Consider the following 56,674-nt stretch of genomic DNA (forward strand, 5'->3'; position numbering starts at 1 on the left):
TCTGGGGAAAGACGGCGGCGGCGTAAAACACCGCGCCATGGTGCTTTCGGCAGTCCAGGCAATGGCATATGCCGACGCGGTCCGGGGCGCCGGTTGCCGCGAAGCGGATATCGCCGCAGAGGCAGCCGCCCGTTACATTCGTCATCTGTCTGTCTCCCTGATTTGGGCGCAGTCTAGATGAGCCCGCCAATCCCGCAAGGCCGCTTGCGGCGACAGTGGATTTGAGCCATTGCAGGGCGGTCATACTCCCCTGATTGCGAAAGCTTCCCCGATGGAGAACCTGCGTGGCGCCGCCCTGATGGCGGTCGCGATGCTCGGCTTTGCGGCCGAGGATATGTTGATCAAGCTCTCGTCCGAGCATCTGCCGACCTGGGAGATCATGCTGATCATCGGTGCCGGCGCGGGCACCATCTTTGCGGTTCTGACCCTGGGGTCCGGCCGGCCGCTGTGGACGCGCGCCTATCTGAGCCGCCCGGTGGTGCTGCGCAATATCGGCGAGCTTTGCGGGTCCTTCTCGATGATCACGGCGCTTGCGCTGGCGCCGCTGGCGGTGGCCTCGGCGATCCTGCAGGCCAATCCGCTGCTGGTGACCTTGGCGGCGGCGGTGTTCCTGAAGGAACCGGTCGGCTGGCGGCGGTGGAGCGCCATTCTGGTGGGCTTCGTCGGCGTTCTGCTGGTGATCCAGCCCGGCAGCTCGGATTTCCAGGCCACGGCGCTCTTCGCGGTGGTCACCGCCGTGGCGCTTGCGCTCAGGGATCTGGTGACCCGGGTGATCCCGCGTGACGTCAGCTCGTTTCAGGTCAGCTTCGTGGCCTTTGCCCTGCAGGTGCCGGCCGCGCTGATCCTGTCCTTCGTGACGAACGACCCCTTCGTGGTGCCGGGGCCGCTCGACTGGCTCAGGCTCTTGGGGATCGTCGCGCTTGGCGCCGGGGCCTATCACGCGCTGGTTTCCGCCACCCGGGTGGGCGACGTGTCCTTCGTCACCCCGTTCCGCTATACCCGCATCCTCTTTGCGCTCGGCTTCGCCTTCGTGGTGTTTTCCGAACGTCCCAACGGGCTGATGCTGCTGGGCACGGCGGTGATTGTCGCTTCGGGCATCTATACCCTCCTGCGTGAGCGCAAACATCGGCTCAAGACCTGAGAGTCCCCTTTTCCTGCCGCTTTCAGGCGGTTATGAGGCGGGTAATCAATTCATCGGGGTGTACACATGAGCACGATTATCGACATTCACGCGCGCGAAATTCTCGACAGCCGGGGCAATCCGACCGTCGAGGTCGACGTGATCCTGGAAGACGGCACCATGGGCCGTGCCGCCGTGCCCTCGGGGGCCTCGACCGGCGCCTATGAGGCGGTGGAAAAGCGTGACGGCGACAAGTCGCGCTATATGGGCAAGGGCGTGCTGGATGCCGTCGCCGCCGTCAACGGCGAGATCGCCGAAGAGTTGGTGGGCTTCGACGCGCTGGAGCAGGTTGGCATCGACCAGGTGATGATCGAACTGGACGGCACCGACAACAAGAGCCGTCTGGGCGCCAACGCCATTCTCGGCGTGTCGCTGGCGGTGGCCAAGGCGGCGGCGGATTTCACCTCGCAACCGCTCTATCGCTATGTCGGCGGCACCTCGGCCCGCGTGCTGCCGGTGCCGATGATGAACATCATCAACGGCGGCGAACATGCCGACAACCCGATCGACATCCAGGAATTCATGATCATGCCGGTGGCAGCGGAGAACATCCGTGACGCCGTGCGCATGGGGTCGGAAGTCTTCCACACCCTGAAAAAGGAACTGTCGGCGGCCGGCATGTCCACCGGTCTGGGCGACGAGGGTGGCTTTGCGCCGCAACTCGCCTCGACCCGCGACGCGCTGGATTTCGTGCTGAAGTCGATCGAAAAGGCCGGCTACAAGCCGGGCGAGGATATCTATCTGGCGCTCGACTGCGCCTCGACCGAATATTTCGAGGGCGGCAAATACAACATGAAGGGCGAGGGCAAGATCCTCACCTCCGAGGAAAACGTCGCCTATCTCGCCGATCTGGTCGCCAACTATCCGATCATCTCGATCGAAGACGGCTGCGCCGAGGATGATTGGGACGGCTGGAAGATCCTGACCGACACCCTGGGCGGCAAGGTGCAGCTGGTCGGCGACGATCTCTTCGTCACCAACCCTGCGCGTCTGGCCGAGGGCATCAAGAAGGGCGTCGCCAACTCCATGCTGGTCAAGGTGAACCAGATCGGCTCGCTGACCGAGACGCTGCAGGCGGTCGAAATGGCCCACCGCGCGCGCTATACCAACGTGATGTCGCACCGTTCCGGCGAGACCGAGGATGCCACCATCGCCGACCTGGCGGTCGCCACCAACTGCGGCCAGATCAAGACCGGCTCGCTCGCCCGTTCCGACCGGTTGGCGAAATACAACCAGCTGATCCGCATCGAGGAAATGCTAGGCGATGTGGCCGAATATGCCGGCCGCTCGATCCTGAAGGCCTGATCCGACGGATTTTGGATGTCCCGATCAAGGGATATGCCCCCGCTGCCGAAAGGTGGCGGGGGTTTTTCTTTGGGGGGCCGAACAGCGGCTATCGGGAGGGAGAGGCGCCGAGCAGATTTCGCGGCCTCGACCCGTGCCTGGATTCCTCGTCGGGGTTCCGTCTTCAGGTTGACGCCTGCTTACAGATTTCTGCTTTCCGGGCGTTGGAGTGTTCCGGCTTTGTCGCGACGGCGAGCTGGTGGCGCCGCCTAGCCGACGCCTCGAGATCACCAAGCCGGCCCTGCCGTTGAAGGGAGCGCCGAATTGATGATGGGCTAGGCTCCGGGTGCGTTCGCGTATCACCGCCAGAACATGAGGGCGGCTGGAATGGCGACGGATAGAAGACCTCCGAGCATCGATCTTAACCAGGGTTTCCCGGCAGCCATTTGAGATTGGGCAGGTGGTTCCCGCTCATTCCCCGGGGGGAGGCACCCGGTTCTGCCAAATCAATGGGCCGCGATCGCTAAAGCTTGCGGGTCATCACCCGGGTGCCTTCCTCTTCGCGAAAGCGGGCGCGGGCAAAGAGATCGCGGGTGCGGTCCGTGCTCGGGCCCAGATGCAGGTGGATCGCCTTGACGCCGGCCTGCGCCAGGGCGCGGGGCAGGCTGCCCAATACCTCGGTCGCAATGCCACGGCCGCGCACGGGGGGGCGAATATACAGCTCTTCCACCCGTGCCTCCATGCCGGCGAGCGGCAGCGACCAGCCGAAGCTGAGCACGATATAGCCCAAGGGGGCCCGCGCCGGTCCGATCAGATAGATCGCCCCCTGCGGCATGCCGTCGAGCAGCGGTTGCAGCCCGGCGCAGCGGTCGTCGTCACTACGCTCGAGACCAAGCTCGTAATGGCAGGCGGTGGAGAGGATCAGCAGCCGCTCCAGATCTTCGGGGCGTGCCAGATGCAGGGCGGTGGTCACAGGCGGGCCAGCCTTTCCGTGAGAAGGGTGAAAAAGCCGTCGGCATCGACATCGCCGATGAACAGCGCGTTGGGGTCGCGTCCGCTGACCCGCCACCAGTCGGCCACGGTCATCCCGAGGGTAAGCGAGGATTGCGTCTCGATCTCGACATTGATGAAGCGGCCGGTGAACAGATCGGGGCGGATCAGATAGGCGATCACGCAAGGGTCATGCAGCGGCGCGCCGAGGCTGCCGTATTTCTCCTTGTCGAAGCGTTCGAAGAAATCGGTCATCTCGGCCACCGCCTGGCCCACCGGGGTTGCAAGCGCGCGGAAGGCATCGTTGCGCGGCCTGGTGACCAGCGCCTTATGGGTGACGTCGAGCGGCATCACCACGATGGGCACGCCGGATTTGAACACGGTTTCAGCGGCTTCCGGGTCGACGTAGATGTTGAATTCGGCGGCCGGGGTAATATTGCCCACCTCGAAATAGGCGCCGCCCATCAACACCACCTCGCGCACCCGGGGGATGATGTCGGGGGCATCGCGGAAGGCGGTGGCGATATTGGTCAAGGGGCCCAGCGGACAGAGGGTAACGCTGCCTTCAGGTTCGCGGCGCAGGGTTTCGATGATGAAATCGACGCCGTGTTCGGGCCGCAGATCCATGACCGGATCGGGGAGGTCGGGACCGTCAAGCCCGGTCTTGCCGTGCACGTGTTCGGCAGTGATCAGCGGGCGCGACAGCGGTTCGTCGCAGCCGGCATAGACCGCCACATCGGGTCGCCCGGCCAATTCGCAGATGATGCGGGCGTTCTTGGCGGTCAGGGGCAGCGGCACGTTGCCGGCGACGGCGGTGATGCCCAGAACCTCGACCTCCTCGGGGCTGGCCAGCGCCAGCAGGATGGCGACAGCATCGTCCTGGCCGGGATCGGTGTCGATGATGATCTTGCGCACGGTCATGTCGCCCTCTTCGTTTCGTCAGAGAGTCGCAGGGCGCGGGGGTAATGTCCAGCGGCGCGCAAGGGCTCGGCGGTGGATCGCAGCCCCCATGGGGCGCCATCCCCGAAAAGGCCCTGGTCGCGGAGGGACAGGCGGCAGAGGCCAGCCGGTAGGGAGGCGAGGCCTGCCCCCGGGTGGCCGGGGGCGGGACAGCTCAGCCGCGATCTTTCTCCAGCGCCTTCACCTCGTCCCAGAGCGTGTCCATCTCTTCGAGATCGCTGTCCTCCGGGCGTTTTCCCAGCGCTGCAAGTCTTTCCTCCACCCCTTTGAAACGGCGGGTGAATTTCGCATTGGCGCGGCGCAGGGCGGCTTCGGGTTCGACGCCCAGATGGCGACCAAGGTTGACCATGACGAACAGCAGATCGCCGAACTCCTCCTCGATCTCATCGGCGCCAAGGCTGTCGCGCGCCTCGGTCAGCTCGTTGGCCTCTTCGGCGATCTTGGCCAGAACGTCCTCGGCATCGGGCCAGTCGAAACCGACGCGGGCGGCGCGTTTCTGCAGCTTGTAGGCGCGCAACAGCGCTGGCAGGTTGGCGGTCAGTCCATCGAGCGCGCCTTTCTGTTCTTTGCCGGCCCGCTCGGCGGCCTTGATCGCCTCCCAATCGGCGGTTTGCTGCTCGGCGCTTTTCTCGCGGCTTTCGTCGCCGAAGACATGCGGGTGGCGCGCGATCATCTTGTCCGAGATCGCCTTGACCACGCTGTCGAAGCTGAACAGACCGGCCTCCTCGGCCATCTGGGTGTGATAGACGGTCTGGAACATCAGATCGCCCAATTCGCCCTCCAATTCGCCCCAGGCCTGGCGTTCGATGGCATCGGCGACCTCATAGCCTTCTTCAATCGTATAGGGCGCGATCGAGGTGAAATCCTGCTCCAGATCCCAGGGGCAGCCGGTTTCGGGGTCGCGCAGGCGACGCATGATCGCGCGCAGCCGGTCGATGCCTTCGGGGATATCGAAGATCGGGTCCTGTTCGGGCATTGCTCTGTCTCCTTATCCGGTGTCAGATGCATCCATTCCGGATGCAGCCAGAGGAGTCCAGCCCGCCATGCCCGTCGTCAACCGTATTGCCGACTATGCCAAGGAGATGACCGAATGGCGCCGGCATCTGCATCGGATCCCCGAACTGGGATTCGATTGCCCGGAGACCGCGGCCTTCATCGCCGCCCGGCTGCGGGAATTCGGGGTGGACGAGATACACGAGGGCATCGCCAGGACCGGCATCGTCGCGATCATCAACGGCAAGGGGGATGGGCCGACCATCGGGCTGAGGGCCGATTTCGACGCGCTGCCGATCCCCGAGGCGACCGGGGCGGACTATGCCTCGACCCACCCGGGCAAGATGCACGCCTGCGGCCATGACGGCCATACCACCATGCTGCTCGGCGCCGCGAGATACCTGGCCGAGACGCGCAATTTCTCGGGCCGCGTCGCGCTGATCTTCCAGCCGGCGGAAGAGGATGGCGGCGGCGCCGGGGTGATGGTCGAGGAAGGCATGCTCGACCGGTTCGACATCGCCCAGGTCTATGCGCTGCATAACGCGCCGGGCTTCGTGCCGGGCGGGTTCTATACCACCCCGGGCGCCCTGATGGCGGCGGTCGACCAGTTCCATGTGCATATCAAGGGCGTCGGCGGTCATGGCGCCATGCCGCAGGATACCCGCGATCCCGTCATTGCGGCGATCTCGATCGCGCAGGCGTTTCAGACCATCGTCAGCCGCAACAATTGCGCGCTGGACGATCTGGTGATCTCGGTCACCCAGATCCATGCCGGCACCACCGACAATGTGATCCCCGAGACCGCCTATCTGAACGGCACCGTGCGCACCTTCGACCCAAGGGTGCAGCAGATGGTGATGCAGCGGATGAAGACCATCGTCGAGGGCCAGGCGCTGAGTTTCGAGGTGGGCGCGGAGCTGGATTACGAGATCGGCTATCCCGCCACCATCAACGATGTCGACAAGACCCGGTTCGCCGTCGAGGTGGCCGAGGAGATTGCCGGCAAGGACCGGGTTCTGGGCGAGGTCGGCCGTGAGATGGGGGCGGAGGATTTCGCCTATATGCTGGAAAAGCGCCCCGGCGCCTATCTGTTCATCGGGCAGGGCGAGACGGCCGGGCTGCACCAGCCTGATTACGATTTCAACGATGATATCGCGCCGGTGGGCGCTTCCTTCTTCGCCCGATTGGTGGAACGGGCCCAACCGGTGGCGAAGTAGGATCAAGACAGGGGAGATGCCACGATGGCGATGAGCGATGTGGAAAATCAGATCGACGCGGGTTTTACTCGCGAGGATCTGCGCGGCACCAATCTCGAGGCGGCCTATGGCGGGGCGGTGTCCTTTCTGAAGCGGCGCTATACCAAGGATCTGACCGGGGCGCAGATCGCCGTCACCGGGGTGCCCTTCGATCTGGCGGTGTCGAACCGGCCCGGCACCCGCCTGGGTCCGCGCGGCATCCGCGAGGCGTCGAGCTTTCAGCCCTATGACGAACCCTATGGTTGGCCGTTCCGGGCGCTGAGCGAGCTGGCGATCGTCGATTACGGTGATCTGGCCTATGATTACGCCAATATCCCGGCCTTTCCGCCGGCGCTGACCGCCCATATCGCCAAGATCCTCGCCGCCGGCGTGGCGCCGGTGACGCTGGGGGGCGATCACTATATCACCTATCCGATCCTCAAGGCCTTTGCCGAGAAATACGGGCCGATGTCGCTGGTGCAGTTCGATGCCCATACCGATACCTGGGCCGATGATGATCCGGCCCGGATCGACCACGGCACCATGTTCTACAAGGCGGTGAAGGAAGGGATCGTCGATCCCAGCCGGTCCGTTCAGGTCGGCATCCGCACCCATAACGACGACACCCTGGGCGTGCATATCATCGATGCGGCCGAGGTGCACGAGATCGGTCCAAAGGCGGTGGTGGAGAAGGTGCGCGGCATCATCGGCGCCCATCCCACCTATCTGACCTTCGATATCGACTGCCTTGATCCGGCCTTCGCGCCGGGAACCGGCACGCCGGTCTGGGGCGGCCTGAGTTCGGCGCAGGCCGCCGCCATCCTGCGGGGCCTGGGCGGCATCAACATCAAGGGCGGCGATGTGGTGGAGGTGTCGCCGCCCTTCGATCCCAGCGGCATCACCTCGGTCGCCGGCGCCCATGTGGCGACCGCGATCATTTGTCTGCTGGGCTGGACCATGCTCATGTGAGCACATGTGAGGGAGGAGGGGCCGGCGCGACTGCCGGCCCCATGACATAGTGGCCGCCGGAGAGGAGGGGGTATGGGGCGCATAGCGATGCTCATCTGGATATTGCTGCTGCTGGCAGTGATCGCATTGGGATATATCCGCCTGGCGCCCAGCGATCCCGCCGTCTGGCATCAGGTGCCCGAGGGGATTGGAAATCTTGATCTGGCGGGCGGGGTGGAACGGCGGGTCGAGGTCGGCGCCGACGGTTTGGCCCGGCTCGACCGGATCATCCGCGCCACGCCTCGCACCCGGGTGCTGGCCGGCACCGTGCCCGAGGGGATGGTGACCTATATCACCCGCTCCTTGGTTTTCGGCTTTCCGGATTACACCACCGTGCATCAGGCCGGCGACGCGCTGGAGATCTATGCCCGGCTGCGGTTCGGCAGGTCAGATCTGGGCGTCAACCGGGCTCGTGTCGATCAGTGGCTCGAGACGCTCAATCAGGCCGGATGACAGGCAGGCGGGGCTGACCTCGCGCCACATCGGCACATTCAGCGACATCTGGCATTGTGCCATGAACATCCGCCCGTCGACCCGCAGGCAGATTGTTTCCCCAAGTTCGACCCGCCCGCCAGAGGTATCGGTGCAATAGCAGTCGCGCAGCTTGCCGTCCGGTCCAAGGACATCGGCTGGCGCGAGACCGGGGATGAGGGCACAAAGCGCGCAGAGCAGGGCAGAGCGTAGGGCCATCGGCGTTTCCTCCCGAACCGAGGATAGCACGTCACGGCTCTTGACCAAAGCGCCGGGATGAAGGACACCGCGCCAATGGTTCCCGAAGAACGACTAGAGCAGATCCGCCAGAGGTTTCAGTACCTCGAGGCCGCGATGGCAGAGGCCAGCGGTGGCGAAATCGCCATGCTTGCCCGCGAATATTCCGAGCTGAAGCCGGTGGTCGACCAGATCGAGGCCTGGCGCGGCCTGCGCGCCGATCTGGCCGAGGCCGAGGCGATGTTGGCTGACCCCGACATGCGCGAACTGGCGGCCGAGGAAATCCCGGCGCTGAAGGCCCGCCTGCCAGAGGCCGAACATGCGCTGGAACTGGCGCTGTTGCCGAAGGACGAGGCCGACAGCCGCCCTGCCATCCTGGAAATCCGCCCCGGCACCGGCGGTGACGAGGCCGCGCTCTTCGCCGGCGATCTGCTGCGCATGTACCAGCGCTATTCCGAAGCGCGTGGTTGGCGCTGGGAGGTGATCGAGCTGCAGGAGACCGAGCTGGGCGGGGTGAAGGAAGCGGTCGTGCGCATCGGCGGCGACAACGTCTTCGCCCGGCTGAAATACGAATCCGGCGTGCACCGTGTCCAGCGGGTGCCCAGCACGGAAAGCGGCGGGCGCATCCACACCTCGGCCGCCACCGTCGCCGTGCTCCCCGAGGCGCAGGATGTCGATGTGAAGATTGACCCCAACGATATCCGCATCGACACCATGCGCAGCTCCGGCGCCGGGGGGCAGCACGTCAACACCACCGATTCCGCCGTGCGCATCACCCATATGCCCTCGGGCATCGTGGTGACCTCCTCCGAGAAGTCGCAGCATCGCAACCGCGAGATCGCCATGCAGGTGCTGCGCACCCGGCTGTTCGATCTTGAGCGGCAGAAGGCGCATGACGCCCGCTCCGAGGCGCGCAAGAGCCAGGTCGGTTCGGGCGATCGCAGCGAACGCATTCGCACCTATAACTTCCCGCAGGGGCGGATGACCGATCACCGCATCAACCTGACGCTCTACAAGCTCGATCAGGTGATGCAGGGTGACCTGGACGAGGTGATCGACGCGCTGACCGCCGACGATCAGGCCCGCATGCTTGCCGAGATGGGGCAATGACCGGGGCGCTGACCGCCGCCCAGGCGATGGCCGCCGCCGCCGCCCGGCTGCGCGCCGCAGGCGTCGACAATCCGGCGCGTGATGCCCGGGTGCTCTTGGCCCATGCCGCCCGGATCGAGGCGGCGCGGGTCACGCTGATCGCACCGGAAGAGCTGGAGCATGATGTCGCCGACCGTTATGAACAGCTGATTTCGCTGCGCGCCATCCGGGTGCCGGTGTCGCATCTGCTGGGCGAACGCGAATTCTATGGTCGCCGCTTCAAGGTGTCGGGCGATGTGCTGGACCCGCGGCCCGAGACCGAGACGCTGATCGAGGCCGCTCTGGCAGAACCTTTTGAGCGGGTGTTGGATCTGGGGGTGGGATCGGGCTGCATCCTGGTGACGCTATTGGCCGAACGGCCTGGAGCCACCGGGCTTGGCGTCGACCTCTCCGAGGCGGCCTGCCTGCAGGCCAGCGCCAATGCGGTGCTGCACCGGGTCGAGGTGCGGAGCGATATTCAGAAATCCGACTGGTTCGATGCGGTCGAGGGCCAATTCGATCTGATCGTCTCCAACCCGCCCTATATCGCGCTGGACGAGATGGCGGGGCTGTCGGAAGAGGTGCGCGGCCATGAACCGCATCTGGCGCTGACCGATGGCGGCGACGGGCTGGGGGCCTATCGGCGGATAGCGGCCGGGGTGATCGACCATCTGGCGCCGAACGGCCGGCTGATCGTCGAGATCGGCCCGACCCAGGCGCAGGCGGTCTGCGACATTTTCGCACGGGCAGGTCTGGCCGATCTGGCGGTGGTGCATGATCTCGATGGTCGTGATCGGGTGATCCGCGCCCGGTTGCGCTAACAACCGGGGAGATGAGGCAACAGATCGCGGAACGGCTGAAAAAATGTCATTTTTTTCCGTCCGCCCCCTTGTCTGAACCGTCAGGACATGTTTACTCAAGATCGTTGCTCTGGCAGAGGCACTCGCTGCTTCCCGGCAACGCCAAGCCCGAAAAGTCGCAGATCTGGCCCAAGTGGACACAAGAGTGACACAAGCGCATGAGGCGCAGCCAGGATCACACGGCACGAATACAAGGCTGACGTTAGGTATATGAGATCGTCTAAATCCCGATCGCGGTCGAAGTCGAACCGCAGCCGTCCCACTGGCGGAAATGTTGTCAATCGCGTTTTTGACAGCTCCGGCCCCGAGGGGAAGGTGCGCGGTACGCCGCAGCAGATCATTGACAAGTACAATCAGCTCGCCCGCGATGCGCAGTTGGCAAATGACCGCGTGGCGGCCGAGAATTTCCAGCAGCACGCCGAGCATTACCTGCGCCTGCTGGGCGAGGCGCAGCGCGAGCAAGACCAGCGCCGCGAGGAGCTTGAACGTCAGAATCGCGACCGTCAGGTCGATCGTGACCGCGATCGGACCGATCGTCAGGAACGCGAAAGCAATGGCGCTCCGGTCGAGCCGGCGGTGGAATTCATCGCCGAGCCGATGAGCCCGCGGCAGCCCGATCTGCTTGCGCTGGAACCGATCGACATCGGTGAGGGCGACGAGACCGGACTGGTCGAGACCCCGGAAAACCAGCCGAAAAAGGCACCCTCCAGCCCGCGCAAGCCGCGCAGCAGCAGCTCGTCGAGCCGATCGAGGAGCAGCAAGCCCAAGGAAGAGGTTGGCGCCGAAGAGGCCGCTGACAAGCCGGCACCGAAGACGTCCTCGCGCAGTTCCAGCCGCAAGCCGGCCAGCAAGAAGACCGTCTCGACCGAGGCCGCCGAAGGGGTGTCGGCCGTCAGCGGGGATAATTCCCCCAAGGCCGCGGAATAAACCCCGCTTCTCTCCGGAACATGAAAAAGGCCGAAGCATCCGCTTCGGCCTTTTGCGTTTCAGCTTTGTTCGAGAGTGCGGGCTAGGGCGCAGAATTGTTCCAGGCCAATCTGTTCGGCGCGCTCGGTGGGGGCGATGCCGACCGCGCGCAAGCGGTCCTCGATATCCGGAGCCACCCCCTTGAGCGCGGCACGCAGCATCTTGCGGCGCTGGTTGAAGGCGGCGGCGACCACGCGCGACAGTATCGCGGCATCGGCTGGATAGCGCGGCTCCGGCCGGGCCTGTAGCAGCACCACGGCGCTCGAGACCTTGGGGGGCGGGGTGAAGGCTTCGGGCGGCAGCGACATCACGATGCGGGCATCGGCGCGCCATTGCGCCAGGATCGCCAACCGGCCATAGGCCTTGGAACCGGGCTGCGCGACGATCCGCTCGGCGACCTCGCGCTGGAACATCAAGGTCAGGCTCTGCCAGAACGGTGGCCAGTCCTTCGGCGTCAGCCAGCGCACCAACAGCTCGGTGCCGATGTTATAGGGCAGGTTGGCCGCCACCCGGATCGGCGGGGTCAGATGCACCAGCGGATCGACCTCGAGCGCGTCGCCGTTGATCACCTGCAGGCGTCCGGGATAGGCGGCGGCGATCTCCTCCAGCGCCGGCAGGCAGCGCTCGTCCTTCTCGATCGCCAGCACCCGGCGGGCGCCTTCCGCCAGCAGCCCGCGGGTCAGCCCGCCGGGGCCGGGGCCAATCTCCAGCACGTCGCATTGGCTCAGATCGCCGGCCTGGCGCGCGATCTTGGCGGTGAGGTTCAGGTCGAGCAGAAAGTTCTGCCCCAGCGCCTTTTTCGCTGAAAGCCCGTGATCGGCGATCACCTGGCGCAGCGGGGGGAGCGTGTCGATGGCGCTCATGTCTTTTTCTAGCTCCAAATATCCCCGCCGGAGGCGGAAAGTCCGATCCCGGCGCCGACAGATGCCATGCCTTCGGCGGAGATCTGTCCGGCTGGAAAAAGGCCGCAGGTCACGCCTGCGCGCCCATCTTCTGCGCCAGTTTCAGGGCGGCGATCAGGCTGGCGGGATTGGCGAGGCCTTGCCCGGCGATGTCGAAGGCGGTGCCGTGATCGGGAGAGGTGCGCACGAAGGGCAGGCCGAGGGTGACATTCACCCCCTGGTCGAAATCCAGCGTCTTGATCGGGATCAGCGCCTGATCGTGATACATGCAGATCGCCACGTCATATTTCACGCGGGCGGCGGCATGGAACATCGTGTCGGCGGGATGCGGGCCGCTGAGGCTGAATTCCTGCGGTGCCATCTGCGCCAGCAGGGGTGCGATCCAGTCGATCTCCTCCCGCCCCATGGCGCCGCCTTCGCCGGCGTGCGGGTTGAGCCCGGCCACCGCCAGCCGCGGATGGGCGATGCCGAAGCGGTCGCGCAGGTCGCGGGCGGTGATCTCGATGGTCTCGCGCAGCAGGCTGGGGGTCAGTCGATGCGGGACGTCGGACAGCGCCATGTGGATGGTGGTGGGCACCACCCGCAGCCGGTCGGAGGCCAGCATCATCACCACCCGCTCGACCCCCGCCAGAGCGGCAAGGAATTCGGTATGGCCGGGATAGGCAAAGCCGGCGCCGTCGATCAGCGCCTTCTTGTGAATAGGGGCGGTGCAGATGGCGCTGGCCTGTCCGGCCTGCACCAGCCTCACCGCCGTCTCGATGGCGGCGATGGTGCCGCGGGCATTGGCCGGATCGGCCTGGCCCGGAACCATGGGCGCGGCGAAATCCAGCCGCAAGACCGGCAGGGCGCGGCGGCAGGCGGCCAGCGCCTCGGCCGGATCGCTGATCTCGGCGACGGGCGTGCCGGCAGGCAGGTGGCGCGGATCGCCGATCCAGACAAAGGGGCACTCTGCCCTGAGCGTCTCCCAGGCCTTGACGGCGATCTCGGGGCCGATGCCGGCGGGTTCGCCGCAGCTCAGCGCGACGGGGCGGGCGCTCATTGCTCTTCGATCAGCGCATCGGCCTTGAGCTGCGCCAGCAGGCTCTGCGCATAGCTTTGCAGCCGCTGCTCCAGCAGAGACTGGCCGACCTGATCCTTGGTGACATCGGCGGCCATGTCGGAGGTGCGCGAGCAGAGCATCAGCAGCACCAGGGTCTGGCCGTTGTTGCGGGTCAGCGCGGTGGAGAATTCGCCGGGGTCGAGCTTGGAGAGTTCCAGCGCGACATCCCGCGGGAGCTTGCCCGGCGCCAGGGATTCCCGATCGAGCACTTCCGGCGGCTGGTCCTTGGCGATGCCATAGAGGTCGTCGCAGGTATCGGCGGTCTGTTCGATCCGCGCCGCCGTCGCCAGCGCCTCGGGGCTGCGGCCGCCGGCGATATAATAGGCGGCATAGTCGATCTTGGAATAGTGCGGTTCGGCCACGCCGGTTTCCCGCAGGCCGCGCATCTGGAACAGGGCGACCGCATTGGGCAGCATCACCGGAGCACTGACATCACCCGCCTTCAGACCCATGAGCATCGGTTGCAGCGACGGCGGCAGGCGGTTCAGCGGCAGCCAGTCGAGTCGGCCGCCTTCGGCGCGGCTGTCGCTGGCCGAATATTGCGCAGCGGCGGCGGAAAACGCGTCCGATGTGGTGATCTGCGAGATCTCCTGAGCCAGGGCGTCGACCTGATCCAGGGTTTGCGGCGTCACCGGAATGATGATTTCCGACAGCAGCACCTGCAGCCCGCCGCCTTGGCCCGCCTGGCTGATCGCCCGGTCGATCTCGGCCGGGGTGGGGCGGGCGCGGGCGCCATAGCGGGTGCCGATATAATTGCGCCAGAGCAGCGACGACTTGATGAAATCGCGCACAGTCTCCTGCGCTACGCCACCCTGCTTCAGCGCCTCGAGGAATTCGTCGACCGACATATTGGCGCGCTTGGCCATGTCGTCGAAGCCCTTCTGCACGTCCTCGGGGGCGATGGTGATGTCCATCGTCTTGGCGGCTTGCGCCTTCAGCCGATCCTCGATCAGCGCCTCGTGGGCCATAGTGGCGGGATCGCCGGGGGCGTTCAGCAGATGCATCATCCGCGCCCGCTGGTCGAGTTCATAGCGGGTGATGACATCGCCGTTCACGGTGATGGCGGGGGAAAACAGCCCCTGTGCCGCCAGCGGTTGCGGAGCCAGTGCCGCCGCCGGGGTCAGCCCGATCAGCGCCGCCAAGCCAAGGCCACGGCTGCGTCGGGTCAGAGAAAGCTGCAGAGAGGTCAGGATTTTCCGCATGATCGCCTGTATTTTTCTGTTCCGCTCTCGACGGCGAAGCCGCTCAGAGCGATGGTAAAGCCGAAATTGGTCGAAGGCTCAACACTTGTCGACGATGTATAGCGCCGGTTGAGCGAAAGATCGACCGTGACACATTCGTTCCGATAGATCAGACCAACCCCGGCATAGGTCGCGTTATCCGCCGCGATATCGTAGCGCAGGTTCGCGCCGGCGGTCCAGTTCGGGTTCAACCGATAGCTGCCATCGAACCAGAGTTCCGACACTTCGGCGATGCGGTCCTCCATCGGGTCGATCCCGAGCCAGAGGTAGGAGCCGCTGAGCCTGAGGCGCTGATAGGCCCAGTCGCTGCGCAGTTCGAATTTCGAGAAACTGAAGGAATCGTCCAGCAATCCACGGGCGGTAAAGGCGATGCCGCTGGCATTCTTGATCTGGCCGGCCAGCAGCAGATCGGAATCCTTGCCCGCAAGGCCGGAGCTGACCGAGAAATTCGGATCGGCGATCGACCGAAAGACCTGGCCGGCAGAGGCGGAAATCTGCCAACCCGAGGGGGCGAAACGGGCCCAGTTCACCCCGAGCGCCAGAACGGTGCCGTCCTCGCGCGCGTCCTCCGAGGGGAAGCGCGACAACGCCAGCAGGTTGCCCTGATCGAATTCGACGAAGCGGCTCTCGTCGATCGGCGGCGTGCCGCCGTGCACGTCGCTCCAGCCGAGCTGTACGATCGGCTCGAGGAAATGGGTGACGCCCTTGCCGGTGGTCATGGTCATCGGATAGCGCAGGCTGATCGCGCTGCGCGGGGTGGAGCGGGTGATATGGCTGGGATAGGTGCTGTCGTCGGCGATCTTGAAGACATCGGCCGCGAAGCCCAATTGCCAATCCGCCCTGAGGCCCGAGGCGAAGATCCAGCTGCGCAGATATTCCGCATCCGCGGTGGTGCGGGTGACATCCCGGCCCAGGATATTGGCCGAGGAGGTGCGCTGATAGGCGCGGCTGTCGAGGGTCAGCCGCAACTCGCCGCCGAGGGCGGTGGGGAACAGTCGGCGCTGATAGCTGAAATCGGCGATCCGGGTCGGGATCTCGGCCTCGACCTCGCCGTCGCGCAGCGAGTCGTAATGGATCAGGGCGCTGCGGAAGGCGCTGTCGCGGGTGGTCCGGTTCAGTTCGAGTTCGCTGCGCAGCCGGTCATAGTCGGGCAGGCCGTAGTCGACCAGATAGGCATTGTCCGAGACGGTCTTCAGATCGAAGCTCAGTTTGTAACGGTTGCCGAGATCGAAGCCGCCAGTGGCGAAGAGATAGCCGCGGGTGTCATCGCTTGTCAGATCGTCGCGGGTATAGGCGCCCTCGATTTCGATCCCGCCATGGCGGAAGGCCTGACGATAGCGCAGCCCCATGGTCTTGGTATGCGGCGAAACATAGGGGGTCACCGTCAGGTCGCGGCTGTCGCCGATGCGGAAGAAATAGGGCACCTTGATCCCGGTGCCGAGCTGCGAGGTGGTGCGGAGCGACGGGATCAGAAAACCCGAGGCGCGGTCGAGCGAGGGGTCGGGAAGCCGCAGCGCCGGGAAATAGAACACCGGCACGTCGAGCACGCGGAGCTGGGCGCCCTCGAAATAGAGCTGCCGCTCGGCCTGATCATGGGTGACGCTGCGGGCCCGGATTTGCCACAGGGGCGGCTTGCCATTTTCGCAGACATGGCAAGAGGTTACCGTCGTCTTGTAAAGCTGCGTGTAACGGCCGCCGACACGCACCATCTGCAGCGAGGCCAATTGCACCTGCTGATCGAAGACCAATCTCGCGCCGGTCAGCAGGCCGTTTTGCAACCCTTGGTCCAGTTCCGCCGCATCCGCGAGAATGGTGATATTGCCGGCCTGGTCGATGCGGATCGGCCCTTCGATCTCCAGTTTGCCGCTGTTGCGATCGAAGGTGATCTTCCGCGCCGACAGCCGGGTGTCGCCCTGAAAGGCCTCGACATGCCCCTCGGCCACGAGCTGGCGCTCGGGGGTGATAAAGACCTGATCGGCCACCAGCATGGCCGGAGGCTGCGCTTGCGGCGTCTCGGTCGGCGCGCCCGGGGTTTGGGCGTGCAGCGTCGCCGGCAGCGCCGGGCCGAGCGTCAAGGTGGCAAGGGTCATAAGCAGGGCGGAACGCAGGTTCATCCGTCCTCCGCGTGCAGGAGAAGCCCGAGCGACAGGAACAGGGCCGCGAACGGCGGCGCCCAGGCCGAAAGTGTGATGGGAAGCTGGCCGTTCTCGCCCAGGATTTGGGCGAAGTTGCGGACGAAATAAAGCGCGAAGCCCAGCAGGATCGCCGTCAGCACCGCAACGCCGGTGCCGCCGAAGCGGGTGTGGCGCATGGTGAAGGCGGCGCCGACCAGGACCATGGCGACCAGGAACAGCGGCCGCGCCAGCGCCACCTGATACCAGACCCGCTGCCGGCGGGTGGAAAACCCGGCTTCGTCAAGCTGGCGGATGGTCGAGGGCAGGTTATAGATCGAAACGCGCTCAACTTGACCCAGCGTCTCGAGGATCCGGGTCCGGGTCAGCGTGGTGGCGATGCGCATGCTGGCATGGGTGCTCGACTCCGCCTCGGGGTTGATCCCGGCGCCGAGCGGCCAGACCTTGGCGTCGCTCAGCACCCAGCTGTCGTCCTCGAGCTTGGCGCTGTCCGCGATGATGCGGCGGACCGGCACGCTGTCGGGCGAATAGCTCAGGATGGTCACCCCGTAGAGGGTGGAGGCATCCGGGCCGTGACCGTCGGCATGGATCACCGATTGGCCGCGCGGGCTGCCCTGACGCAGCCAGAGGCCCTCGCCGCTGACCGAGAGCACGGAAGAGGCGCCAGAGCCGCGAAACTGGTCGGAAAGCTGTGCATAACGGTTCGACGTGGCCGCGACGATCGGGTTCAGCAGCGCCACGGCGAGCAGGCCGATCACCAGTGCCACCGTCACCGGCGCGGCGAGCGATCGGATCCCCGATCGACCGATGGCGCGGCTGACCACCAGTTCGCTGCTGCGGGCCAGCCCGACGAAAAGCACCACCGCCGAAAGGATCATGATCAGCGGCAGGATCTGGCTCATCGCGCTGGGGGCATTGAGCAACGACAGATGCAGAAGCTTGCCGAAGCCGAGATTGAGCCCTTCGAAGCGGCGCAATTGTTCGATCAGGTCGATCAGCATGATCAGGGCAAAGAAGATGCCCGCGATCACCCCGAACGCCTGCAGAAAGCGCCGCGCAAAGTAGCGGTCAAGGATCATCCGGCACACCTCGAGAGGGCCGGGCCAGGGACCGGTCCGAGAGGCGGCAGAATCGGCTGTTGCGGGCCGAAAGCATTAGTAGGCACTGCAATCCCCCCGGAGCCGGCCTTCGTCGTTGGGCCGGACCTTAATGCAATTGCCTGGCGGGGAAAACTGCTATCTGGTCAAGCGCGGAGTGCCGCGTTACCCATGGGGGAGACGGGCAAATCCGTGATATTGCAGGAGAACGACATGAGCACCCTCCCGACCATCCGCTTTTCCGAACTGGACCTGAATGCGCTCTCGGGCGTCGAGGGGCGTCTGGCGGTGCTGGTCTCTCCCCAGGGCGAAATGGATGCGGTCGCGCGCCGCGCCAACCGGTTGTCCCGCGGGGCGCTGACCCGGCTGGTGGGCAGTGCGCGTTTTGCCAAGGCCAAGGGCGGCGAGGTGCTGAGCCTGGCATTTCCCGCCGGTCTCGCGGCCGAGGCGCTGGACGTTGTGGTGCTGGAGAAGAAGGCCAGCGCGCTCGACGCGCGGCGGGCCGGTGCGGCGCTGGCCAAGGCCGCAGAGGGCGCGGCGATCACCCTGGCCGCCGGCAGCCACAGGCGCGCCGCCGAACTGGCCCTGGGGCTGGCGCTGCGCAGCTATGATTTCCTGCCGCACAAGACCGGCGAGGCGGCCGAGAAAACCCTTGGCGCCATCACGCTCCTGCTGCGCGATCCGGCGGCGGTCGAGGTCGAGGCGGCACCGCTGCTGGCAGCGGCCGAAGGCGCGCATCTGACCCGCGATCTGATCAACGAACCCGCCAACGTTCTGACCACAACCGCCTTTGCCGACCGCCTGCTGGAGCTCTCCGCGCTGGGGGTCGAGGTCGAGGTGCTGGAAGAAGCCGATCTGGAAAAGCTGGGCATGCGGATGTTGCTGAGCGTCGGCCAGGGCTCCGCCACGCCCACGAAAGTGGTGGTGATGCAGTGGAAGGGGGGCGAGACCGGCGCGGCGCCGCTGGCGCTGGTCGGCAAGGGCGTGGTCTTCGACACCGGCGGCATCAGCCTGAAGCCCGGCGCCGGGATGGAGGACATGACCATGGACATGGGCGGCGCCGGCACCGTCGCCGGCACCATGAAGGCGCTGGCGCTGCGCAAGGCGCCGGCCAATGTCGTGGGCCTGGTGGGATTGGTCGAGAACATGCCCTCGGGCGAGGCGACCCGGCCGGGCGATGTCGTCACCTCGATGAAGGGCGACACCGTCGAGATCATCAATACCGACGCCGAGGGGCGGCTGGTGCTGGGCGATGTGCTTTGGTACGCGCAGGAGCGTTTCGCGCCGGCGGGGGTGATCGATCTGGCCACGCTGACCGGGGCGATCATCATCGGGCTGGGCCATGAGAACGCCGGCGTCTTTTCCAACGACGACACGCTCTGCGGCAATTTCCTCAAGGCGGCGGCGGCCGAGGGCGAGGGCGCCTGGCGGATGCCGATGGGCCCGGCCTATGACCGGCAGCTGAAATCCCGCATCGCCGACATGAAGAACGTCGGCGGCCGTCCGGCCGGCTCGATCACCGCGGCGCAATTCCTGCAACGCTTCGTCAAAGAGGGCACCCCCTGGATTCACCTCGACATCGCGGGCGTCGCCCATGTGAAGGAGGATACCGCCTATGCGCCCGCCGGGGCCACCGGCTGGGGCGTGCTGGCGCTGAACCGTCTGGTGCGGGACGCCTTCGAGGCGGGGTGAGGGCGATGGGCGCCGCCTTCTTCTATCACCTGACCCGGCAGCCGCTGGATCACACGCTGGCGGTGCTGCTCGACAAGGCGCGCGGCGCCGGCTGGCGTATCGCGGTGCGCGGCACCGATGCAGGGCGGATGGAATGGCTGGACGAAAAGCTCTGGCAGGGTCCGGACGATGGATTCCTCGCCCACGGTCTGGCGGGCGGGCCGCATGACGCGCTGCAGCCGATCCTGCTGACGGCGGATCGCGGCCCGGCCCCCAATGATCCCGCTTGCCTGATGACGCTCGACGGCGCCGAGGTGGCGCCGGAGGAGGTCACCGCGCTGGAACGGGTCTGCATCCTCTTCGATGGCCATGACCCCGAGGCGGTGCAGCGCGCCCGCGTCCAGTGGAAGGCGCTGACCGCGGCGGGCTGTTCGGCGCAATACTGGTCGGAGGAATCGGGGCGCTGGGAGAAGAAGGCGGAACGCTAAACGCTAGGCCCGTTTCGGAAACGATCCGTTTTCCCGAGGCGCCGAACAGCGCCGCGTGTAGCGCAGGGCGTAGGGCCCGGTGCAGTGATTGGGAGCGGGCGGGAAGGGGCGCGCGGCTAGCGTTGCAGCACTAGATCGCCGCCGCCGATCTCGATCTTGCCCCAACGCTCCAGATAGGACATGCCAAGCAGGGATTTGTCCATCTCGCCCTCGTTGACCCAGCCGCGGATGTCGCGATCCTCCACCGGACCGAGCGAGATGCGCGCGATCTTCACCGGCGCGGTGCGCACCTGGCCGTTGGCGGTGCTGGCACGGCCGGAATAGGCCAGGTTCTGCAGGTCGATGCCGGCGCGCCGCGCGTCCTTGGCGCTCAGCACCACGCCCGAGGCGCCGGTATCCACCATGAAGTTGACCGGCGCGTCATTGACCATCATGGTCAGGTAATAATGGCCATCGGGCGCGCGCGGCACTTCGATCCGGCCGGCGCTGACCGCAGCGGCGCGACCTGGCAACACCTCGCGCCGGATGTCGTCCCACAGGCCAACCGCGGCGATCACCCCGATGAAGATCAGCACCCAGCCGGCCAGATGCTGCAGCTTCTTGCCAAGCGCTTCGCGGTTCTGCACGAACAGCCAGAACACCAGCACCGCGCCGAGCAGCCCCAGATAGGCCAGATTGCCGATATCCCATGTGTCCATCGCCCGGCACCTCTCCTTGCTTCACCGCGATATGTAAGCGCTGCGAGACCGGGTTACCAGTTCGCCAGCCCATAGGCGCGCAGCCCGTCGAGCACGAATTGCACCGAAAGCGCCGCCAGCAGCATGCCGAGCAGGCGGGTGACCACCACGATGCCGGTCTTGCCCAGTAACCGCTCCAGCAGCCCCGCCATCAGGAAGAGCGTGAAAACCACCCCCAGCACCGCCAGCATCACCCCCACCACGGTGGCGAGCCCGGCGAGGCCCGGACGCTCGCCGGTCAGCAGGATCATCGAGGCGATGGCGCCGGGTCCGGCGATCAGCGGAATGGCGAGCGGAAAGACCGAAGGGTCGGGGTGATCGGTCGCCTCGGTCTGGTCGCCGGCCTGATCCTCGCGCCGCTTGCTGCGGCGCTCGAACAGCATGTCGAGCGCGGTCAGGAACAGCAGAATGCCGCCGGCGATGCGGAAGGCCGGCATGGTGATGCCGACAAAGCCCAGCACCGCCTCGCCGAAGGCGGCAAAGACGGTCAGCAGCACGGCGGCGACGATGCAGGCCCTGAGCCCGATGGCGCGGCGCTGCCGCTGGGTCATTCCTTGCGTCATCGCCAGAAACAGCGGCATCAGCCCGATCGGGTCGACGATCACGAAGAGTGTGGCGAAGGCGGTGATCAGAAAGGCGCTGTCCATGTCGCTCCTTTATCGGATGTCTTCCGGCCAGCTTGGCGCGGCCCGCAGCAAAAGGAAAGTCTCGGCGCGGAGCGCGACCGCCGGATGCCCCTGCGGGGCAGGCCTCCGGCGGCCGTATTTGGGACGAAGAGAAAGGGCGCGCCCTGCTGCTGCTTCTTCTCGTTGCAAATACGGCCGGGGGAAAGCGCGGCAGCGCCGCGCTTGGGGGCGGGAGCCCCCGGGCTACGACCGACGCGATATCAGCCCTCGGCCGCCTCCAGCCGCTCCTGCGCCTTGAGCCAGAGCGCTTCGGCCTTGTCCATCGCCTCGCTCAGCTCGGCGTATTTGCGGTTCCAGACCTCAAGCTCGCCGACCCGTTCCGCCTCGTAGAGCGCGGGATCGGCCAGCTTCGCCGCCAGCTTGTCCTGCATGTCGTTCAGCTTGCCGACCCGCTCCTCGCATTTGCGCACCTCGGAGCGCAGCGCCTGCAGGGCCTCGCGGGTGGCGCGCTTGGGTTTCTCCGCCTCTGCCAGCTTGGCGGGCTTGGTCGGCGTGTCGCGCTGCAACAGCTCGGCGCGATAGGTTTCCAGATCGCCCTCATAGGGGGCGACGCGGCCGCCCTTGACCAGCCACAGCCGGTCGGCGACCAGGCTCAGCAGGTGCATGTCGTGGCTGACCAGGATCACCGCGCCGGAATAGGCGGTCAGCGCCTCGACCAGCGCCTCGCGGCTCTCGATGTCGAGGTGGTTGGTCGGCTCGTCGAGGATCAGCATATGGGGGGCGTCGATGGTGGCCAGCAGCAGCGACAGCCGCGCCTTCTGGCCGCCGGAGAGCTGGCCCACCACGGTTTCCGCCTGATCGGCGCCCAGACCGAAGCCCGCCAGCCGCGCCCTGAGCTTCGACTGATGCTCGCCGGGGCGGACGCGCTGCAGGTGCTGCAGCGGGGTCTCGTCGACATAAAGCTCGTCGACCTGATGCTGGGCGAAGAAGCCGATCCGCAGCTTGGCCGAGCGGACCATCTTGCCGTCGATCAAGGGAAGCCGGTCCGACAGCATCTTCGACAGCGTCGACTTGCCCTCGCCATTGCGGCCCAGGAGCGCGATGCGGTCATCCTGGTCGATCCTGAGCGTCATGCCGCGCAGGATGACGGTGTCGCCATAGCCGGTCGAGGCGCCTTCGAGCGAGATGATCGGCGGCGACAGCTCCTCGGGTTCGGGGAAGGTGAAGACGGTGCGCGCCGCATCCTCGGGCGCGGTGATCTTTTCCATCTTCTCCAGCATCTTGACCCGCGACTGCGCCTGTTTGGCCTTGCTGGCCTTGGCCTTGAAGCGGTCGACGAAGCTTTGCAGATGGGCCCGGCGGGCGTCCTGTTTCTTGGCCGCCGCCGCCTGCAGCGCGCGCTGTTCGGCGCGCTGGCGGGCGAATTGGTCGTAGGTGCCGCTATAGAGGGTGAGCTTCTTGTCCTCGAGATGCAGGATCGCGCCCACGGCACGGTTCAGCAGGCCGCGGTCGTGGCTGATCACGATCACCGTATGGGGGTATTTGCCCAGATAGTTTTCCAGCCAGAGCGCGCCTTCGAGGTCGAGATAGTTGGTCGGCTCGTCAAGCAGCAGCAGGTCGGGCTGGGCGAAGAGCACCGCCGCCAGCGCCACCCGCATCCGCCAGCCGCCGGAGTAATCCGAACAGGGCCGTTGCTGGGCCTCGTCGTCGAACCCCAGCCCCTTGAGGATCGCGCTCGCGCGCGCCTCGGCCGACCAGGCGTCGATATCGGCGAGTCGCATCTGCACCTCGGCGATCCGATGGGGATCGGTGGCGGTCTCGGCCTCGGCCAGCAGGGCGGCGCGTTCGGTATCGGCCTCCAGCACGGTGTCGATCAGCGAGGTGGAGGAGGAGGGCACCTCCTGCGCGACGCCGCCGATCCGGGCGCGGGCGGGCAGGGTGATCGCCCCCGATTCCAGCGCCAGTTCGCCACGCAGCAGGCGGAACAGCGTGGTCTTGCCGGCGCCGTTGCGTCCGATCAGGCCCACCTTGTGGCCATCGGGAATCGTGGCGCTGGCGCCTTCGATCAGGGTGCGGCCCGCGACCGCATAGGAAATGTTCTCTATTCTCAGCATGGGGCGCTCATAGCAGAGGCTTGAGCCCGCCGCCAGCGGCTGCGGGATGGTCATCCGAGGGCGGGCGTGATAGCCGCGAAACGCTGTTTCATCCCTTATGTCCTGAGGCTCCCATGCGCCCCGCCAACACGCCGCCGCATTTGCTGACCCTGATCCTGGCCAACGCGCTGTCGGTCTTGGCGCTGAACATGTTCCTGCCCTCGCTCGCCGAGATTTCCGAGGCGCTCAAAGCCGACTACGGGTTGGTGAACCTGTCGATCGCCGGCTATCTGGCGATTTCGGCGGTGCTGCAACTGGCGATGGGGCCGCTATCGGATCGCTATGGCCGGCGGCCGGTGATGCTGGTGTCCACCGCCATTTTCGTCATCGCCTCGGTCGGCTGCGCGCTGGCGCAGAACGTCTGGGTGTTTTTGGGGTTTCGCCTATTGCAGGCGGGCATCGTGTCGGGCCAGGTGCTGTCGCGGGCGGTGATCCGCGATCTGCATGCCCCCAAGGATGCGGCGAAGATGCTGGGCCATGTCGCCATGGCGATGGCGCTGGCGCCGATGCTGGGGCCGATGCTGGGGGGCGGGCTCGACATGCTGTTCGGCTGGCGGTCGTCCTTCGTGCTCTATTCGCTGCTGGGGGCGGCGCTGCTGGTGATCCTCTGGGTTGATCTGGGCGAGACCAATGCCGCCGCCGCCGGGGCGAGCTTTGCGCGGCAGATGCGCGACTATCCCGAACTGTTCCGCTCGCGCCGGTTCTGGGGCTATAGCCTGTGCTATGCCTTCGCGGTGGCCGGGTTCTTCGCCTTCATCACCGGGGCGCCGCTGGTGGCGGCCGCCTGGTACGATCTGAGCCCGGCGGCGTTGGGGCTGGGGATCGGCATCATCACGGTGGGCTTCATGGTGGGCAACTTCGTCTCCGGCCTGCTGAGCGCGCGGACCGAGCTGGTGACCATGGTGTTGGCGGGCCGGGTCTTTGCCACGCTGGGGCCGATCGGTGGGCTGGCGCTGTTCTTTGCGGGGGCCGGCACGCTCTGGGTGTTCTTCGGCTCGGCCATCGTGGTGGGCTTCGGCAACGGGCTGACCAATGCCAATGCCAATGCCGGGGTGATGTCGGTCAGGCCGCAGCTGGCGGGCAGCGCCTCGGGGCTGTCGGGGGCGATGACGGTGGCGCTGGGGGCGGTGATGACCAGCCTGACCGGTGCTCTGGTCACGACAGAGCGCGCGCCCTACATCGTTTTGGGCATCATGTTGTCGACCAGCATCCTCGGCCTGCTCGCGGCGCTTTACGTGCGTTGGGTCGATAAGCGCGATCCGCTGCCGCCGGGGCTTTGATCCGATCGCGTGCGGCGCCGGCCTGAAGCCTTTTCAATCACGCCCGCGCATGTTAGGCGGCGCGCAATATCAGTCCCGCCCGCAGCCCCTGCAGGGCGGCCAGTCTTAGGAGCAAGCCCCATGGCACTGGAACGCACGTTCTCGATCATCAAACCCGACGCCACCCGCCGCAATCTGACCGGCAAGATCAACGCCAAATTCGAGGAAGCCGGCCTGCGCATCGTGGCGCAGAAGCGGATCCTGATGACCAAGGCGCAGGCCGGCGAATTCTACGGCGTGCACAAGGAACGCCCCTTCTATGACGAGCTGTGCGAATTCATGTCGTCCGGCTCGGTCGTGGTGCAGGTTCTGGAAGGCGAAAACGCCATTGCCAAGAACCGCGAAGTGATGGGCGCCACCAACCCGGCGGATGCCGCCGCCGGCACCATCCGCGCCGAATTTGCCGAATCCGTGGGCGAGAACTCGGTCCACGGCTCGGACGCGCCGGAAACCGCGGCGGTCGAGATCGCCTATTTCTTCGCCGGCACCGAAATCGTCGGCTGAGACGGGATCACATCCGTTTCGAAAGGGGGTCTTCGGGCCCCCTTTTGTTTTTTGGAAGGGGGGTACCTCCGGGTGAATGTCGGCAGGGCCCTATCGCCGCCGTTCGATCACCCCGATCTCGTTCAGCACCGCCTCGAGCGCGCCAAGCGCCGGGTCGCCCTTGCCGCGGACCTCGGCGCAGATGGCATCGAAGCGGGCGCGCAGCGCCTTCTTCTCGTCGCCCTGGCAATCGTTCCAGGGCCGCCCCTGCAACCCCATGACCATGGCGTAATAGCCGATGAAATGCGGCCGGCTGCCGGCCTGCAACAGCCGGCGATAGGCCGCATCCGGGCCAAGGGCGCGCAGCTCCTCGGCCGAATGGATGCCGGCGCGGGCATAGGGGGCGACCGAGGCGGGGCCGAGATTGCGGATGGCGGAAACGGGCTCTGACATGGGGGGACCTTAGCGCCGCGCGGGCGCGCTGCCAATCAGGCGCTTGGGCTGCGCAACTGGCGGCGCGGATCGGCCTCGCCGGCCAGCCCCATCACCTTCAGCGCCTCGTCCCGGCACTGGAAGATCAGCTCGCGCATCACGGTTTCCGCCGCCAGGTCGTCACGCGCGGTCACATGGGTCAGCACCTGGCGCCAGGTCGCGGCATTCTCCTGCCGCCGCTCGGGGGTGCGGAAATCGACGTGGAACTCGCGCCACAGCAGCGCCCAGACGATGTCGTTGGCATTGCTGCGGATGGTGCGTAGCAGCATCGGGCTCTCCGAGCAGAGCGCCAGCGCGGTGCCGATCCGCCCCGAGGTCAGCGCAAAGCGCATCGGCTTGCAGTTCTCCTCCCGCGTCAGCGCTTCCAGCGCCTCGACCCGGCGGCGCAGTTCCGCCAGATCGGGGCCGGTCCACATCAGCGCCGCATAGCGGGCGCTGAGCCCCAGGAGCGAGGCATAGACGTTCATCGCGTCGGCCAGGGTGTTGCGATCGAACCGGCCCACCACCGCGCCGCGGCGGGGGAAGAGATCGGCCAGGCCGCGGTTGGTGAGAATGCGCAGCGCGTCGCGGATCGGTCCGCGGCTGACCTGATAGTAGGCGGCGAGATCAGTTTCGATCAGCCGGTCGCCTTCTTGCAATTCGCCGGCCATGATCCTTCGGGTCAGATCGTCGGAAATCCGCTCGGGCAGGTCGCGGTGACCGCGCCAGGTCAGGGGATCGTCGGACGACTCACTCATGGCGGAACGTCGAAATGGGACGGCGGAGGGCATCGGACTACCTCGTGATACTGCGTAATTAAAGTACTAACATGCTGAGATAAATCATAAAACAATTAAATTGAAGACAATTGACGAAATGCGGTCTTTGGCCTTACTCTTCCCTCGCGGCCCGCGTCCGGGGAGGAACGGGCAGGCCGCAGTCATCGGGAGGAGAAGCCTCATGTCATCAGTCCGCCACAGCGCGGGCGCGGTCGAAATCGGCCGCGCTCTGGAGCTGCTTTGGGCCCTGCGCCTGCCGCGCCGTCGGTGCGGGCCGGTGCGGGATGCTGTCCGCTTCCCCCATCAGCCCCAAGAAAGGACCGCAGAATGACCCCGCCCATCGATTCCGCCCTGGCCGAAGCCGCGCCGCTGACCGAAGCCGATTATCTGGCGCGCGTGCGCGCCGCCCAGGCCGCGATCTGGCCCAAGGAGGTGCCGACCGAGCCGTTCTATCCGCATGGCGAGGTCGGCATCACCGATTACCTGCGCGCATGGGCTGCGGTGCAGCCTGAAAAGGTGCTCTACAACTTCTATGGCGGCACCCTGACCTATGGCGAGATGGATCGGCTGTCGGATCGCTTTGCTGCGCGTCTGGCCGCCGATGGGGTGAAGCCGGGCGACCGGGTGGCGGTGCTGATGGGCAATTGCCCGCAATTCGCCATCGCCTTCTTCGGCATCCTCAAGGCCGGCGCCGTGCATGTGCCGGTGAACCCGATGTTCCGCGAGGCCGAGCTGATCTATGAGCTGAACGATGCGGACGCCGAGATCATCCTGGCCGCCGACGTTCTGGTGCCGCTGGTCATGGCGGTGCGCGATCAGGTCACCCTGCGCAAGATCTACTCGACCGGCATGGCCGATTGGATCCCCGAGACGCCGGCCTTCCATTGCCCCGCCTCGATCATCTCGGCCGCGACGACGCCGGTAGGCACCGAGGATTTCATCGAGGCGCTGGAGGCCTGTGACGCTCCGGTGCCGCAGATTGCCACCGATCTCGATGCGGTGGCGGCGCTGAACTATACCGGCGGCACCACCGGCATGCCGAAGGGCTGCGTCCATACCCAGCGGCACATGATCTATACCTCGGCCACCACCTGCACCATGGGCACCGAGCTGGGGCAGGAGAATGTGGCGGTCTGCTTCCATCCGCTGTTCTGGATCGCGGGCGAGGATATGGGGCTGCTGTTCCCGGTCTTCTCGGGCTGCACCTGCATCCTGCTGGGGCGCTGGGACGCGGTCAGCTTCATGTCCGCGGTCGACCGGTTGAAACCCGATCAGGCAAGCCTGCTGGTCGACAATGCGGTCGAGGTGCTCGAGCATCCCGAGGTCAGCCGCTATGACCTGAGTTCGATCAAGACCACGCGGGTCTCTTCCTTCGTCAAGAAGCTGAACCACGATTACCGCACCCGCTGGTTCGAGCGCACCGGGTCCGTCATGGCCGAGGCCGCCTGGGGCATGACCGAAACCCACACCTGCGACACCTTCACCACCGGGTTCCAGCACGATGATTGGGATCTGGACCAGCAGCCGGTCTTCGTGGGCATGCCCTGCCCGGGGACCGAGTTCAAGATTTGCGATTTCGACACCGGCGCGCTGAAACCGCTGGGGGAGGAAGGCGAGATCTGCGTGCGTTCGCCCTCGCTGCTGAGCTCCTATTGGAACAAGCCCGAGGCGACGGCGGATTTGATGCGGGGCGGCTGGCTGCATACCGGCGACATCGGCGTGCTCGACGACAATGGGCTGCTGCATTTCCTCGGCCGTCGGAAAGAGATGCTGAAGGTCAAGGGCATGTCGGTCTTTCCGGCCGAGCTTGAGGCGATGCTGGGTCGTCACCCGGCGATCATCGGCTCGGGCGTGATCGGGCGGCCCGATCCCGACAAGGGGCAGGTGCCGGTGGCCTTCGTGACGCTGGCAGAGGGCAAGGAAGCCACCGAGGCCGAGATCGAGGCCTGGTGCGCCGATGCCATGGCCATCTACAAGCGCCCGGAGGTCCGCATCGTCGAAAGCTTGCCGATGACCGCCACGGGCAAGGTGAAGAAGGACGAACTGGCCAAGCTTCTGTAAGCCGGCCGGGAAGGGACGAGAATGACGAAGACCGTGAAGACTATCCTGATCGCCAACCGGGGCGAGATCGCGTTGCGGATCGCCGATGCGGTGGCCGGGCTGGGGATGGAGCCGGTGGCGCTCTATTCCGAGGATGACGCCGAGGCGCTGCATGTGCTGCGCGCGCCGCGCGCCATCGCGCTGCCGGGCAAGGGGGCGAGGGCCTATCTCGATATCGAGGCGGTGATCGCCGCCGCCCGCGCCGCGGGCGCCGAGGCGGTGCACCCGGGCTATGGCTTTCTGAGCGAAAGCGCCGAGTTCGCCCGCGCGGTGGCGGCGGCCGGGATGGTCTTCATCGGTCCGTCGCCCGAGGCGCTGGAGGAGCTGGGTGACAAGACCAGCGCCCGGCGTCTGGCGCAAAAGGTCGGCGCGCCGGTGAACCCGGGGCTCGACCGGGCCGCCGGTCCGGCGGAGCTGCTCGCCTTCATGGAAGGTTTGGGTGGCGCGCCCATCGTGCTGAAGGCGGTCGCCGGCGGCGGTGGGCGGGGCATGCGGATCGTTCGCGATCCGGCCCAACTGGTCGCCGCCTATGAGGAGGCCAGCACCGAGGCAGAGGCCGCCTTCGGCAATGCCGACATCTATGCCGAACGTTTCCTTGAAAACGCCCGCCACATCGAGGTTCAGGTGCTGGGGGACGGCAGCGACGCGGTGCACCTCTGGGAACGCGACTGCACGCTCCAGCGGCGTTATCAGAAGCTGGTCGAGATCGCGCCGGCGCCGGCGCTCGACCCCGATCTGCGGCAGCGGCTGTTGGACAGTGCCGTGCAGATGGCCCGGGCGGTGGGCTATCGCGGTCTTGGCACCTTCGAATATCTGGTGGGCGAGGGGGGCGCACTGGCCTTCATCGAAGCCAATCCCCGGCTGCAGGTGGAACATACCATTACCGAGGAGATCACCGGCGTCGATCTGGTGCAGGCGCAGATCCGTGTCGTGCTGGGGGCGAGCCTGTTCGAACTTGGCTTGACCCAGGATCAGGTGCCGCAGCCGCGCGGCCATGCGGTGCAGCTGCGCGTCAATATGGAGACGATGACGGCCGAGGGCGGCGCGCTGCCCGCCGGTGGCAGGCTCGCCGTCTATGAGGCGCCGGGCGGCCCGGGGGTGCGGGTCGACGGGGCGGGCTATGCCGGCTGGCGACCGTCGCCGGCCTTCGACAGCCTGCTGGCCAAGCTGATCGTGCACGGCCCCGGGCGGCTGACCGATGTGCTGGCGCGTGCCCGCCGGGCGCTGGCCGCCTTCCGGATCGAGGGGGTGGAGACCAATATCCCCTATCTGATGGCGCTGCTGGACCTGCCGGAACTGGCCGAGGGGCAGAGCCATACGCGGATGGTCGAAGACCGCGCAGCCGATCTGTTCGCCGCCGCCAGCCGGATCGCGGCGGAGCGCGCCGCCACCGCCCTCGCCGCGCCGGAGCTGGCCGCCGGGGACGCGCCGAAAGCGCTGGCCGAAGGGGTGACCGGTGCACCGATGCAGGGCACCATCCTGGCGGTCAAGGCCGGCCCCGGCGATGTGGTGCCTGCTGGCGGCGCCGTGCTGGTGATGGAGGCGATGAAGATGCAGCACACCATCCTGGCCGAGATGTCGGGACGGCTGCGCGATATCTTCGTGGCACCCGGCGATACCGTATTTCTGGGCGATCCGCTCTTCGCGCTCGACCCCGACGAGAGCCTCGCCTTCGAGGCCGAGGAGGAGGTGGTACGCGACCCCGACCACATCCGCCCCGATCTGGCCGAGCTGCTGGAACGCCGCCGCTTCACGCAAGACGAGGCGCGCCCCGAGGCGATCGCCAAGCGCCATGCGCAGGGCAAACGCTCTGCCAGGGAGAATATCGCGCAGCTCTGCGATCCGGAGAGCTTCATCGAATACGGTGATTTCGCGGTCGCCGCGCAGCGCAGCCGCCGCAGCCTGGACGATCTGATCCGCAACACCCCCGCCGATGGGCTGATCACCGGCTTCGGTCAGGTCAACGGCGATCTCTTCGGCGAGGAGGGCACCCGCACCGCGGTGCTGCATTACGACTATACGGTGCTGGCCGGCACCCAGGGTTTCATGAACCACGACAAGACCGACCGCATGCTGCATGTGATCGAGAAGAGCCGCACGCCGATGATCTTCTTCTGCGAAGGCGGTGGCGGACGGCCGGGGGATGTCGACGTCAACGTGATCGCCGGGCTGCATGTGATGACCTTCGCGCTGCATGGGCGGCTGTCAGGACTGGTGCCGATGGTGGGCATCGGCTCGGGCCGGGTGTTCGCCGGCAATGCGGCGCTCCTGGGCTGTTGCGACGTGGTGATCGCCACCAAGGATTCGACCATCGGCATGGGCGGTCCCGCGATGATCGAGGGCGGCGGCCTTGGCGTCTATCGGCCCGAGGAGGTCGGCCCCAGCGCGGTCCAGGCCGCCAACGGGGTGATCGACATCCTGGTCGAGGATGAGGTCGAGGCGGTCGAGGTCGCCAAGAAATACCTCTCCTACTTCCAGGGGCGGCTGACCGACTGGCAGGCCCCCGATCCGCGCGCCCTGCGTCATGTGGTGCCGGAAAGCCGGATGGAGGCCTATGACGTCCATGCGGCGATCGAGGGGATCGCCGATCTCGGCTCGGTGCTGGAACTGCGCGCGGGCTTTGCGCCCGGCATGGTCACCGCGTTGATCCGGGTCGCCGGGCGCCCGATGGGGGTGGTCGCCAACAACCCGCGCCATATGGCCGGCGCCATCGAGACACCGGGCGCCGACAAGGCGGCGCGCTTCCTGCAGCTCTGCGACGCGCATGATCTGCCGGTGATGTTCCTCTGCGACACGCCCGGCATGATGGTGGGCCCAGAGATCGAGAAGACCGCGCTGGTGCGCCATTGTTCGCGGCTGTTCGTGATCGGCTCGAACCTCGAGGTGCCGACCTTCACCTTCGTGCTGCGCAAGGCCTATGGGTTGGGCGCCCAGGCGATGGCGGGGGGATCGTTCCGCGCGCCGCATTTCGTCGCCGCCTGGCCGACGGGGGAGTTCGGCGGCATGGGGCTGGAAGGCGCGGTGAGGCTCGGGTTCCGCAAGGAGCTGGAGGCGGTCGAGGACATGGCCGAGCGTCAGGCGCTCTTCGACAAGATGGTCGCCAAGATGTATGAACGCGGCAAGGCGATCAATACCGCCAGCATGCTCGAGATCGACGCGGTGATCGACCCGGCCGAGACGCGGGACTGGATCCTCTCCACCCTGCAGGCGGCGCCTGCGCCGCAGCCGAGGGTTGGCAAGAAACGCCCCTGGATCGATCCCTGGTAACGGGCGAACGCGATCCGGCGCATCGGGCAGGGGGCGGAGCACGCCCCCTGTCGCCTGTTTGCGCGGTCTTCATACTTTTGCCGCAAGCTCCGGGACAGGATGGTCCCGTCAGGTTGACAGCCCGGCGCCCCTGTCGGGAGATGGGGCCGTTCGCTGATGCTCAGCCGTCGAAGCCCCGGAGCCTGCCCATGTTCGCCCTTGCCCGTATCGCCAGCCTCATCTGCCTTGTGGGCGCCATCGGGCTGTCGGGGTGCAGTCGTCCGGCCGAATTGATCGGGGTCGACAATGCGCGCGCACCGGCGCTGAGCTTTGCCGACACCACACCTCACAAGATTTTCATCACCACCAGCCGGGCGCGGTCCGACAAGGCCGGGCAATTCTATTCCGGCGCGCGGTCGAGCCATCTTGGCCTGGCCTCGGTCCTGCTGACCGTGCCGCCAGATCACGTTTCCGGTGCGGTGGAGAGGCCGCGCGTGCTGCCGCCGGATCCGCGCACCCAATTCGCCGTGGTGGAGCCCGAGGTCTATGAGACCGATACCGCCTTCATCCGGGCCATCAACGCCGAGCTGGCCAAGCGCCCGGCCAAGGACAGGAGCATCCTGTTCTTCGTGCATGGCTATAACATGACGATGAGCGATGCGGTGCTGCGCGTCGGGCAGTTCGTGCAGGACTCGGGCTTTACCGGCGTGCCGGTGGTGTTCTCCTGGGCCTCGGCGGGCAGGGAATCGCACTATGTCTACGACATCAACAGCACGCTCTCTGCGCGGCACATGCTTGATCAGGCCTCGGAACTCCTGACCCGGACCAATGCCTCCGGCTTCGATGTCTTCGCCCATTCGATGGGCGGCTTCCTCACCATGGAGGTGATGGTGCAATCCGGCCTGTCGGGCACGCTGGATTCCAGCGGCAAGCTGAACAACATCATGCTGGCGGCGCCGGATATCGACATTGATGTGTTCCGCAGCCAGCTTGCCCAGATTCACCACAAGGTGGGCAATATCTATGTCCTGGTGTCACAGGACGATTTTGCCCTGCGCTTGTCGCGCCAGGTGTCGGGTGGGGTGGTCCGGGTGGGCGCGGCCGATGCGGCGGAACTGGCCAAGCTCGGGGTGACCGTCATTGATCTGAGCCGGGTCCGCGATTCCGGGTCCGGCACCCACAGCAAATTCGCTGGCTCGCCCGAAGTGGTACAGATGATCGGCCAATCGCTGCAAAGCCACAATTACGACCAGCCGCCGCGCGACCCGAGCGTCCTTGAGGTGCTGGAGGGTGTGCCGGTGCTGCGTGATTTCATTCCTGGATGAGGGGGAAAGGCGAGGGTAGAGAGTGCTCTCTCTTAGTTGACAAAAAAAGTCGGTATAAATAGGGTCGCGCGCAGTCGCATGCAGCAAGCCCCTTCCTGCCAGTCAGCATGTCTCGTCTCCAAGCTCTGACTGACAGGATACATCATGGTTCAGACCCTCACCATCGACGCCTCGGCGCTGACGACCCGCTTCAACTCGAACACCTACATCAGCGATTATTTCGCCGCGCTGGGCAGTTCCACCGCGAAGAGCTTCTATGGCGGCGAGCCGGATTCGGCTTTCGGCGGCACCTATTACATGAACGGCACGCAGGTGGTGTTCAGCTATGCCGACGCCGAAGAGACCTCGCTGGCCTCGACCATCATCATGGAAGGCGATGATCTCGCCTATGACTTCATCCACAACGGGTCGGAATACGGCCATGGCATCACCGGCGAAGTCGACACGCTGATCTTCGGCAATTGGGTCGATGGGGAAACCTCGGGCACCCAGGGGATCGGGGAAGCGGGCGCGGTGACCGGCCTCGACACCGGGCTGGTGATCGAAGGCCTGGGGCTCGACGTGGCGCCGGGCGGCGGCAATGATGTGGCGACCAACCCGGTCTATGCGGTCTATACCGCGCTGGGCACGCTCGACGCCGATCTGCTGGACAGCGTGCTCGACGGCTATGCGGTCGAGATGTACGGCACCGGCAAGAACGATCGGCTGTTCGGCAGCGTCTATGACGACACCCTGGTCGGCGGCGCCGGCAACGACGTGCTGCGAGGCCAGGCCGGCGGCGATTTGCTGCTCGGCGGTCGTGGCGATGACAAGCTGTTCGGCGGCAAGGGCCAGGACACGCTGCTGGGGGGCGCCGGCGACGACATCCTCAAGGGGGGGACCGGCAACGACAGGCTGACCGGTGGCGCTGGTGAGGATACCTTTGTCATCATCTCGGGCGGCGCCCGCAACGTCGACACCATCACCGATTTCACCATCGGCGAGGATGTGATCGACGTCACCGCGCTGGATCTGACCTCGGCCAGCGATTTCTCGGTTTCGGAAACCGACGGCGCGCTGGTGCTGAGCGCCGATGGCGCGACCATCGTGTTGGAGAACCTGACGGCCGCCGATCTGTCGGACGAGCTGTTCCTGTTCTGATCAGGCCCGAGGGCGGCGGCCATCGGCCGTCGCCTGACCTTTTCCCCTACTGCTTTTCCCGCCCGAGGCATCCCCATGTCCTATCCCTTGCGTGCCGCACTGGCCGTGACCGGCCTTGTCATCTCTCCCCTCTGCGCCCAGGCGCAGGAGGTGATCGCGCTGGACGAGATCACCGTCGAGACCGGGGCAGAGGCCTCGGCGCAGCAGTCGCAGACCACGGTGGGGGCGGAACAGCTTGAAACCGAATACCAGGGGGCGAGCCTCGGCACGATCCTGCGTGACATTCCCGGCGTCACCACCCAGGGCGGGGGCGGCGAGGGGGCGGAAATGGCGGTCAATATCCGCGGCATGCAGGACCAAGGCCGGGTCGCGGTGACGGTCGACGGGATGCGCCAGAACTTCGCCCGCTCGGGCCATGGCGCCAACGGCACCTTCACCGTGGACGAGGAAATGCTGCGCGAGGTCACCGTGACGCGGGGTGCCGGCGCCAAGGCCGGTGCCATCGGTGGCGCGGTGGAGCTGCGCCGGGTCACCGCCGAGGATATCCTGCGCGATGGGGCGATGAGGGGTGGCACGCTGCGGCTGCGCTATGGCTCGCTCTCCAAGACGCCGACGGTGCACGGCGAACTGGCCGCGCGGCTGAGCGATGCGGTCGACATCCTGGTCGCGGGCACCCATTCGGAACCGGACGATTACACCGCGCCTGACGGCACCCGGGTCTATGCCGGCCAGACCAGTCGCAGCGGGCTGGCGACGATCGGTTTCAATACCGACAACGGCCAGCGCTTCACCCTCAGCTATGACCGGATGAAGAAAACCTATGACACCGGGATTTCCTCGGGGAGCCCGCGCGCCAACGACATGCGCACCGAAAGCCTGCGGCTGGGCTGGCAGGCCGAGGACCTGGCCGGCTGGAGGGTCGAGGGCACGCTTTACGACACCGACACCAAGCTGGATCAGCAATCGCTGGACGCCGCGCTGGTGCCGACCGGGATCTGGCGCAGCTATGACACCCGGACCACCGGGCTTTTGCTGACCGCGCAGCGCTATCTCACCATCGGCGGGCGCGACCACGATCTGACGCTGACGCTGGAGGGGTTCCGCGACAGAGCGGATGTGAACGATCCCTCGGGCAGCCTGACCCCCTCGGGCGATCGCGACATCTGGTCCCTGGGGCTGGAGGATCGCTTCGATCTGGGACTGGCGCGGGTCACCTTCGGGCTGTCGGCCGATAGCTATAGCCTGGACAGCGACGATGGGTCCGCCTCGGGGCAGGCGGTGTCGCCCCGGCTGGCCATCGAGGTGCCGCTAGGCAATTGGTTCACCCTGCACGCGGCGGCCTCGATGGGCTATCGGCCGCCCTCGCTGAACGAGACGCTGGTTGCCGGCATGCATCCCGAGCCCGCGGATTTCGAGATCAAGCCGAACCCGAACCTGAAGCCCGAGAAATCGCAATCCTTCGAGATCGGCCTCGGCTACGCCTATGAGGGGATGCTGGTGCCGGGCGATGCGCTCGATCTCAGGGCGACGGTGTTCCAGAACACGGTGCGCGACTATATCGGGCTGGAGCGGGTGGGCTCGCTGTTCGACAGCTATTACCAGTACAACAACATCGACAAGGTGCGCATCCGCGGGCTCGAGCTTGAGGCGCGCTATGAGGCGGGGCAGGTCTTTGCCAGCCTGGCCGGGCAAATTCTCGACGGCACCGATCAGACCACCGGCGAGGATCTGGACAGCACGCCCCCCGATCGTCTGGTGATGACCGCCGGCCTGCGCAGCGCTGATCTGCGGCGCGAGATCGGCACGCGGTTCACCGTCACCGAGTCCAAGCACGGCAGTACGCTCAGCTATGATGCCTGGCGCACCGTCGACATCTTCTATCGTCAGGAGATCAGCGAAAACGTCGAATTCGGTCTGACGCTGAACAATATCTTCGACGCGAATTACACCCCCCATCTCGATACCCAGCCGCAGCCAGGGTTCAACGCGCAGGCTTCGCTGACGCTCAGGTTCTGACCTGAGGCGGCGGGCGGAAAGGATACCCCCATGACCATCACCATCGAACTGAACGGCAATGGCGTCGATTTCAACGCCGAGCTGGAGGCCCTCTTCGACGGCTTCACCCCTTACGGCATGCCGCTGTTCTTGCCCGAGACGGGCACGAGGGAACAGATCGTGCACCTTGACACCCCCGCGGCTGGGGAGGAGGCCGACACCCGCGCCGTGGTGCTGGAGGGCGATGATTTCCTCTATACCTTCTCGAACCATTCGGTCAGCGGCACCATCGACACCGTCTATCTCGGTACGCTGGGCAGCGCCTATGACAGCGACAGCGGCGATCTGGTGGTGAATGACGACGGGCTGGTCGAGATCGACGCGGCGATCACCCTCTCGGGGCTGAGCATCACCAACGAGGCCGGTCTGAAGGGCGAGGTGCACGAGATCGTCGCCGGTTTGATGGGCGGCGGCCCCGATGGCACCTCGGTTTATGCCGACCCGCTGCTGGACGTGATCTGGGGGCAGGGGCACGACGTCACTGGCACCGCCGGCGGCGACAGCTACAAGGGCACCCAATACGACGACACCGTGCGCGGGCTGGGCGGCAAGGATGTGCTCTATGGCATGGCCGGGAACGACACGCTGCTGGGCGGTGGCGGTGCCGACAAGCTCTTTGGCGGCGCCGGCAAGGACGTGCTGAAGGGCGGGGCCGGCAATGACAAGCTGTTCGGCAACGGCGGTGCCGACAGGCTTTATGGCGATGCCGGGAACGACAGGCTGACCGGTGGCGGCGGCAATGACAAGCTGTTCGGTGGCGCTGGCAAGGACGTGCTGATCGGGGGGGCGGGCAACGACCGGCTCGACGGCGGTGCCGGGGCCGACACGCTGACCGGTGGCAAGGGGGCCGATACCTTCGTCTTCGCCTCCGCGAAGGAGGCCAAGGGCGACAGCATCACCGATTTCAGCTCGAAACAGGGGGATATCATCGACCTCTCCGGCATCGACGCCGACACCTCGGTGGCTGGCGATCAGGCCTTTACGCTGATCGACGATACCGCATTTTCCGGGGCCGCCGGCGAACTGCGGGTCTGGCAGGCGGGCGGCAACACGCTGGTGGCCGGCGATGTCGACGGTGACGGCAGCGCCGATTTCAGGATCACGCTGGAGGGGCTGCACGACCTCGGCGCCTCGGACTTCCTGTTCTGATCCCACCGCATTGTCGCTATGCGTTTGGCGCCGTGTCCCTTCCGGGGCGCGGCGTTTTGTCGTGGTGGCAGCGGGCGGATTTGGGCCGAATGCCCCAGGTTTTGCTGGGCGTTCCGTCGATGTCTTGCTGAGGGGGAAGGGGCGGGTCGGCGGGTGAGTCGGGCTGGCGATTTCGCTGCGCGGGCGAGCAAGGGGTGGAACTCACACATAAAAGTGACGCAGTGTAAGGTTGAATACTTCGTGAGCCGGGCTAGAACCTGAACGCTTACGATATCTTGCGTCTAGAAGCTAAGGGATTGATGCCAAATGCTTAAATCCGCAGCCGGAACCCTTGTCGGTCTTGTTGCCCTGGCGGTGGCCGGATTCGGGGTCTATGCCTATCACTCACCCTTGCCAAGAATGAGCGCGGCCGAGAGGCCGGCGTTCCCGCCCGAACAGATCGAAAGGGGCCGTGTTCTCGCTGCTGCTGGCTATTGCGCAGAATGTCACACCCCCGCCGGGGGCGCGGCTTTCTCGGGCAATTACCCGATCGAGACCGATTATGGGGTGATCTACGGATCGAACATCACCCCCGACCCCGAGACCGGGATCGGCGCCTGGTCGCCCGAGGCCTTCCGCCGCGCCATGTGGCAGGGTGTCGATCGGCAGGGGCGGCATCTGTTCCCGGCGCTGCCCTATGATCATTTCACCAAGATGACCGCCGAGGACGTGGACGCGATCTATGCCTATCTGATGACCGAGGTGAAGCCGGTTCACTCCGTCACCAAGGAGCCCGGCATCGACTTCCCGCTGAACCAGCGCATCCTGCAGGCGGGCTGGAAGATGCTGTTCTTCAGCGAGGGGCGGTATCAGGACGACCCGTCGAAATCGGCCGAGTGGAACCGCGGCGCCTATCTGGTCGAGGGCGTGACCCACTGCGGCGCCTGCCATACCCCGCGCAACACGCTCGGCGCCGAGGAGAAGAACCAGACCTTTGCCGGCGCCCATATCGACAAATGGATCGCCCCGGCGCTGACCGCCGCCAACCCCTCGGCGGTGCCCTGGACCGCGTCGGAATTCACCCGTTATCTCTCGACCGGTGCGGGCGTCTATCACGGCGTCGCCGCCGGCCCGATGGGGCCGGTGGTTCATGCCGGGCTGCGCGAGCTGCCGGAAAGCGATCTGCAGGCGATCGGCACCTATCTGGGCGATATCGTCGGCGCACCCGACAGCGATCCGGCGCAATCGGCGGTGGTTCAGGCCAGCCTTGCGGCGGGCAAGCCCGATCCGGCCTATCGTCGCGACCTGGGTGAACGGCTCTATGCCACCGCCTGCGCCGCCTGCCATTACAATGCCGAGCAGGTCCAGGCCGGCCGGCCCGATCTGGGCATCAACTCGGCCACCCGGCTCGACGATCCGACCAACCTGATCCACGTCATGCTTGACGGGGTCAGCGCCGATGAAGGCACCAAGGGGCTGGTGATGCCCGGCTTCCGCCACGCGCTGAGCGATCAGGAAATCGCCGCCATCGCCGCCTATCTGCGCGACGATCGCAGCAAGCTGGCGCCCTGGCCCGACCTTGACGCCAAGGTCGCCGCCATCCGTGCCGAAGCCACCCAGTGACGAGGGAAGCAAGATGATTGAATTCACGTTGAACGGACGCCCTGTCAGTCTGGACGTCGAGCCCGACACCCCGCTCTTGTGGGTGATCCGGGACGAGCTGGGGTATACCGGCACCAAATTCGGCTGCGGCATCGGCATGTGTGGCGCCTGTACCGTACATGTTGGCGGCCAGGCGACGCGCTCCTGCATCACCGAGGTCGGCGATGTCGCCGGCGCCGAGGTGACCACCATCGAGGGGCTCGACCCGCAGGGCAACCACCCGGTGCAACAGGCCTGGCGCGATCTGAAGGTGCCGCAATGCGGCTATTGCCAGTCGGGCCAGATCATGCAGGCCGCCGCCTTTCTCAAGGATATCCCCAATCCGACGGACGAGGATATCGACGCGGTGATGACCGGCAACCTTTGCCGCTGCATGACCTACACCCGGATCCGCGCCGCCGTGCGCGAGGCCGCCGCGATGATGAGGGGGGAACGCTCCAATGGCTAACGATATCTTCCGCCGCCGTCTGGGGGGCACTGCCGATACCGGGCTGACGCTGAACCGCCGCGGCTTTCTGATCTCGGCCTTCGCCAGCGGCGTGGCCTTCGGCTTCCCGGCCGCGTCAAAGGCCGCGATGGACCCGGCCGCCGCCGATGGTCTGCCGGTCGCCGCCGATGGCAGCCCCTTCGCGCCGACGATCTGGTACTGGATCGACGACAAGGGCAAGGTCAACGTCCATATCATCCGGGCCGAGATGGGCCAGCACGTCGGCACCGCCATCGCCCGTATCCTGGCCGATGAACTCGGCGCCAATTGGGACGACGTGTCGATCGAACATGTCGACACCGATCCCAAATGGGGGCTGATGGTGACGGGCGGCAGTTGGTCGGTCTGGCAAAGCTGGCCGGTCTATCGCCAGGCCGGCGCCGCCGGCCGGGTGGCGCTGGCCGAAAAGGCCGCAGCACTCTGGGGCCTCGATGTGGCCGAGGTGACGGTTGCCAATGGTCAGGTGACCGCCCCGGGCCACACCGCCGGATTTGGTGAGCTGGTGGCCGGGGGCATCGACCGCAGCTTTACGGCGGAGGAGCTGAAGGCGCTGCCGCTGAAACCGGTGTCGGAGCTGACGCTGGTGGGCAAGGATGTCACCGCGCTCGACATCCCGAACAAGACCACCGGCCAGACCATCTTCGGCATCGATGCCAAGATCGACGGCATGGTCTATGCCGCGCCGATCCTGCCGCCGACCCGGTATGGCAGCGAGATCACCGCGATCGACGACAGCTCGGCCAAGGCCATCAAGGGCTATCGGCAGACGCTGAAGATCGACGATCCCTCGGGCACGGCGCCGGGTTGGGCCATGGTGATCGCAGACAGCCAATGGGCCGCCTGGAAGGCCGCCGACAAGGTCAAGGTGAGCTGGACCGCCGGCGCCGCCGCGACCCTGGGTGAGGCGGATTTCCAGGCCAAAAGCCGCGAGCTGATCGCGGATGAGAGCGTGGGGGCGCTGCTCGAAACCGGGAATTCCGATGTCGATCCGGTGTTCTCCGCCGCCGCCGATACCTTCGAGGCGGAATATACCACCGCCACCGTGCTGCACTTCCAGCTTGAACCGCTGAACGCCACCGTCTTCCGCAATGCCGAGGGCATCTGGGAAATCCACACCGGCAACCAGTGGCAATCGCTTTGCCTGCCCTGGATCCAGCAGGCGCTGGGGGTGGGCGATGGCGAGGTCATCATGCGCACCTATATGCTGGGCGGCGGCTTTGGTCGGCGGCTGAACGGCGATTATGCGATCCCGGTCGCGCTGGCGTCGAAGGCGCTCGGTGGCAAGCCGGTGAAGATGGTGATGAAACGCGAGGATGACGCGCGGTTCGACAGCCCGCGCTCGCCCTCGGTGTCGAAGATGCGGATGGCGTTTGACGCCGACAAGAAGGTCATCGCCATGGACAGCGCCGTGGCCTCCGGCTGGCCGACCAAGGTGATGATCCCGGGCTTCATGCCCAAGGGCACCAATGGAGAGCCCTATGATCCCTTCGCCTCCGATGGGGTGGATCACTGGTACGAGGTCGGCGCGCAACGGGCGCGGGCGATCTCGAACGAGCTGGCGGAAAGTGCCTTCCGGCCGGGCTGGTTGCGCTCGGTCTCGCCGGGCTGGATCAACTTCGCGGTGGAAAGCTTCATGGACGAGGCGGCGCGCCATATCGGCGCCGACCCGCTGCAGTTCCGGCTGGATCACTTCACCGCCGAAGGCCACAACGCCGGCAGCGCGCCGGATTCCGTCGGCGGCGCCAAGCGTCAGGCCGCCGCCCTGCGCCGGGTGGCCGAGATGTCGGGCTATGGCCGCAGCGATCTGCCCGCCGATACCGCCATCGGCATCGCCACCACCTATGGCCAGTCGCGCGGAATGCCCACCTGGGTCGGCGGCGCGGCGCAGGTGCATGTCGATCGCAAGACCGGTCGGGTCGCGGTGCAAAAGCTCTGGCTCGCGGTCGATTGCGGCATCGCGGTCGATCCCGACGGGGCACGGGCGCAGATCGAGGGGGGAGCTCTTTGGGGGCTGTCGATGGCGCTTTACGAGGGGACCGAGTTCGAGGCCGGCCAGGTCCGCGACCGCAACCTCAACAGCTATACCCCGCTCCGGATGATCGACACACCGCAGATCGAGGTCGAGGTGATCGAAAGCACCGAGGTGCCGGTGGGTCTCGGTGAACCCGGCACCACCGTGGTGGCCCCGGCCATCGCCAACGCGATCTTCGCGGCGACCGGCGCGCGGCTGCGCAGCCTGCCGATCACCCCGGACAAGGTTCTGGCCGCGCTTCAGAGCTGAGGCGCCAACTCTCTCGGGCCAGTGCGGCCGGTCCCCCGGGGCCGGCCGTTTTCGTTGGCGCCCCCGTTGTGGACCGGGCCGATCAACCGTTTGCGGTTTCCCGTACCACCATGTCGCGTTCGGCGCGCCAGTTGCCGAAGACATAGAGCAGCGTCGCCATGATCAGGGTCGCCATCATCCCGGCCGGAAAGCTGAACCAGAGCGCATCCTCCCCGAGCCAGGGCTGAAACCCATAGGCAAAGCCCAGCCGGACCGGGAACATCGAGATGAAGAGGATGATCAGCGGCCAGAGCACCTGGCCGTTGGCGCGGATGGTGGCGAAAAGCACCATGGTGATGCCGAAGGGGATGAACCCCCAGGTGGCGAGCTTGGCGATATGGCGGCCGATCGTGACGGCGGTTTGCTCGTCTCCCAGAAACAGCCGCATCGCCGATCCGTCGGCCCAGAGCAGCAGCGCCACCAACCCGCCGGTCAGCATCAGGTTGAACAGGATGCCCGATCCGGTGATCCGCGCCACCCGGTCCCAGCGGCCGGCACCGATGTTCTGCGCCGTCATCGCGCTGACCGCGGCGCCAAGCGCCATCGCCGGCATTTGCACATAGGTCCAGAGCTGTTGTGTGGCGCCGAAGGCGGCGGTGGTGTCGACCCCCTGGCGGTTGACCAGGTTCATCATCGCCAGCATCGAGCTTGAGACGACGATCATCTGCATCCCCATCGGCAACCCCTTGATCAGCATCAGCTTCAGGATCGCCGGATCGGGCCGCAGGTATTTCAGCTCGGGGCCCCGCAGCCGCAGTGGCAGATCGCGGGCATAGACATAGGTGACCATGGCGGCGAGGGCCACGTAATTCGCCACCGCCGTCGCCAGCGCCGAGCCACCGATGCCGAGGGCCGGGAAGGGGCCGAGGCCGAGGATCAGCAGCGGGTTCAGCCCGATGTCCATCAGCACCGCCAGCGCCATGAAGATCAGCGGCGTGATGGCATCGCCGCTGCCGCGCAGCGTCATCATCAGCAGGGTCATCGTCAGGATGGCGGGGAAGGCCAGGAAGGTGACCTGCAGATAGGCCCGGGCCAGCGGCACGATCTCGGCTTCGGTATCGAGCAGGTCGAGCACATGGGGCGCGACGAACCAGCCGCCGATGGCCAGCAGGATCGCCAGCGGCACGAAGGCACCGATGGCGGTGCCGGCGACCCGGCGGGCGGCGGCGATATCACCGCGCCCGACCGACTGGCCGACCAGGATGGTCGCGGCCATGCCGAAGCCGAAGACGAAGGCGGTCAGCAGGAACATCACCAGATTGCCGTTGGTGGTGGCGGCCACCGCGTTGCTGCCCAGTAGCCGGCCGACCCAGACGGTGTCGATCGAGCCATTGGCCGATTGCAGGATCGAGGAGACCAGCGTCGGCACCGCAAAGGCCAAGAGCGTCGGCCCGATCGGTGCGGTGATCAGATTGTTCCGGGTCTTCAAGGCGCGGCCTCCGGCGGAATGCTTTCGTCGGAAGGGGTAACAGCCGCATGGGCAAAGGTAAATCAGTGCAGCTGCCGCCGCGCCCTTCGCTGCCGGGGCGAGGGGAGCGGAATTTGCCGCAGGCTCCAGCCTCCTCCCGGTTGGCGTAGGCAGGTGATCTGCCGCGATGGCCGATTGCGCCGCCCGCCGGGGCTCAGGCAACTAACCTGTGGTATCGTCGGCGGCAGGCTGTGGCGCAGCCAGTGCAGCGCCGCGGCCCCGCTGCCCTGACCATAGGGGGCCAGCAGGTCGATCACCCAGAAGCTGTCGCCTGACCGCCAGTCGCGCGGCCGCAGCGGTTGCCCGCGCAAGAGCTGGTCTTCTGCAGCTTCGCCCAGCCAGGCCCAAGTCAGCGCCGCGCGTGGCACGCCGCCGCTGTCGCGAAAGATGTGATAGAGACCCCAGTCGAGCGGCGGCTGCAGCCTAATCCGCAGCGCCTCGACCGTCATCTGCCGGTGGGTGGCGGACCTCAGTGCCAGAAAGGCGAGGGCGCCATAGGCCTTGATGGTGCTGTCGTCCGGAGTTTCGGGAGAGGGCATCCGGTCGCCGATGCCCGCATAGTCAACCTGCATGGATGTCTTTTGCATTCAAGATCGTGAGGGAGAGCGCCCGGCCCGTCCTGGGGCGTGGAGGCGTGGATTGCCCGAAGACGAGCGGCGGTGTGGGGGCCGTCCGATGCCGTCCTGCCAGATGCGGTTCTGCCGTTCGGATATCCTGAAGACGCGGCCACGCGCCGCCGTTTTCCCGAAACCGGGCATGGGGGAACGGCCTGGAAAGAGACGGGGGCATGACAGGGAAATCACGCCGACAGGATCAGATGGGGGGAACCGGAAGACAGAACACATATCGCAAACACCTCATAAATCCGCTTTCTGACAGGGGCCAGAAAATCAAACCTATGACCTCGGTGTCCGGACTCGACATGCGGGGGCGCATCTAAGCATTTCAGCGGCTCGGGTCGGAAACCGCTCGTCTTCGAACGGGCTCAGTTAGGGAAACAGGGCAGGGGCTGTCAACCCGGGTTCTCAAGGCTTGGGGGAATTTTCCGGCCCGGCGCCTACGGGCTGGTCCGGTCGCTGGCGGTCACGCTGCGGGCAGGCGGCGCGCGATTGGGCGGCGCAGGGGGCGGGACGCTCGCGGTTGCCTCAAGAGGATGTCAAATTCATGTGATTTCATTCAGTAAACCGGGGGTCGCGACAGTTCGCCGCAGTGCAGAAGGATGCAATCAACCTTAGGCGCGGGGTCGTACCAAAAGTTCCGGTTTGCCGGCCCTCTCTCGCACCCTTGCCGGCGGTTCGGACAAGAACAAGAGGCTCGCCTTGCAACTCAAGAAACTCCTGCTGGCAGGGGCTGGCGCTATTGCGCTTTCCGGATGCCAGTACCATGTCCTGTCGCCGCAGGGATGGGTCGGAGACCAGGAGCGCAATCTCCTGATCATCTCGACCCTTCTCATGCTGATCGTGATCATTCCCGTCCTGGTGATGGCGGTCTATTTCCCGCTGAAATACCGCGCGGATCGGGCCGATACCTCGGACTACGATCCCAAGTTCGAACATTCCACCAAGCTCGAGGTGGTGATCTGGGGTGTTCCGATCCTGATCATCATCGCGCTGGGGTGGTTCACCTATGTCTATACCCATAGGCTCGACCCCTATCGTCCGCTCGATCACCTCGAGGCCGGCAAGCCGGTCGAGGTTCAGGCGGTGTCGCTCGATTGGAAATGGCTGTTCATCTATCCCGAATTCGGCGTTGCCTCGGTCAATGAGCTGGCGATCCCCGCGGGCCGTCCGGTGAACTTCAGCCTGACCTCCTCGACGGTGATGAACACCCTGTCCATCCCGGCCCTTGGCGGCATGGTCTATTCGATGGCGGGCATGGAGACGAAGCTGCACCTGATCGCGGACAGCACCGGCACCTTTGCCGGCCGCTCGGCGCATTATTCGGGTCCGGGCTTCGCGCAGATGACCTTTGACACCCTGTCGCTGAGCGACGCGGACTTCAACGCCTGGATCGAAAAGGTCCGCAGCGAAGGCACGCCGCTGACCCGCGACACCTATCTGAAGCTTGAGAAACCCAGCATCGCCACGCCGGTCCGGTACTATGGCACGGTCGACAAGGATCTGTTCCAGCGGGTCGTCGAACTCTGCGTCGAAGAGGGCAAGGTCTGCATGGGCGAGATGATGATGCAGGACGAGATGGGCGGCGGCGGCATCGCCGGCATCCCGAATGCGGCGGCCTATAATTACGACCGCCCGCGCGCCATCGACGGTTTCGGCAATCCGATCGATCTGCCGTCCAACCTGCCGGCACTCGATACCGAGGCTTTCCTGATCTCGCCCGACCAGATTTGCAGCGTCGCCGCACCCAAGGAGACGACCACCAATGTCAACTGATATGACGCAAGCCAGCGAGACGCTGTCGCCGATCTTCGGCCGCCTCAGCCTCGACTGGATTCCCTACCACGAACCGATCCTGATCGGCACCTTCGCGGGCGTCGCGCTCGGCGGGCTGCTGGTGCTGGGTCTGATGACCTATTTCCGCCTCTGGGTGCCGCTGTGGAAGAACTGGATCACCAGCGTCGACCACAAGAAGATCGGCATCATGTACATGGTGCTGGGCTTCATCATGATGGTGCGCGGCTTTGCCGACGCGCTGATGATGCGGGCGCAACAGGCGATCGCCGCCGGCGGTGCCGAAGGCTATCTGCCGCCGCACCACTTCGACCAGGTGTTCACCGCCCACGGCGTGATCATGATCTTCTTCGTGGCGATGGCCTTCGTCACCGGCATCATGAACTATGTCATGCCGCTGCAGATCGGCGCGCGTGACGTGGCCTTCCCCTTCCTGAACAACTTCTCGTTCTGGATGACGGTCGCCGGGGCGCTGCTGGTCAACATCTCGCTCTTCATCGGGGAGTTCGCACGTGTCGGCTGGCTGGCCTTCCCGCCCTTGTCGGGCGCGGCCTTCAGTACCGGACCTGGGGTGGATTATTACCTCTGGGCGCTGCAGATCGCCGGTGTCGGCACGACCCTGTCGGGCATCAACCTGATCGCGACCATCCTGAAGATGCGCGCGCCGGGCATGAAGATGATGGACATGCCGATCTTCGCCTGGACCTCGCTGATCACCAACGTTCTGATCGTCATCTCCTTCCCGGTGTTGACGGCGACGCTGGCGCTGCTGACGCTCGACCGCTATCTGGGCATGCATTTCTTCACCAACGACTTCGGTGGGAATGCGATGATGTACATCAACCTGATCTGGATCTGGGGTCACCCGGAAGTCTATATCCTGATCATCCCCTGCTTCGGCGTCTTCTCGGAAATCGTGTCGACCTTCTCGGGCAAGCCGATCTTCGGGTACAAGACCATGGTCTGGGCCACCGCCTGCATCATGGTGCTGAGCTTCGTCGTCTGGCTGCACCACTTCTTCACCATGGGGTCGGGGGCGAACGTCAACACCTTCTTCGGCATCACCACGATGATCATCGCGGTGCCGACGGGCGTGAAGATCTTCAACTGGCTGTTCACCATGTACAAGGGCCGCGTGCGGCTTGAAGTTCCCATGCTCTGGACCATCGGCTTCCTGATCACCTTCACCATCGGTGGGATGACCGGGGTTCTGCTGGCGGTTCCGCCGGTCGACTTCCAACTGCACAACACGCTGTTCCTGATCGCCCACTTCCATAACGTCATCATCGGCGGCGTGGTCTTCGCGGTCTATGCGGCGGTGACCTACTGGTGGCCCAAGGCCTTCGGCTTCAAGCTGAGCGATAAATGGGGCAAGCTGTCGTTCTGGTTCTGGTTCGTCGGCTTCTACTTCGCCTTCATGCCGCTTTACGCGCTGGGGCTGATGGGGGCGACGCGCCGGGTCAACATGTACCCCGACGCGGGCTGGCAGCCTTACTTCATCGTGGCGGCCTTCGGCGCCTTGCTGATCCTGCTGGGCATCGCCTGTACCTTCATCAACTTCTACGTTTCGATCATGAACCGCAAGGCGCTGGCCTGTGGCAACGACCCCTGGGATGGTCGGACGCTGGAATGGGCGACCCAATCGCCGCCGGCACCGTACAACTTCCCGCAGGACATCGTGGTCCATGGCCGGGAAGAATTCTGGCGGATGAAGAAAGAGGGCTTCACCTGGTCCAAGGACTATGCCCCGATCCACATGCCCAAGAGCACCGCGACCGGCGTGCTTCTGGCCGGTGGGGCGCTGGTCTTCGGCTTCGCCATGATCTGGTACATCTGGTGGCTCGCCATCGTCAGCTTCCTGGGGATGCTGGTGATCGGCATCGGCCATACCTTCAACTACAACCGCGACTATTACATCCCCGCGGATGAGGTCGCCGAGACCGAGGCGAAAGGAGCCGTGGCATGAGCTCGCTTCACGCGAACACCGGTGCCGTGACCGATCACGACCACGGTCACCATTCCAGTCCGACCCCGATCGGGTTCTGGATCTACCTGATGAGCGACTGCATCATCTTCGGTGCGCTCTTTGCGACCTATGCGGTGCTGGGCTACGGCTATGCCGGCGGCCCGGGACCCAAGGATCTGTTCGAGCCTGGCTTCGTCGCGGTGGAAACCGCGCTGCTGCTGATCTCGTCGATCACCTTCGGTCTTGCCATGCTGCAGGCCGACAAGGGCAAGCAGGGCGGCACGCTAATGTGGCTGGCCGTCACCGGGATCTTCGGCCTGGGCTTCATCGGTATGGAAGTCTACGAGTTCCGTCACCTGATCCACATCGGGGCCGGCCCTGACCGCTCGGCCTTCCTGTCGGCCTTCTTCGCGCTGGTCGGCACCCACGGTCTGCACGTGACCGCCGGCACCATCTGGCTGGTGACGCTGATGGTGCAGATCGGCATGCACGGTCTGATCGGCGCCAACATGCGGCGTCTGGGCACGCTCAGCATGTTCTGGCACTTCCTCGACCTGATCTGGATCGGGGTCTTCTCCTTCGTCTATCTGGTGAGGCTGGTCTGATGAGCGAACATTCCCAACACGGCAGCCATGGCACCATGGGCCGGCTGATGATCGGCTTTGCCCTGGCGGCGATCCTGACCATCATCCCCTTCGCCCTGGTGATGGGCGAGGTCGAGATGGAGCGGACCACGCTGATCGGCATCATCATGGGGCTGGGCGCGGTGCAGATCATCGTGCACCTGGTCTACTTCCTGCACGTCAGCGGCGACTCGGAGGAGGGCTGGACGCTCGGTTCGACCCTGCTGGCGCTGATCATCCTGTTCATCGTTCTGGCCGGCTCGCTCTGGGTCATGCACAATATGAACGAGAACATGATGCCCAAGCATGACATGGAAAAGATGCTGAACCTTCAGTCCCAACAGGGCTGATCCGTTCTGATCCGATCCCAGCCGGGGCCGTTCGTTCGGCCCCGGCTTTTTTGTGGAGAAAGACCGATGACCCGAGATTCCATTGCCACTGTCCGCTGGCCGCGGCTGATGATCGTCACCCTGATCGCGCTGATCGGGGTCGGGGGCTTTGCCCGGCTGGGCATCTGGCAGGTCGCCCGGCTGCACTGGAAGGTCGATCTGATCGAGCGGGTTGATGCCCGCATCCATGCCGACCCGGTGCCCGCTCCGGGGCCGGAGGCTTGGCCGGCGATCACCGCCACCAGCGACGAATACCGCCGGGTGACGCTGAGCGGGCGGTTCCGAAACGACGAAACGGTGCTGATCTATACCCCCTCGGACTTTGGCCCGGCCGATTGGGTGCTGACCCCGCTGGAACGCGACGACGGCACCGTGGTGATGATCAACCGCGGCGTGGTGCCCGAGGAACTGGCGCTGGCCGGCAGGTTCGATGCCGCCCCCGAGGGCGAGGTGATGGTGACCGGCTTGCTGCGGATGTCCGAGGACAAGGGGTGGCTGTTCTCGCGCAGGAACGATCCCGCGAACGGCAAATGGTATCGCCGCGACATCGGCTCGATCACCCGCGCCAAGGGGTTTGAGCGCGCCGCGCCCTATTTCGTCGACGCGGAGCTGGGCGATCCCAAGGCCTGGCCGCGCGGCGGCCAGACGGTGGTGAGTTTTCGCAACGCACATCTGAGCTATGCGCTGACCTGGTTCGCCTTGGCGGTCGTCGTCTTCGGCGCCTGGCTGCTGGTGCTCTGGACTGAACTGCGCCGGCGCTGAGACGCCGACGCGGGCAATCAGACTGCCTCGCTTTCGGCCGGTCGGGGCGCACCATCGCGCGTCAGCAGGGTGAAGCAGGTCAGGGCGAGCAGCCCGGCCGCCACCATCACCAGCGCCATCGGCAGGGCGCTGTCCTCGCCTGCAAGGCCCACCAGCGGCGAGGCGATGGCGCCGAGGCAGAATTGCAGCGCCCCCAACAAGGCCGAGGCGGTGCCGGCGCTGCGCGGCGCCTCGGAAATCGCCAGCGCGCTGGTATTGCCCAGGATCATACCGACCGAGGCGACAGTGATGAAGAGGCAGGGCAGCATCACCCAGGCGCTGGCCTGGGCCAGCACCGCGCCGAGCGTGCAGAGCGCGCCGATCAGGATGGCGCCGATGCCGACTGAGGCCAGTCGCCGCGGGCTGATCCGCCCCACCAGCTTGGCCGAGGTGGCGCCGACCATCACGATGCCGATGGCATTGAGGCCGAAGGCGATGGAATACGCCGCCGGCGACAGCCCGAGGATGCTCTGGAACACGAAGGGCGAGGCGGAGATATAGCCGAACAGCACCATGAAGGAAAAACCCGTGGTCAGCGTATAGCCGACATAGGCGCGGTTTCGCAGCAGCCCACCGATCGCGGTGAAAAGCGGTTTCAGCCCGCCGGCAGAGCGGCGCGCCTGGGGCAGGGTTTCGTCGATCACCCTGAGCACCCCGAAGAAGGAGATCAGCGCCATCACCGCGAGCAGGGCGAAGACGCCGCGCCAGCCGGCCAACGCCACGATGCCGGTGCCGAGGATCGGCGCCACCACCGGGGCGATGCCGCCGATCATCATCATGATCTGGAACAGCCGCGCGGAATGGGCGGCGTCGCGGCTGCTGTCGGCGATCACCGCCCGTGCCAGCACGACGCCGGCGGCACCACCAAGCCCCTGGATCACCCGGAGCGCGATCAGCGTGCCGGCATTGGGCGCCAGGGCGCAGAGCAGGCTGGAGACCACACCGACCAGGGTGCCGATCATCAGCGGCCGGCGGCGGCCATAGCGGTCGGAGAGCGGCCCGATGATCAACTGGCCGGCGGCCAGTCCGATCAGAAAGCCGGTCAGCGTCATCTGGATCTGGGCGGCGCTGGTCTCCAGATCCGCAGTCATCCGGGGAAACCCCGGCAGGTACATGTCGGTGGACAGCGGCGCCACGGCGGAGAGCAGCGCCAGCACCATCACGGCGCGGGCGGAAAGCGACGGGGCGGAGGAGGTTTTGGTCTTGTCAGCCATCGGTTTGATCATCATTTCGACCCCAAATAAAGCGACCCGGCACAGTGAAATCTGGCCGGGCTGGGGATGCTGAGGGGACTCGCAAACTGTACCGTATTGCGGGCGGGTGTACCGAAATGCTATTCGCGAGCAGGGCGGGAATGTCAAGCGATGCCGATGCGGCGCTTCAGGGAGATGGCATGGCCATGAAGGAATGTGACGAGAAATCGGGCGGGATTCAGGTGATCGCGCGGGCCGCCGCGATCATGCGGGCGCTCGGGGACCATCCGCAGGGGCTGAGCTTGGCGGGCATCGCGGCCCGGGTCGGGCTGGCGCGGTCGACCGTGCAGCGGATCGTTCAGGCGCTCGAGGCCGAGGGTTTCATCGAACCCTCGGGGCCGCAGGGGGGCTTTCAGCTCGGCCCGTCGTTGGCGCAGCTGATCTATCGCACCCAGGTCGATATCGTCTCGGAAGTGCGCCCCGTTCTGGAGGCGTTGAGCGCGGCACTGGAAGAGACCGTGGCGCTTTACAAGCTGACCGGCAGCAGCGTCACCTGTATCGACCGCTGCATTGCCGAACGGCCGCTGCGGGTGGTGTTTCCGCTGGGCACCATCCCGCATCCGGCGCACCGTCTGGCGCCGGGGCGGGCGATCCTTGCGGCCCTGCCGGCCGAACAGGCCGAGCGGCTGCTCGCGGTGAGCCTGCCTGCGGCCGAGATCGCGCGGGTGCTGCGCGGGCTGGAGGCGGTTCGCGACAGCGGGCTTGCCATCGACGAGGATGCCTTCATTCCGGATATCATCGGGATTGCCGTACCGCTCAGTTCGCATCTGGGGGAACATGCCATCGCCGTGGTCCTGCCGCAGAGCCGGCTGGAGCGCAAGCGGGACCGGATCGCCGCAGTTCTGAGTGAGGCGCGGGATGAGATCTCGGATAAGATAGGAAAAACATACACATATAAGTGAATTTCAGTGTTTTTGATGAGCTGCGTTTCGCCTTGTTGCCCAAGCGGAGGGCAAAATGAACCGGTCAGGCTCAGGATGCTTGATGCATATAAGTTTTAAGCTTGAAATAAATTCCGACTCGCCCTAGCGTTCTCTCCAACGGCTGCCGGAACAGCCTGTTTCAGATCATCTTTGAAGGGGAGAGCCTATGCGTATCGCGTGCCTTGGCGGGGGGCCGGCCGGTCTCTATTTCGCCATTTCGATGAAACTGCGGGATCCGTCGCATGAGATCGTCGTGATCGAACGCAACCGCGCCAACGATACCTTTGGCTGGGGCGTGGTGCTTTCTGACGATGCGCTGGACAATCTGGCCAAGAACGATCCCGTCAGCGCCAAGTCGATCCGCGATCATTTCGCCTATTGGGACGATATCGCGGTGATCCACAAAGGGGTGCGCACCGTGTCGGGCGGCCATGGCTTTGCCGGCATCGGCCGCAAGCAGATGCTGATCCTGCTGCAGGAACGCGCCCGCGAGCTGGGGGTCGAGCTGCGGTTCGAGACCGTGTTCAAATCGGCTGAGGAATACCGCAAGGACTATGACCTGGTGGTCGCCGCCGATGGGATCAACTCCAGCGTTCGCACCGAATACGCCGAGGCCTTCAAGCCGAATATCGAGACGCGCGCCTGCAAGTTCATCTGGCTCGGCACTCATCAGAAATTCGACGACGCCTTCACCTTCATCTTCGAGAAGACCGAGCACGGCTGGATCTGGGCGCACGTCTATCAGTTCGACGCCGACACTGCGACCTTCATCGTCGAATGTGCCCAGGACACCTGGGACAACTTCGGCTTTGAGCATATGTCGAAGGAAGAAATCGTCGAGACCTGCCGCAAGGTGTTCGAGAAATACCTGGGCGGTCATGAGTTGATGTCGAACGCGGCGCACCTGCGCGGCTCGGCGGTCTGGATGAACTTCCCCCGCGTTCTGTGCGAGAAGTGGTATCACGAAAACGTCGTGCTGTTGGGCGATGCCTCGGCCACGGCGCATTTCTCGATCGGCTCGGGATCGCGGCTGGCCTTTGACAGCGCCATTGCGCTGGCGAATTACCTCAGCACCGAACCGACGATGGAAAAGGCGTTTGAGCGCTATCAGGAGGAACGCCGGCTCGACGTGCTGCGGCTGCAATCGGCGGCGCGCAACTCGCTCGAATGGTTCGAGCAGGTCGAGCGGTACCTCGATCTCGACCCGGTGCAGTTCAACTATTCGCTGCTGACCCGGTCGCAACGGATTTCCCATGAAAACCTGCGGCTGCGCGATCCGGAATGGCTGGAATCGGCCGAGAAGTGGTTCCAGATGCAGGCGGGCGTGCCCGCGGATGCTCCGGTGCGTCGCCCGATGTTCGCGCCCTACAAGATTGGCCAGATGGATCTGATCAACCGCGTGGTGATGTCGCCGATGGCGCAGTACAAGGCCGAGGAGGGCTGCCCCACCGATTGGCATTTCGGCCATTACTCGGAACGCGCCAAGGGCGGTGCAGGGCTGATCTTTACCGAAATGACCTGCATCAGCGCCGAAGGTCGGATCACCCCGGGTTGCCCCGGTCTCTATGCGCCCGAGCATGAGGCCGCGTGGAAACGGCTGACCGATTTCGTGCACAAGGAAACGCTGGCCAAGATCTGCTGCCAGATCGGCCATGCCGGTCGCAAGGCGTCGACCTGCGTGCCCTGGGATGGCGGCATCGACGCGCCGCTGCCTACCGGAAACTGGGAAATCGTCGCGCCGTCGCCGCTGCCCTACAAACCGGCGAGCCAGACCCCGCGCGAGATGACCCGCGCCGATATGGACATGGTGCGCGACCAGTTCGTCGAGGCGGCGAAGATGGCCGACCGTGCCGGCTTCGACATGATCGAATTCCATGCCGCCCACGGCTATCTGATCGGCACCTTCCTGTCGCCGGCGACCAACAAGCGGTCGGATGAATATGGCGGCAGCCTGGAAAACCGGCTGCGCTATCCGCTTGAGGTGTTCAAGGCGATGCGCGCCGCCTGGCCGGCCGACAAGCCGATGTCGGTGCGGATCTCGGCGCATGACTGGGTGGGCGAGGCGGGCAACCAGCCCGAGGACGCGGTGGAGATCGCCAAGGCCTTCCACGAGGCCGGCGTCGATATCGTCGATGTCTCCTCGGGCCAGACGGTGTCGGAAGAGAAACCGGTCTATGGCCGGATGTTCCAGGTGCCCTTCTCGGACCGTATCCGCAACGAGACCGGGATCCCGACCATGACGGTCGGCAATATCTACGAGCCCGACCACGTGAACTCGATCCTGATGGCGGGGCGCGCCGATCTGGTCTGCCTGGCCCGCGCCCATCTGGCCGATCCCTATTGGACGCTGCATGCCGGCGCGCAACTGGGGGATCGTTATGCCGTCTGGCCGGAGCCCTATCGCGGCGGCCGTGACCTGTTGTGGCGTCTGGCCGAGCGCGAGCGCGAGGCCGAGGCGGCGATCAAGGTATGATGCTGGCGGGAAAACATGCCGTCGTCACCGGCGGCGGCACCGGGGTGGGGGCGGAGGTTGCCCGCACCCTGGCCGAGGCCGGGGCGAAGGTCACCATCATGGGTCGCTCCGAGGCGCCGCTCAAGGCGCAGGGGCTGCCCTATCAGCTCTGCGACGTGACGGAGGCGGAGGCGGTTCAGGCCGCCTTTGCCGCCGCGCGCGCCGATCAGGGGCCGATCGACATCATGGTCGCCAATGCGGGCGCCGCCGAAAGCGTGCCCTTCGCCAAGATGACGCCCGAACACCTGAGCGCCATGCTGGCGGTCAATCTGATCGGCGTGTCGAACTGCTGGCAGGCGGCGCTGCCCGACATGAAGGCGGCCGGTTGGGGGCGGATGATCGCCGTGGCCTCGACCGCGGCGCAGAAGGGATACCCTTACGTCGCCGCCTATTGCGCCGCCAAGCACGGGGTGCTGGGGCTGACCCGGGCGCTGTCGATCGAACTGGCGATGACCGGGATCACCGTCAACGCGATCTGCCCGGGTTTCATCGAAACGCCGTTGCTGGACCGATCCATCGCCAATATCGTAAAGACCACCGGAATGAGCGAGGAGCAGGCCGCGAAATCGCTGAAGGCGGGCAACCCGCAGAAACGCTTCATCCAGACCGATGAGGTGGCGGGCGCGGCGCTCTGGCTCTGTACCGAGGCGGCGCGATCGGTGAACGGCCACGCGCTGAGCCTCTCCGGAGGGGAGACATGACGCTGAAACCGGTTGGCAAGGACGACCTGCCCGCATTGTCGAAATCGCGCCTGCGGCTGTGGCTCAAGCTTCTGAAGGCCTCGAGCCTGCTGGAAGAACATGTGCGCCGCCACCTGCGCGAGGAGTTCCAGACCACCCTGCCGCGGTTCGACGTGATGTCGGCGCTGTCGCGCAGCCCCGAGGGGCTGAAGATGTCGCAGATTTCCGACAAGCTCAGGGTGTCGAACGGCAATGTGACCGGCATCGTCGACCGGCTGACCGAAGAGGGGCTGGCGCTGCGCGTGGCGGTGCCGGGCGACCGGCGCGCCGCGCTGGTGGTGCTGACGCCCAAGGGGCAGGCGGCCTTCGCCGAACAGGCCGCCGCCCATGAGAGCTGGATCAACGGGCTGCTCGACCGGCTCGACGCCGATGACGTCGAGGGGATGAACCGGCGGCTCGACTATCTGAACGATACACTTGAGGAGAGAGACTGAAACATGCGCAGCGACGTTGAGCATTTCAAATGCGAGATCAAGGACGGCATCGCCACCCTGGCGCTGGACCGGCCGGAGCGGAAGAACCCGCTGACCTTCGAAAGCTATGCCGAGTTGCGCGACTGGTTCCGCGACCTGCATTACGACGATGACGTCAAGGCGGTGGTCTTCCTGCCCAATGGCGGCAACTTCAGCTCGGGCGGGGATGTGCATGACATCATCGGGCCGCTGACCAAGATGACGATGAAGGAACTTCTGGCCTTCACCCGGATGACCGGCGATCTGGTCAAGGCGATGATCGGCTGCGGCAAGCCGATCATCGCGGCGGTGGACGGCATCTGCGCCGGCGCCGGCGCGATCATCGCCATGGCCTCCGACCTGCGGGTGGCGACGCCCGAGGCGAAGACCGCCTTCCTGTTCAACCGCGTGGGGCTGGCCGGCTGCGACATGGGCGCCTGCGCGATCCTGCCGCGCATCATCGGCCAGGGCCGGGCGGCGGAGCTGCTCTATCTTGGTCGGGCGATGAGCGCGCAAGAGGGCCACGCCTGGGGCTTTTTCAACAGCGTGGTGCCGGCCGACGAGCTGGAGGCCACGGCGCAGAAGCTGGCCGCCAAGATCGCCGACGGCCCGAATTTCGCCAATATGATGACCAAGACCATGCTGGCGCAGGAATGGAGCATGTCGCTGGAGCAGGCGATCGAGGCCGAGGCCCAGGCGCAGGCGATCTGCATGCAGGGCAAGGATTTCCATCGCGCCTATCATGCCTTCGTCGCCAAGGAAAAACCGGTCTTCGAGGGCGATTGATCCGGTTGGTGCCCGGTCCGGCAACGGGCCGGGCCAGCGGCGCCGGCAGGAGCCTCCGGCGGCCGTATTTGCAACGAGAAGAAGGGGGAGGGGGAGAGATGCCCGACCGGAGTTTCCTGAGCTGGCCGTTTTTCGAGCCGCGTCACAAAGAACTGGCCGAGGCGCTGGATGCATGGGCCTCGGCCCATCTGGGCGCGATTGACCACCACGATACCGATGCCGCCTGTCGCGCCCTGGTCAAGGGGCTGGGCGAGGCCGGGTTCCTGACCCATTCCGCCGTCGATCCCGAGACCGGCGAGGGGCTGGACGTGCGCAGCCTGTGCATCATCCGCGAGACCCTGGCACGCCATGACGGTCTGGCCGATTTCGCCTTTGCC

At 65.8% G+C, this 56,674-nt stretch carries 50 protein-coding genes (2 of these 50 cut by a window edge); 32 read left to right on the plus strand and 18 right to left on the minus strand.

Going from position 1 to position 56,674, the window contains the following annotated elements:
- Positions 1-145, minus strand: partial view of a GFA family protein gene (locus ACN0V4_RS05225; RefSeq protein WP_417673930.1) — the start only. Its footprint begins 245 nt before the window's first position; only the first 145 of its 390 coding nucleotides appear in the window; the start codon lies at positions 143-145; its stop codon lies beyond the left edge, outside the window.
- A 126-nt stretch (positions 146-271) separates the two neighbouring features.
- Here ACN0V4_RS05225 and ACN0V4_RS05230 point away from each other — a divergent pair, with 126 nt between their 5' ends.
- On the plus strand, positions 272-1,141 hold the full coding sequence (locus ACN0V4_RS05230) for a DMT family transporter (protein ID WP_417673706.1): 870 nt from the start codon (positions 272-274) through the stop codon (positions 1,139-1,141).
- Between the two features lie 66 nt (positions 1,142-1,207).
- Positions 1,208-2,485: a phosphopyruvate hydratase gene (gene eno / locus ACN0V4_RS05235; RefSeq protein ID WP_417673708.1), complete on the plus strand. Its 1,278-nt coding sequence runs from the start codon at positions 1,208-1,210 to the stop codon at positions 2,483-2,485.
- A 502-nt stretch (positions 2,486-2,987) separates the two neighbouring features.
- Here the strand turns inward: eno and ACN0V4_RS05240 are convergent.
- The 3 genes from ACN0V4_RS05240 to mazG all read right to left on the minus strand — a co-directional run bounded on the left by ACN0V4_RS05240 (position 2,988) and on the right by mazG (position 5,390).
- On the minus strand, positions 2,988-3,437 hold the full coding sequence (locus ACN0V4_RS05240) for a GNAT family N-acetyltransferase (protein WP_417673710.1): 450 nt from the start codon (positions 3,435-3,437) through the stop codon (positions 2,988-2,990).
- Positions 3,434-4,375, minus strand: a complete 942-nt coding sequence (locus tag ACN0V4_RS05245) for a nucleoside hydrolase (RefSeq protein ID WP_417673712.1) — start codon at positions 4,373-4,375, stop codon at positions 3,434-3,436. The genes ACN0V4_RS05240 and ACN0V4_RS05245 overlap by 4 nt, the downstream gene beginning before the upstream one ends.
- A 193-nt stretch (positions 4,376-4,568) precedes the next feature.
- Entirely contained in the window at positions 4,569-5,390 is an 822-nt protein-coding gene (gene mazG / locus ACN0V4_RS05250; RefSeq protein ID WP_417673714.1) for a nucleoside triphosphate pyrophosphohydrolase, read from the minus strand.
- 67 nt (positions 5,391-5,457) lie between these two features.
- Between mazG and ACN0V4_RS05255 the strand changes: the two genes are divergently transcribed.
- From ACN0V4_RS05255 to ACN0V4_RS05265, 3 genes are all read left to right on the plus strand, one after another.
- Positions 5,458-6,624, plus strand: a complete 1,167-nt coding sequence (locus ACN0V4_RS05255) for a M20 aminoacylase family protein (protein WP_417673716.1) — start codon at positions 5,458-5,460, stop codon at positions 6,622-6,624.
- 24 nt (positions 6,625-6,648) lie between these two features.
- Entirely contained in the window at positions 6,649-7,611 is a 963-nt protein-coding gene (gene speB, locus ACN0V4_RS05260) for an agmatinase (RefSeq protein WP_417673718.1), read from the plus strand.
- A 72-nt stretch (positions 7,612-7,683) separates the two neighbouring features.
- Positions 7,684-8,103: a DUF1499 domain-containing protein gene (locus ACN0V4_RS05265; RefSeq protein ID WP_417673720.1), complete on the plus strand. Its 420-nt coding sequence runs from the start codon at positions 7,684-7,686 to the stop codon at positions 8,101-8,103.
- On the opposite strand, the gene ACN0V4_RS05270 is transcribed toward ACN0V4_RS05265, so the two are convergent.
- Entirely contained in the window at positions 8,038-8,340 is a 303-nt protein-coding gene (locus tag ACN0V4_RS05270; protein WP_417673722.1) for a hypothetical protein, read from the minus strand. The two genes, ACN0V4_RS05265 and ACN0V4_RS05270, sit on opposite strands and share 66 nt — an antisense overlap.
- Before the next feature lie 75 nt (positions 8,341-8,415).
- Here ACN0V4_RS05270 and prfA point away from each other — a divergent pair, with 75 nt between their 5' ends.
- The 3 genes from prfA (at position 8,416) to ACN0V4_RS05285 (ending at position 11,273) form a co-directional block, all read left to right on the plus strand.
- Positions 8,416-9,468, plus strand: coding sequence for a peptide chain release factor 1 (gene prfA, locus ACN0V4_RS05275; RefSeq protein ID WP_417673724.1), 1,053 nt, complete (start codon positions 8,416-8,418; stop codon positions 9,466-9,468).
- Positions 9,465-10,307 (plus strand): peptide chain release factor N(5)-glutamine methyltransferase, encoded by an 843-nt coding sequence (prmC, locus tag ACN0V4_RS05280; protein ID WP_417673726.1) that lies wholly within the window; start codon positions 9,465-9,467, stop codon positions 10,305-10,307. The genes prfA and prmC overlap by 4 nt, the downstream gene beginning before the upstream one ends.
- Before the next feature lie 249 nt (positions 10,308-10,556).
- On the plus strand, positions 10,557-11,273 hold the full coding sequence (locus tag ACN0V4_RS05285) for a DUF4167 domain-containing protein (RefSeq protein WP_417673728.1): 717 nt from the start codon (positions 10,557-10,559) through the stop codon (positions 11,271-11,273).
- A 59-nt stretch (positions 11,274-11,332) separates the two neighbouring features.
- On the opposite strand, the gene rsmA is transcribed toward ACN0V4_RS05285, so the two are convergent.
- From rsmA to lptG, 5 genes are all read right to left on the minus strand, one after another.
- The gene (rsmA, locus tag ACN0V4_RS05290; protein ID WP_417673730.1) at positions 11,333-12,175 is read right to left on the minus strand and encodes a 16S rRNA (adenine(1518)-N(6)/adenine(1519)-N(6))-dimethyltransferase RsmA; all 843 of its coding nucleotides are present in this window, start codon (positions 12,173-12,175) and stop codon (positions 11,333-11,335) included.
- A gap of 109 nt (positions 12,176-12,284) precedes the next feature.
- Positions 12,285-13,253 carry a 4-hydroxythreonine-4-phosphate dehydrogenase PdxA gene (pdxA, locus tag ACN0V4_RS05295; RefSeq protein WP_417673732.1) on the minus strand — a complete coding sequence of 323 codons (969 nt, stop codon included), beginning with the start codon at positions 13,251-13,253 and terminating at the stop codon, positions 12,285-12,287.
- Entirely contained in the window at positions 13,250-14,515 is a 1,266-nt protein-coding gene (locus tag ACN0V4_RS05300; protein WP_417673733.1) for a peptidylprolyl isomerase, read from the minus strand. The genes pdxA and ACN0V4_RS05300 overlap by 4 nt, the downstream gene beginning before the upstream one ends.
- Positions 14,500-16,668: an LPS-assembly protein LptD gene (locus ACN0V4_RS05305; protein ID WP_417673734.1), complete on the minus strand. Its 2,169-nt coding sequence runs from the start codon at positions 16,666-16,668 to the stop codon at positions 14,500-14,502. Before ACN0V4_RS05305 ends, ACN0V4_RS05300 begins: the two co-directional genes overlap by 16 nt.
- On the minus strand, positions 16,665-17,765 hold the full coding sequence (gene lptG, locus ACN0V4_RS05310) for an LPS export ABC transporter permease LptG (RefSeq protein ID WP_417673735.1): 1,101 nt from the start codon (positions 17,763-17,765) through the stop codon (positions 16,665-16,667). The genes ACN0V4_RS05305 and lptG overlap by 4 nt, the downstream gene beginning before the upstream one ends.
- Before the next feature lie 231 nt (positions 17,766-17,996).
- On the opposite strand from lptG, the gene ACN0V4_RS05315 reads away from it, so the two are divergent.
- Positions 17,997-19,475 (plus strand): leucyl aminopeptidase, encoded by a 1,479-nt coding sequence (locus ACN0V4_RS05315; protein ID WP_417673737.1) that lies wholly within the window; start codon positions 17,997-17,999, stop codon positions 19,473-19,475.
- A 5-nt stretch (positions 19,476-19,480) separates the two neighbouring features.
- Positions 19,481-19,942 carry a DNA polymerase III subunit chi gene (locus ACN0V4_RS05320; RefSeq protein WP_417673739.1) on the plus strand — a complete coding sequence of 154 codons (462 nt, stop codon included), beginning with the start codon at positions 19,481-19,483 and terminating at the stop codon, positions 19,940-19,942.
- Between the two features lie 116 nt (positions 19,943-20,058).
- Here the strand turns inward: ACN0V4_RS05320 and ACN0V4_RS05325 are convergent, their stop codons facing one another.
- From ACN0V4_RS05325 to ACN0V4_RS05335, 3 genes are all read right to left on the minus strand, one after another.
- Positions 20,059-20,640 (minus strand): retropepsin-like aspartic protease family protein, encoded by a 582-nt coding sequence (locus ACN0V4_RS05325; protein ID WP_417673741.1) that lies wholly within the window; start codon positions 20,638-20,640, stop codon positions 20,059-20,061.
- Between the two features lie 53 nt (positions 20,641-20,693).
- Positions 20,694-21,326 carry a MarC family protein gene (locus ACN0V4_RS05330; RefSeq protein ID WP_417673743.1) on the minus strand — a complete coding sequence of 211 codons (633 nt, stop codon included), beginning with the start codon at positions 21,324-21,326 and terminating at the stop codon, positions 20,694-20,696.
- 239 nt (positions 21,327-21,565) lie between these two features.
- Positions 21,566-23,419: an ABC-F family ATP-binding cassette domain-containing protein gene (locus ACN0V4_RS05335; RefSeq protein ID WP_417673745.1), complete on the minus strand. Its 1,854-nt coding sequence runs from the start codon at positions 23,417-23,419 to the stop codon at positions 21,566-21,568.
- Positions 23,420-23,532: 113 nt separating this feature from the next.
- On the opposite strand from ACN0V4_RS05335, the gene ACN0V4_RS05340 reads away from it, so the two are divergent.
- On the plus strand, positions 23,533-24,738 hold the full coding sequence (locus ACN0V4_RS05340; RefSeq protein ID WP_417673747.1) for a multidrug effflux MFS transporter: 1,206 nt from the start codon (positions 23,533-23,535) through the stop codon (positions 24,736-24,738).
- A gap of 120 nt (positions 24,739-24,858) precedes the next feature.
- The gene (gene ndk / locus ACN0V4_RS05345; RefSeq protein ID WP_417673749.1) at positions 24,859-25,281 is read left to right on the plus strand and encodes a nucleoside-diphosphate kinase; all 423 of its coding nucleotides are present in this window, start codon (positions 24,859-24,861) and stop codon (positions 25,279-25,281) included.
- Between the two features lie 90 nt (positions 25,282-25,371).
- On the opposite strand, the gene ACN0V4_RS05350 is transcribed toward ndk, so the two are convergent.
- Positions 25,372-25,713: a TfoX/Sxy family protein gene (locus tag ACN0V4_RS05350; protein WP_417673751.1), complete on the minus strand. Its 342-nt coding sequence runs from the start codon at positions 25,711-25,713 to the stop codon at positions 25,372-25,374.
- A 35-nt stretch (positions 25,714-25,748) separates the two neighbouring features.
- Complete coding sequence (locus tag ACN0V4_RS05355; protein ID WP_417673753.1) at positions 25,749-26,489, minus strand: GntR family transcriptional regulator; 741 nt, start codon at positions 26,487-26,489, stop codon at positions 25,749-25,751.
- Between the two features lie 348 nt (positions 26,490-26,837).
- Between ACN0V4_RS05355 and ACN0V4_RS05360 the strand changes: the two genes are divergently transcribed.
- From ACN0V4_RS05360 to ACN0V4_RS05400, 9 genes are all read left to right on the plus strand, one after another.
- Positions 26,838-28,571, plus strand: a complete 1,734-nt coding sequence (locus ACN0V4_RS05360) for an AMP-binding protein (protein WP_417673755.1) — start codon at positions 26,838-26,840, stop codon at positions 28,569-28,571.
- A 21-nt stretch (positions 28,572-28,592) separates the two neighbouring features.
- The gene (locus tag ACN0V4_RS05365; RefSeq protein WP_417673757.1) at positions 28,593-31,877 is read left to right on the plus strand and encodes a carboxyl transferase domain-containing protein; all 3,285 of its coding nucleotides are present in this window, start codon (positions 28,593-28,595) and stop codon (positions 31,875-31,877) included.
- Between the two features lie 188 nt (positions 31,878-32,065).
- Complete coding sequence (locus ACN0V4_RS05370) at positions 32,066-33,181, plus strand: alpha/beta hydrolase (RefSeq protein WP_417673759.1); 1,116 nt, start codon at positions 32,066-32,068, stop codon at positions 33,179-33,181.
- Positions 33,182-33,325: 144 nt separating this feature from the next.
- Positions 33,326-34,321 carry a calcium-binding protein gene (locus ACN0V4_RS05375; RefSeq protein WP_417673761.1) on the plus strand — a complete coding sequence of 332 codons (996 nt, stop codon included), beginning with the start codon at positions 33,326-33,328 and terminating at the stop codon, positions 34,319-34,321.
- Between the two features lie 75 nt (positions 34,322-34,396).
- Complete coding sequence (locus ACN0V4_RS05380; RefSeq protein WP_417673763.1) at positions 34,397-36,337, plus strand: TonB-dependent receptor domain-containing protein; 1,941 nt, start codon at positions 34,397-34,399, stop codon at positions 36,335-36,337.
- Between the two features lie 30 nt (positions 36,338-36,367).
- Positions 36,368-37,525 carry a calcium-binding protein gene (locus ACN0V4_RS05385; protein ID WP_417673765.1) on the plus strand — a complete coding sequence of 386 codons (1,158 nt, stop codon included), beginning with the start codon at positions 36,368-36,370 and terminating at the stop codon, positions 37,523-37,525.
- A gap of 306 nt (positions 37,526-37,831) precedes the next feature.
- A complete protein-coding gene (locus tag ACN0V4_RS05390) occupies positions 37,832-39,127 on the plus strand; it encodes a c-type cytochrome (RefSeq protein ID WP_417673767.1) in 1,296 nt (431 codons plus the stop codon).
- A gap of 13 nt (positions 39,128-39,140) precedes the next feature.
- Entirely contained in the window at positions 39,141-39,614 is a 474-nt protein-coding gene (locus tag ACN0V4_RS05395) for a (2Fe-2S)-binding protein (RefSeq protein ID WP_417673769.1), read from the plus strand.
- Positions 39,607-41,934, plus strand: coding sequence for a molybdopterin cofactor-binding domain-containing protein (locus tag ACN0V4_RS05400; protein ID WP_417673771.1), 2,328 nt, complete (start codon positions 39,607-39,609; stop codon positions 41,932-41,934). The genes ACN0V4_RS05395 and ACN0V4_RS05400 overlap by 8 nt, the downstream gene beginning before the upstream one ends.
- 82 nt (positions 41,935-42,016) lie before the next feature.
- Here ACN0V4_RS05400 and ACN0V4_RS05405 read toward each other — a convergent pair whose 3' ends face one another.
- Together ACN0V4_RS05405 and ACN0V4_RS05410 are read right to left on the minus strand one after the other, a co-directional pair.
- A complete protein-coding gene (locus ACN0V4_RS05405) occupies positions 42,017-43,402 on the minus strand; it encodes an MATE family efflux transporter (protein ID WP_417673773.1) in 1,386 nt (461 codons plus the stop codon).
- 62 nt (positions 43,403-43,464) lie between these two features.
- A complete protein-coding gene (locus ACN0V4_RS05410) occupies positions 43,465-44,013 on the minus strand; it encodes a toxin-activating lysine-acyltransferase (protein ID WP_417673775.1) in 549 nt (182 codons plus the stop codon).
- Between the two features lie 747 nt (positions 44,014-44,760).
- Between ACN0V4_RS05410 and cyoA the strand changes: the two genes are divergently transcribed.
- The 5 genes from cyoA (at position 44,761) to ACN0V4_RS05435 (ending at position 49,592) form a co-directional block, all read left to right on the plus strand.
- Positions 44,761-45,834, plus strand: coding sequence for a ubiquinol oxidase subunit II (cyoA, locus tag ACN0V4_RS05415; RefSeq protein WP_417673777.1), 1,074 nt, complete (start codon positions 44,761-44,763; stop codon positions 45,832-45,834).
- Positions 45,824-47,818: a cytochrome o ubiquinol oxidase subunit I gene (gene cyoB, locus ACN0V4_RS05420; RefSeq protein ID WP_417673779.1), complete on the plus strand. Its 1,995-nt coding sequence runs from the start codon at positions 45,824-45,826 to the stop codon at positions 47,816-47,818. The genes cyoA and cyoB overlap by 11 nt, the downstream gene beginning before the upstream one ends.
- Positions 47,815-48,423, plus strand: coding sequence for a cytochrome o ubiquinol oxidase subunit III (gene cyoC, locus ACN0V4_RS05425; RefSeq protein ID WP_417673781.1), 609 nt, complete (start codon positions 47,815-47,817; stop codon positions 48,421-48,423). Before cyoB ends, cyoC begins: the two co-directional genes overlap by 4 nt.
- On the plus strand, positions 48,423-48,791 hold the full coding sequence (gene cyoD / locus ACN0V4_RS05430; protein ID WP_417673783.1) for a cytochrome o ubiquinol oxidase subunit IV: 369 nt from the start codon (positions 48,423-48,425) through the stop codon (positions 48,789-48,791). The genes cyoC and cyoD overlap by 1 nt, the downstream gene beginning before the upstream one ends.
- Positions 48,792-48,857: 66 nt before the next feature.
- Positions 48,858-49,592 carry an SURF1 family protein gene (locus ACN0V4_RS05435; RefSeq protein ID WP_417673785.1) on the plus strand — a complete coding sequence of 245 codons (735 nt, stop codon included), beginning with the start codon at positions 48,858-48,860 and terminating at the stop codon, positions 49,590-49,592.
- A gap of 17 nt (positions 49,593-49,609) precedes the next feature.
- Here the strand turns inward: ACN0V4_RS05435 and ACN0V4_RS05440 are convergent, their stop codons facing one another.
- Positions 49,610-50,845: a multidrug effflux MFS transporter gene (locus ACN0V4_RS05440; RefSeq protein WP_417673787.1), complete on the minus strand. Its 1,236-nt coding sequence runs from the start codon at positions 50,843-50,845 to the stop codon at positions 49,610-49,612.
- Between the two features lie 140 nt (positions 50,846-50,985).
- Between ACN0V4_RS05440 and ACN0V4_RS05445 the strand changes: the two genes are divergently transcribed.
- From ACN0V4_RS05445 to ACN0V4_RS05470, 6 genes are all read left to right on the plus strand, one after another.
- Positions 50,986-51,786 carry an IclR family transcriptional regulator gene (locus ACN0V4_RS05445; protein WP_417673789.1) on the plus strand — a complete coding sequence of 267 codons (801 nt, stop codon included), beginning with the start codon at positions 50,986-50,988 and terminating at the stop codon, positions 51,784-51,786.
- Positions 51,787-51,973: 187 nt separating this feature from the next.
- Positions 51,974-54,280 (plus strand): bifunctional salicylyl-CoA 5-hydroxylase/oxidoreductase, encoded by a 2,307-nt coding sequence (locus ACN0V4_RS05450; protein ID WP_417673791.1) that lies wholly within the window; start codon positions 51,974-51,976, stop codon positions 54,278-54,280.
- Complete coding sequence (locus ACN0V4_RS05455; RefSeq protein WP_417673793.1) at positions 54,277-55,020, plus strand: SDR family NAD(P)-dependent oxidoreductase; 744 nt, start codon at positions 54,277-54,279, stop codon at positions 55,018-55,020. The genes ACN0V4_RS05450 and ACN0V4_RS05455 overlap by 4 nt, the downstream gene beginning before the upstream one ends.
- Positions 55,017-55,493 carry a MarR family winged helix-turn-helix transcriptional regulator gene (locus ACN0V4_RS05460; RefSeq protein ID WP_417673795.1) on the plus strand — a complete coding sequence of 159 codons (477 nt, stop codon included), beginning with the start codon at positions 55,017-55,019 and terminating at the stop codon, positions 55,491-55,493. Before ACN0V4_RS05455 ends, ACN0V4_RS05460 begins: the two co-directional genes overlap by 4 nt.
- 3 nt (positions 55,494-55,496) lie before the next feature.
- Positions 55,497-56,297: an enoyl-CoA hydratase family protein gene (locus ACN0V4_RS05465; protein ID WP_417673797.1), complete on the plus strand. Its 801-nt coding sequence runs from the start codon at positions 55,497-55,499 to the stop codon at positions 56,295-56,297.
- Between the two features lie 98 nt (positions 56,298-56,395).
- A protein-coding gene (locus ACN0V4_RS05470; RefSeq protein WP_417673799.1) for an acyl-CoA dehydrogenase family protein crosses the window boundary here: on the plus strand, positions 56,396-56,674 show its beginning. 885 nt of this gene lie beyond the right edge of the window; 279 of the gene's 1,164 nt are visible here — the first part of the coding sequence; it begins with the start codon at positions 56,396-56,398; its stop codon lies beyond the right edge, outside the window.

The organism is Pseudodonghicola sp., assembly GCF_048268305.1.
GTDB lineage: Bacteria > Pseudomonadota > Alphaproteobacteria > Rhodobacterales > Rhodobacteraceae > Pseudodonghicola.

Bases quoted from the DNA above. Each gene is read 5' to 3' on its own strand.
- eno (WP_417673708.1), top strand. From the start codon at position 1,208: ATGAGCACGATTATCGACATTCACGCGCGCGAAATTCTCGACAGCCGG.
- ACN0V4_RS05410 (WP_417673775.1), bottom strand. From the start codon at position 44,013: ATGCAGGTTGACTATGCGGGCATCGGCGACCGGATGCCCTCTCCCGAA.
- ACN0V4_RS05255 (WP_417673716.1), top strand. From the start codon at position 5,458: ATGCCCGTCGTCAACCGTATTGCCGACTATGCCAAGGAGATGACCGAA.
- ACN0V4_RS05305 (WP_417673734.1), bottom strand. From the start codon at position 16,668: ATGAACCTGCGTTCCGCCCTGCTTATGACCCTTGCCACCTTGACGCTC.
- cyoB (WP_417673779.1), top strand. From the start codon at position 45,824: ATGTCAACTGATATGACGCAAGCCAGCGAGACGCTGTCGCCGATCTTC.
- ACN0V4_RS05350 (WP_417673751.1), bottom strand. From the start codon at position 25,713: ATGTCAGAGCCCGTTTCCGCCATCCGCAATCTCGGCCCCGCCTCGGTC.
- cyoD (WP_417673783.1), top strand. From the start codon at position 48,423: ATGAGCGAACATTCCCAACACGGCAGCCATGGCACCATGGGCCGGCTG.
- ACN0V4_RS05265 (WP_417673720.1), top strand. From the start codon at position 7,684: ATGGGGCGCATAGCGATGCTCATCTGGATATTGCTGCTGCTGGCAGTG.
- ACN0V4_RS05320 (WP_417673739.1), top strand. From the start codon at position 19,481: ATGGGCGCCGCCTTCTTCTATCACCTGACCCGGCAGCCGCTGGATCAC.
- ACN0V4_RS05330 (WP_417673743.1), bottom strand. From the start codon at position 21,326: ATGGACAGCGCCTTTCTGATCACCGCCTTCGCCACACTCTTCGTGATC.
- ACN0V4_RS05285 (WP_417673728.1), top strand. From the start codon at position 10,557: ATGAGATCGTCTAAATCCCGATCGCGGTCGAAGTCGAACCGCAGCCGT.
- ACN0V4_RS05270 (WP_417673722.1), bottom strand. From the start codon at position 8,340: ATGGCCCTACGCTCTGCCCTGCTCTGCGCGCTTTGTGCCCTCATCCCC.
- prfA (WP_417673724.1), top strand. From the start codon at position 8,416: ATGGTTCCCGAAGAACGACTAGAGCAGATCCGCCAGAGGTTTCAGTAC.
- ACN0V4_RS05355 (WP_417673753.1), bottom strand. From the start codon at position 26,489: ATGAGTGAGTCGTCCGACGATCCCCTGACCTGGCGCGGTCACCGCGAC.
- ACN0V4_RS05390 (WP_417673767.1), top strand. From the start codon at position 37,832: ATGCTTAAATCCGCAGCCGGAACCCTTGTCGGTCTTGTTGCCCTGGCG.
- ACN0V4_RS05230 (WP_417673706.1), top strand. From the start codon at position 272: ATGGAGAACCTGCGTGGCGCCGCCCTGATGGCGGTCGCGATGCTCGGC.
- ACN0V4_RS05245 (WP_417673712.1), bottom strand. From the start codon at position 4,375: ATGACCGTGCGCAAGATCATCATCGACACCGATCCCGGCCAGGACGAT.
- speB (WP_417673718.1), top strand. From the start codon at position 6,649: ATGGCGATGAGCGATGTGGAAAATCAGATCGACGCGGGTTTTACTCGC.
- ACN0V4_RS05395 (WP_417673769.1), top strand. From the start codon at position 39,141: ATGATTGAATTCACGTTGAACGGACGCCCTGTCAGTCTGGACGTCGAG.
- pdxA (WP_417673732.1), bottom strand. From the start codon at position 13,253: ATGAGCGCCCGCCCCGTCGCGCTGAGCTGCGGCGAACCCGCCGGCATC.
- mazG (WP_417673714.1), bottom strand. From the start codon at position 5,390: ATGCCCGAACAGGACCCGATCTTCGATATCCCCGAAGGCATCGACCGG.
- ACN0V4_RS05450 (WP_417673791.1), top strand. From the start codon at position 51,974: ATGCGTATCGCGTGCCTTGGCGGGGGGCCGGCCGGTCTCTATTTCGCC.
- ACN0V4_RS05370 (WP_417673759.1), top strand. From the start codon at position 32,066: ATGTTCGCCCTTGCCCGTATCGCCAGCCTCATCTGCCTTGTGGGCGCC.
- ACN0V4_RS05435 (WP_417673785.1), top strand. From the start codon at position 48,858: ATGACCCGAGATTCCATTGCCACTGTCCGCTGGCCGCGGCTGATGATC.
- ACN0V4_RS05380 (WP_417673763.1), top strand. From the start codon at position 34,397: ATGTCCTATCCCTTGCGTGCCGCACTGGCCGTGACCGGCCTTGTCATC.
- ACN0V4_RS05315 (WP_417673737.1), top strand. From the start codon at position 17,997: ATGAGCACCCTCCCGACCATCCGCTTTTCCGAACTGGACCTGAATGCG.
- ACN0V4_RS05325 (WP_417673741.1), bottom strand. From the start codon at position 20,640: ATGGACACATGGGATATCGGCAATCTGGCCTATCTGGGGCTGCTCGGC.
- ACN0V4_RS05360 (WP_417673755.1), top strand. From the start codon at position 26,838: ATGACCCCGCCCATCGATTCCGCCCTGGCCGAAGCCGCGCCGCTGACC.
- ACN0V4_RS05440 (WP_417673787.1), bottom strand. From the start codon at position 50,845: ATGGCTGACAAGACCAAAACCTCCTCCGCCCCGTCGCTTTCCGCCCGC.
- ACN0V4_RS05455 (WP_417673793.1), top strand. From the start codon at position 54,277: ATGATGCTGGCGGGAAAACATGCCGTCGTCACCGGCGGCGGCACCGGG.
- cyoC (WP_417673781.1), top strand. From the start codon at position 47,815: ATGAGCTCGCTTCACGCGAACACCGGTGCCGTGACCGATCACGACCAC.
- ACN0V4_RS05340 (WP_417673747.1), top strand. From the start codon at position 23,533: ATGCGCCCCGCCAACACGCCGCCGCATTTGCTGACCCTGATCCTGGCC.
- ACN0V4_RS05460 (WP_417673795.1), top strand. From the start codon at position 55,017: ATGACGCTGAAACCGGTTGGCAAGGACGACCTGCCCGCATTGTCGAAA.
- ACN0V4_RS05365 (WP_417673757.1), top strand. From the start codon at position 28,593: ATGACGAAGACCGTGAAGACTATCCTGATCGCCAACCGGGGCGAGATC.
- ACN0V4_RS05445 (WP_417673789.1), top strand. From the start codon at position 50,986: ATGTCAAGCGATGCCGATGCGGCGCTTCAGGGAGATGGCATGGCCATG.
- ndk (WP_417673749.1), top strand. From the start codon at position 24,859: ATGGCACTGGAACGCACGTTCTCGATCATCAAACCCGACGCCACCCGC.
- lptG (WP_417673735.1), bottom strand. From the start codon at position 17,765: ATGATCCTTGACCGCTACTTTGCGCGGCGCTTTCTGCAGGCGTTCGGG.
- prmC (WP_417673726.1), top strand. From the start codon at position 9,465: ATGACCGGGGCGCTGACCGCCGCCCAGGCGATGGCCGCCGCCGCCGCC.
- rsmA (WP_417673730.1), bottom strand. From the start codon at position 12,175: ATGAGCGCCATCGACACGCTCCCCCCGCTGCGCCAGGTGATCGCCGAT.
- ACN0V4_RS05335 (WP_417673745.1), bottom strand. From the start codon at position 23,419: ATGCTGAGAATAGAGAACATTTCCTATGCGGTCGCGGGCCGCACCCTG.
- ACN0V4_RS05375 (WP_417673761.1), top strand. From the start codon at position 33,326: ATGGTTCAGACCCTCACCATCGACGCCTCGGCGCTGACGACCCGCTTC.
- ACN0V4_RS05465 (WP_417673797.1), top strand. From the start codon at position 55,497: ATGCGCAGCGACGTTGAGCATTTCAAATGCGAGATCAAGGACGGCATC.
- ACN0V4_RS05400 (WP_417673771.1), top strand. From the start codon at position 39,607: ATGGCTAACGATATCTTCCGCCGCCGTCTGGGGGGCACTGCCGATACC.
- ACN0V4_RS05385 (WP_417673765.1), top strand. From the start codon at position 36,368: ATGACCATCACCATCGAACTGAACGGCAATGGCGTCGATTTCAACGCC.
- ACN0V4_RS05300 (WP_417673733.1), bottom strand. From the start codon at position 14,515: ATGCGGAAAATCCTGACCTCTCTGCAGCTTTCTCTGACCCGACGCAGC.